General features: G+C 50.8%; 52 protein-coding genes, 2 tRNA genes, 1 other RNA gene and 1 pseudogene (1 of these 56 cut by a window edge). 25 read left to right on the forward strand and 31 right to left on the reverse strand.

Annotation, left to right across the window (positions count from 1 at the left end):
• Positions 1-181, reverse strand: partial view of an outer membrane protein OmpW gene (ompW, locus tag OGX86_RS08630; RefSeq protein ID WP_003833354.1) — the beginning only. 458 nt of this gene lie to the left of the window's left edge; 181 of the gene's 639 nt are visible here — the first part of the coding sequence; the start codon lies at positions 179-181; its stop codon lies beyond the left edge, outside the window.
• Between the two features lie 292 nt (positions 182-473).
• Here ompW and OGX86_RS08635 point away from each other — a divergent pair.
• The 4 genes and pseudogenes from OGX86_RS08635 to yciA form a co-directional block, all read left to right on the forward strand.
• A pseudogene (locus tag OGX86_RS08635) lies at positions 474-551 on the forward strand (YkgJ family cysteine cluster protein); the annotation flags it as partial.
• A gap of 28 nt (positions 552-579) precedes the next feature.
• A complete protein-coding gene (locus tag OGX86_RS08640; RefSeq protein ID WP_003020663.1) occupies positions 580-1,323 on the forward strand; it encodes a YciC family protein in 744 nt (247 codons plus the stop codon).
• A gap of 54 nt (positions 1,324-1,377) precedes the next feature.
• A complete protein-coding gene (locus OGX86_RS08645) occupies positions 1,378-1,917 on the forward strand; it encodes a septation protein A (protein ID WP_286639824.1) in 540 nt (179 codons plus the stop codon).
• 165 nt (positions 1,918-2,082) lie between these two features.
• Complete coding sequence (gene yciA / locus OGX86_RS08650) at positions 2,083-2,484, forward strand: acyl-CoA thioester hydrolase YciA (RefSeq protein ID WP_008784945.1); 402 nt, start codon at positions 2,083-2,085, stop codon at positions 2,482-2,484.
• A gap of 64 nt (positions 2,485-2,548) precedes the next feature.
• Here the strand turns inward: yciA and tonB are convergent, their stop codons facing one another.
• Positions 2,549-3,277, reverse strand: coding sequence for a TonB system transport protein TonB (gene tonB / locus OGX86_RS08655; RefSeq protein ID WP_168150127.1), 729 nt, complete (start codon positions 3,275-3,277; stop codon positions 2,549-2,551).
• A 215-nt stretch (positions 3,278-3,492) separates the two neighbouring features.
• Here tonB and OGX86_RS08660 point away from each other — a divergent pair, with 215 nt between their 5' ends.
• Both OGX86_RS08660 and OGX86_RS08665 read left to right on the forward strand, forming a co-directional pair.
• Positions 3,493-3,789, forward strand: a complete 297-nt coding sequence (locus OGX86_RS08660) for a YciI family protein (protein ID WP_003020675.1) — start codon at positions 3,493-3,495, stop codon at positions 3,787-3,789.
• Between the two features lie 295 nt (positions 3,790-4,084).
• Complete coding sequence (locus tag OGX86_RS08665) at positions 4,085-6,094, forward strand: acyltransferase family protein (protein WP_286639826.1); 2,010 nt, start codon at positions 4,085-4,087, stop codon at positions 6,092-6,094.
• A 277-nt stretch (positions 6,095-6,371) separates the two neighbouring features.
• On the opposite strand, the gene OGX86_RS08670 is transcribed toward OGX86_RS08665, so the two are convergent.
• Both OGX86_RS08670 and OGX86_RS08675 read right to left on the reverse strand, forming a co-directional pair.
• Positions 6,372-6,986: a serine acetyltransferase gene (locus OGX86_RS08670; RefSeq protein ID WP_048216256.1), complete on the reverse strand. Its 615-nt coding sequence runs from the start codon at positions 6,984-6,986 to the stop codon at positions 6,372-6,374.
• A gap of 236 nt (positions 6,987-7,222) precedes the next feature.
• Complete coding sequence (locus OGX86_RS08675) at positions 7,223-7,396, reverse strand: YciY family protein (RefSeq protein ID WP_122984013.1); 174 nt, start codon at positions 7,394-7,396, stop codon at positions 7,223-7,225.
• A 142-nt stretch (positions 7,397-7,538) separates the two neighbouring features.
• Between OGX86_RS08675 and cls the strand changes: the two genes are divergently transcribed.
• Together cls and OGX86_RS08685 are read left to right on the forward strand one after the other, a co-directional pair.
• A complete protein-coding gene (cls, locus tag OGX86_RS08680; protein WP_003020687.1) occupies positions 7,539-8,999 on the forward strand; it encodes a cardiolipin synthase in 1,461 nt (486 codons plus the stop codon).
• Positions 9,000-9,033: 34 nt separating this feature from the next.
• On the forward strand, positions 9,034-9,363 hold the full coding sequence (locus OGX86_RS08685) for an HI1450 family dsDNA-mimic protein (protein WP_003020691.1): 330 nt from the start codon (positions 9,034-9,036) through the stop codon (positions 9,361-9,363).
• 37 nt (positions 9,364-9,400) lie between these two features.
• On the opposite strand, the gene OGX86_RS08690 is transcribed toward OGX86_RS08685, so the two are convergent.
• The 7 genes from OGX86_RS08690 to ychE form a co-directional block, all read right to left on the reverse strand.
• A complete protein-coding gene (locus tag OGX86_RS08690; RefSeq protein WP_048216255.1) occupies positions 9,401-10,237 on the reverse strand; it encodes an ion transporter in 837 nt (278 codons plus the stop codon).
• Between the two features lie 45 nt (positions 10,238-10,282).
• On the reverse strand, positions 10,283-11,287 hold the full coding sequence (gene oppF, locus OGX86_RS08695) for a murein tripeptide/oligopeptide ABC transporter ATP-binding protein OppF (RefSeq protein WP_008784949.1): 1,005 nt from the start codon (positions 11,285-11,287) through the stop codon (positions 10,283-10,285).
• Positions 11,284-12,297 (reverse strand): murein tripeptide/oligopeptide ABC transporter ATP-binding protein OppD, encoded by a 1,014-nt coding sequence (oppD, locus tag OGX86_RS08700; protein ID WP_003833364.1) that lies wholly within the window; start codon positions 12,295-12,297, stop codon positions 11,284-11,286. The genes oppF and oppD overlap by 4 nt, the downstream gene beginning before the upstream one ends.
• An 11-nt stretch (positions 12,298-12,308) precedes the next feature.
• Positions 12,309-13,217, reverse strand: coding sequence for an oligopeptide ABC transporter permease OppC (gene oppC, locus OGX86_RS08705; RefSeq protein WP_003020701.1), 909 nt, complete (start codon positions 13,215-13,217; stop codon positions 12,309-12,311).
• 14 nt (positions 13,218-13,231) lie between these two features.
• On the reverse strand, positions 13,232-14,152 hold the full coding sequence (gene oppB, locus OGX86_RS08710; RefSeq protein ID WP_003020708.1) for an oligopeptide ABC transporter permease OppB: 921 nt from the start codon (positions 14,150-14,152) through the stop codon (positions 13,232-13,234).
• 232 nt (positions 14,153-14,384) lie between these two features.
• Positions 14,385-16,016 (reverse strand): oligopeptide ABC transporter substrate-binding protein OppA, encoded by a 1,632-nt coding sequence (oppA, locus tag OGX86_RS08715; protein WP_286639828.1) that lies wholly within the window; start codon positions 16,014-16,016, stop codon positions 14,385-14,387.
• A gap of 771 nt (positions 16,017-16,787) precedes the next feature.
• Positions 16,788-17,435 (reverse strand): NAAT family transporter YchE, encoded by a 648-nt coding sequence (gene ychE, locus OGX86_RS08720; RefSeq protein WP_003020714.1) that lies wholly within the window; start codon positions 17,433-17,435, stop codon positions 16,788-16,790.
• Positions 17,436-17,922: 487 nt separating this feature from the next.
• Between ychE and adhE the strand changes: the two genes are divergently transcribed.
• Positions 17,923-20,601 (forward strand): bifunctional acetaldehyde-CoA/alcohol dehydrogenase, encoded by a 2,679-nt coding sequence (gene adhE, locus OGX86_RS08725; RefSeq protein WP_008784953.1) that lies wholly within the window; start codon positions 17,923-17,925, stop codon positions 20,599-20,601.
• Positions 20,602-20,838: 237 nt separating this feature from the next.
• Here adhE and tdk read toward each other — a convergent pair whose 3' ends face one another.
• Positions 20,839-21,456 carry a thymidine kinase gene (gene tdk, locus OGX86_RS08730; protein WP_008784954.1) on the reverse strand — a complete coding sequence of 206 codons (618 nt, stop codon included), beginning with the start codon at positions 21,454-21,456 and terminating at the stop codon, positions 20,839-20,841.
• Between the two features lie 610 nt (positions 21,457-22,066).
• On the opposite strand from tdk, the gene hns reads away from it, so the two are divergent.
• Entirely contained in the window at positions 22,067-22,480 is a 414-nt protein-coding gene (gene hns, locus OGX86_RS08735) for a histone-like nucleoid-structuring protein H-NS (RefSeq protein ID WP_003020723.1), read from the forward strand.
• A 136-nt stretch (positions 22,481-22,616) separates the two neighbouring features.
• Here hns and galU read toward each other — a convergent pair whose 3' ends face one another.
• The 3 genes from galU to rssA all read right to left on the reverse strand — a co-directional run bounded on the left by galU (position 22,617) and on the right by rssA (position 25,745).
• Positions 22,617-23,525: a UTP--glucose-1-phosphate uridylyltransferase GalU gene (gene galU, locus OGX86_RS08740; RefSeq protein ID WP_003020727.1), complete on the reverse strand. Its 909-nt coding sequence runs from the start codon at positions 23,523-23,525 to the stop codon at positions 22,617-22,619.
• A gap of 204 nt (positions 23,526-23,729) precedes the next feature.
• A complete protein-coding gene (gene rssB / locus OGX86_RS08745) occupies positions 23,730-24,743 on the reverse strand; it encodes a two-component system response regulator RssB (RefSeq protein WP_032943688.1) in 1,014 nt (337 codons plus the stop codon).
• A 90-nt stretch (positions 24,744-24,833) separates the two neighbouring features.
• A complete protein-coding gene (gene rssA / locus OGX86_RS08750) occupies positions 24,834-25,745 on the reverse strand; it encodes a patatin-like phospholipase RssA (RefSeq protein WP_008784956.1) in 912 nt (303 codons plus the stop codon).
• Between the two features lie 111 nt (positions 25,746-25,856).
• On the opposite strand from rssA, the gene OGX86_RS08755 reads away from it, so the two are divergent.
• From OGX86_RS08755 to OGX86_RS08775, 5 genes are all read left to right on the forward strand, one after another.
• Entirely contained in the window at positions 25,857-26,312 is a 456-nt protein-coding gene (locus OGX86_RS08755) for a YchJ family protein (RefSeq protein ID WP_008784957.1), read from the forward strand.
• 55 nt (positions 26,313-26,367) lie between these two features.
• Positions 26,368-27,210, forward strand: a complete 843-nt coding sequence (purU, locus tag OGX86_RS08760; protein WP_048224038.1) for a formyltetrahydrofolate deformylase — start codon at positions 26,368-26,370, stop codon at positions 27,208-27,210.
• 156 nt (positions 27,211-27,366) lie between these two features.
• A tRNA-Tyr gene (locus tag OGX86_RS08765) sits at positions 27,367-27,451 on the forward strand.
• Positions 27,452-27,487: 36 nt separating this feature from the next.
• Positions 27,488-27,572 (forward strand) — tRNA-Tyr (locus OGX86_RS08770).
• A 44-nt stretch (positions 27,573-27,616) separates the two neighbouring features.
• Positions 27,617-27,747: non-coding RNA, RtT sRNA (locus tag OGX86_RS08775), on the forward strand.
• A gap of 240 nt (positions 27,748-27,987) precedes the next feature.
• Here OGX86_RS08775 and narI read toward each other — a convergent pair.
• From narI to OGX86_RS08800, 5 genes are all read right to left on the reverse strand, one after another.
• Positions 27,988-28,665 carry a respiratory nitrate reductase subunit gamma gene (gene narI, locus OGX86_RS08780; protein WP_003833386.1) on the reverse strand — a complete coding sequence of 226 codons (678 nt, stop codon included), beginning with the start codon at positions 28,663-28,665 and terminating at the stop codon, positions 27,988-27,990.
• Entirely contained in the window at positions 28,665-29,375 is a 711-nt protein-coding gene (narJ, locus tag OGX86_RS08785; protein WP_048216248.1) for a nitrate reductase molybdenum cofactor assembly chaperone, read from the reverse strand. The genes narI and narJ overlap by 1 nt, the downstream gene beginning before the upstream one ends.
• Positions 29,372-30,910 carry a nitrate reductase subunit beta gene (gene narH, locus OGX86_RS08790; protein WP_286639830.1) on the reverse strand — a complete coding sequence of 513 codons (1,539 nt, stop codon included), beginning with the start codon at positions 30,908-30,910 and terminating at the stop codon, positions 29,372-29,374. Before narH ends, narJ begins: the two co-directional genes overlap by 4 nt.
• A complete protein-coding gene (locus OGX86_RS08795) occupies positions 30,907-34,650 on the reverse strand; it encodes a nitrate reductase subunit alpha (protein WP_032943696.1) in 3,744 nt (1,247 codons plus the stop codon). Before OGX86_RS08795 ends, narH begins: the two co-directional genes overlap by 4 nt.
• 395 nt (positions 34,651-35,045) lie before the next feature.
• Positions 35,046-36,437 carry a NarK family nitrate/nitrite MFS transporter gene (locus tag OGX86_RS08800; RefSeq protein WP_003833390.1) on the reverse strand — a complete coding sequence of 464 codons (1,392 nt, stop codon included), beginning with the start codon at positions 36,435-36,437 and terminating at the stop codon, positions 35,046-35,048.
• Positions 36,438-36,777: 340 nt separating this feature from the next.
• Here OGX86_RS08800 and narX point away from each other — a divergent pair, with 340 nt between their 5' ends.
• Positions 36,778-38,574, forward strand: a complete 1,797-nt coding sequence (gene narX / locus OGX86_RS08805; RefSeq protein WP_003833391.1) for a nitrate/nitrite two-component system sensor histidine kinase NarX — start codon at positions 36,778-36,780, stop codon at positions 38,572-38,574.
• Positions 38,567-39,217, forward strand: coding sequence for a two-component system response regulator NarL (gene narL, locus OGX86_RS08810; protein ID WP_003833392.1), 651 nt, complete (start codon positions 38,567-38,569; stop codon positions 39,215-39,217). Before narX ends, narL begins: the two co-directional genes overlap by 8 nt.
• A 21-nt stretch (positions 39,218-39,238) precedes the next feature.
• Here the strand turns inward: narL and OGX86_RS08815 are convergent, their stop codons facing one another.
• A complete protein-coding gene (locus OGX86_RS08815; RefSeq protein WP_081364695.1) occupies positions 39,239-40,624 on the reverse strand; it encodes a YchO/YchP family invasin in 1,386 nt (461 codons plus the stop codon).
• Between the two features lie 218 nt (positions 40,625-40,842).
• Here OGX86_RS08815 and OGX86_RS08820 point away from each other — a divergent pair, with 218 nt between their 5' ends.
• Together OGX86_RS08820 and OGX86_RS08825 are read left to right on the forward strand one after the other, a co-directional pair.
• On the forward strand, positions 40,843-41,196 hold the full coding sequence (locus OGX86_RS08820) for a DsrE/DsrF/TusD sulfur relay family protein (RefSeq protein WP_048216246.1): 354 nt from the start codon (positions 40,843-40,845) through the stop codon (positions 41,194-41,196).
• A gap of 260 nt (positions 41,197-41,456) precedes the next feature.
• On the forward strand, positions 41,457-41,702 hold the full coding sequence (locus tag OGX86_RS08825) for a DUF1883 domain-containing protein (protein ID WP_038641131.1): 246 nt from the start codon (positions 41,457-41,459) through the stop codon (positions 41,700-41,702).
• 54 nt (positions 41,703-41,756) lie between these two features.
• On the opposite strand, the gene OGX86_RS08830 is transcribed toward OGX86_RS08825, so the two are convergent.
• Positions 41,757-42,452, reverse strand: coding sequence for a gamma-glutamylcyclotransferase (locus OGX86_RS08830; protein WP_016156738.1), 696 nt, complete (start codon positions 42,450-42,452; stop codon positions 41,757-41,759).
• A gap of 196 nt (positions 42,453-42,648) precedes the next feature.
• Positions 42,649-42,879, reverse strand: a complete 231-nt coding sequence (gene chaB / locus OGX86_RS08835) for a putative cation transport regulator ChaB (RefSeq protein WP_008784971.1) — start codon at positions 42,877-42,879, stop codon at positions 42,649-42,651.
• A gap of 400 nt (positions 42,880-43,279) precedes the next feature.
• Here chaB and chaA point away from each other — a divergent pair, with 400 nt between their 5' ends.
• Positions 43,280-44,380: a sodium-potassium/proton antiporter ChaA gene (chaA, locus tag OGX86_RS08840; RefSeq protein ID WP_048216245.1), complete on the forward strand. Its 1,101-nt coding sequence runs from the start codon at positions 43,280-43,282 to the stop codon at positions 44,378-44,380.
• Positions 44,381-44,434: 54 nt separating this feature from the next.
• Here the strand turns inward: chaA and OGX86_RS08845 are convergent, their stop codons facing one another.
• Complete coding sequence (locus tag OGX86_RS08845; protein ID WP_053069273.1) at positions 44,435-46,126, reverse strand: amidohydrolase; 1,692 nt, start codon at positions 46,124-46,126, stop codon at positions 44,435-44,437.
• Between the two features lie 28 nt (positions 46,127-46,154).
• Entirely contained in the window at positions 46,155-46,745 is a 591-nt protein-coding gene (locus OGX86_RS08850) for a TetR/AcrR family transcriptional regulator (RefSeq protein WP_286639832.1), read from the reverse strand.
• A 72-nt stretch (positions 46,746-46,817) separates the two neighbouring features.
• Between OGX86_RS08850 and bdcA the strand changes: the two genes are divergently transcribed.
• Positions 46,818-47,531 carry an SDR family oxidoreductase gene (gene bdcA / locus OGX86_RS08855; protein ID WP_286639834.1) on the forward strand — a complete coding sequence of 238 codons (714 nt, stop codon included), beginning with the start codon at positions 46,818-46,820 and terminating at the stop codon, positions 47,529-47,531.
• A gap of 67 nt (positions 47,532-47,598) precedes the next feature.
• Here bdcA and kdsA read toward each other — a convergent pair whose 3' ends face one another.
• From kdsA to hemA, 6 genes are read right to left on the reverse strand one after another with little or no spacing between them, the layout of a single operon-like run.
• Positions 47,599-48,453, reverse strand: a complete 855-nt coding sequence (kdsA, locus tag OGX86_RS08860) for a 3-deoxy-8-phosphooctulonate synthase (protein WP_136391949.1) — start codon at positions 48,451-48,453, stop codon at positions 47,599-47,601.
• A gap of 35 nt (positions 48,454-48,488) precedes the next feature.
• Entirely contained in the window at positions 48,489-49,298 is an 810-nt protein-coding gene (gene sirB1, locus OGX86_RS08865; RefSeq protein ID WP_003020775.1) for an invasion regulator SirB1, read from the reverse strand.
• A gap of 2 nt (positions 49,299-49,300) precedes the next feature.
• On the reverse strand, positions 49,301-49,693 hold the full coding sequence (gene sirB2 / locus OGX86_RS08870) for an invasion regulator SirB2 (protein WP_048224049.1): 393 nt from the start codon (positions 49,691-49,693) through the stop codon (positions 49,301-49,303).
• A complete protein-coding gene (gene prmC, locus OGX86_RS08875) occupies positions 49,690-50,523 on the reverse strand; it encodes a peptide chain release factor N(5)-glutamine methyltransferase (RefSeq protein WP_048216241.1) in 834 nt (277 codons plus the stop codon). The genes sirB2 and prmC overlap by 4 nt, the downstream gene beginning before the upstream one ends.
• The gene (prfA, locus tag OGX86_RS08880; protein WP_003020786.1) at positions 50,523-51,605 is read right to left on the reverse strand and encodes a peptide chain release factor 1; all 1,083 of its coding nucleotides are present in this window, start codon (positions 51,603-51,605) and stop codon (positions 50,523-50,525) included. Before prfA ends, prmC begins: the two co-directional genes overlap by 1 nt.
• A 41-nt stretch (positions 51,606-51,646) precedes the next feature.
• A complete protein-coding gene (gene hemA, locus OGX86_RS08885) occupies positions 51,647-52,903 on the reverse strand; it encodes a glutamyl-tRNA reductase (protein WP_003833420.1) in 1,257 nt (418 codons plus the stop codon).
• A gap of 211 nt (positions 52,904-53,114) precedes the next feature.
• Between hemA and lolB the strand changes: the two genes are divergently transcribed.
• From lolB to dauA, 4 genes are all read left to right on the forward strand, one after another.
• A complete protein-coding gene (gene lolB, locus OGX86_RS08890) occupies positions 53,115-53,738 on the forward strand; it encodes a lipoprotein insertase outer membrane protein LolB (protein ID WP_003833422.1) in 624 nt (207 codons plus the stop codon).
• The gene (ispE, locus tag OGX86_RS08895) at positions 53,735-54,586 is read left to right on the forward strand and encodes a 4-(cytidine 5'-diphospho)-2-C-methyl-D-erythritol kinase (RefSeq protein WP_008784980.1); all 852 of its coding nucleotides are present in this window, start codon (positions 53,735-53,737) and stop codon (positions 54,584-54,586) included. The genes lolB and ispE overlap by 4 nt, the downstream gene beginning before the upstream one ends.
• 269 nt (positions 54,587-54,855) lie before the next feature.
• A complete protein-coding gene (prs, locus tag OGX86_RS08900) occupies positions 54,856-55,803 on the forward strand; it encodes a ribose-phosphate diphosphokinase (protein ID WP_001518537.1) in 948 nt (315 codons plus the stop codon).
• A 124-nt stretch (positions 55,804-55,927) separates the two neighbouring features.
• On the forward strand, positions 55,928-57,610 hold the full coding sequence (gene dauA, locus OGX86_RS08905) for a C4-dicarboxylic acid transporter DauA (RefSeq protein WP_071692414.1): 1,683 nt from the start codon (positions 55,928-55,930) through the stop codon (positions 57,608-57,610).
• The last annotated feature ends 61 nt before the right edge of the window (positions 57,611-57,671 follow it).

Below are 57,671 nucleotides of genomic sequence, written 5' to 3' on the forward strand. Positions count from 1 at the left end.
CTAACTGCGTGTTATTGCTGACATCAAAGCCACCTAAGCTGCCCAGCGTACCACCTGCACCTTCCGTCGGCCTGACGGTGGCTGAACCTGCACGAATAAAGAATTCTCCAGCTTCATGCGCAAATGCGTTACCAGAGAGAAGAGTTGTTAAAGCCAATGCTGCAACTGTTAATTTTTTCATGTCCGCTCCATCGTTATGGTTATAAAAGCGGAACGAATATACCCACATTGGAGTAATAAGTGATCTAACATGGATCACATTGACTTTGATAATTTAACATTTATTGATCCAGATTAAGTTAGAACTTGCATTCAAAATCCAGGTTAAATTAATTCAGATCAATTTTGATATATTTTCAATGTGCAAGTACCTCCAGCTCATTGCTGATGGGTGATGGATATCTGCGCGTGATGCGCAGATAACAAACAGCGTTCATGCACGACGCTGAAGTCGTAGCCAAAAATTACTGCAGCTTTACAAAGATATGCTTTTCCATACATCGCGCGATGCTGCCACTGTAGAGTTATCCAGGGTACAATTGCCCGCAAATGAACACCTGCAAAACTCAAGGAGAGTGCATGTCTATCACGGCGAAATCCGTTTACCGTGACACGGGAAACTTTTTCCGTAATCAATTCATTACCATCTTGCTGGTATCGTTGTTGTGCGCGTTTATCACAGTGGTGTTAGGGCATGCCTTTTCCCCCACTGACGCACAAATTGCGCAACTCAGTGAAGGCGATCAGTTAACCAGCAGCGTGGGGCTGTTCGATCTGGTGCAAAACATGACCCCGGAGCAACAGCAAATTTTGCTACGCGCTTCCGCGGCGTCGACGTTTTCCGGTCTGATTGGTAATGCCATCCTCGCCGGGGGCGTCATCCTGATGATTCAGCTGATTTCAGCAGGTCATCGCGTCAGCGCATTACGTGCTATCGGCGCCAGTGCGCCAGTGTTACCGAAGCTGTTTATTCTGATTTTTTTGACTACTCTGCTAGTGCAAATCGGTATTATGCTGGTTGTTGTTCCCGGTATTCTGCTGGCGATCCTGCTGGCACTCGCACCGGTGATGTTGGTACAGGACAAAATGGGTGTCTTTGCCGCGATGCGCAACAGTATGCGTCTGGCGTGGTCGAATATGCGACTGGTTGCGCCGGCAGTGATCGGTTGGTTGCTGGCAAAAACGCTGCTGTTGCTTTTTGCGCCAAGTTTTGCAGTACTTACGCCGAATGTAGGCGCGGTATTGGCGAATACGCTGAGCAATATGATCTCCGCCGTGTTGCTGATCTATTTGTTCCGCCTGTACATGCTGATTCGCCAATAAACCCTGAACGCATTCCGGGCTTGTACCCGGTGCTTTTGATTACGGAATCGAAGAATGAAGCAGTTTCTTGATTTTTTACCGCTGGTTGTCTTTTTTGCTTTTTATAAGCTTTACGACATCTATGCGGCGACCTCGGCGCTGATTGTCGCGACGGCTGTGGTGTTGATTTACAGCTGGGTTCGCTATCGCAAGGTCGAGAAGATGGCGTTAATCACCTTTGTCCTGGTGGCCGTATTTGGTGGTTTGACTATTTTTTTCCACAACGATGAATTCATTAAGTGGAAAGTAACGGTGATTTATGGGCTGTTTGCTGGTGCTCTGCTGGTTAGCCAGTGGGTGATGAAAAAGCCGCTGATTCAACGCATGTTAGGTAAAGAGCTGACCCTGCCGCAGCCGGTGTGGTCGAAACTTAATCTAGCCTGGGCCGTCTTTTTCATCCTGTGTGGCCTGGCGAATATCTATATTGCATTTTGGCTACCGCAGAACATTTGGGTCAACTTCAAAGTGTTCGGTCTGACCGCCCTGACTTTATTCTTTACGCTGCTGAGTGGGGTCTATATTTACCGTCATCTGCCGCATGAAGATAAATCGTAATACATGCTCGCCAGATCTGCGGATCTGGCGAATTTTTATCCCTTCGCGTTCCATAGAGCTGACAACCTGACTTACATCTGCTCTGCACGCCGCATCACCTCTGTTCTCAACGCACAAATTCTAGTAGCATCGCGCCTGTAATCTTTCTCTATAGTCGGTTCTACAATGACAACAACGAATAACACTCCCCAGGGTGAACTGGTTTTACGCACTCTGGCCATGCCTGCCGATACCAACGCGAACGGTGATATTTTTGGCGGCTGGCTGATGTCACAAATGGATATAGGTGGCGCGATTCAGGCCAAAGAGATCGCACATGGTCGTGTGGTAACGGTGCGAGTGGAAGGGATGAGCTTTTTGCGCCCGGTCGCCGTAGGTGATGTGGTGTGTTGCTATGCGCGCTGTGTGAAACGCGGGACAACCTCGATCAGCATCAATATTGAAGTTTGGGTGAAGAAGGTCGCTTCTGAACCTATTGGGCAGCGCTATAAGGCCACCGAAGCTCTGTTTATCTACGTTGCCGTTGATAAAGACGGGAAACCGCGTCCAATTCCCACGTTGGTCTGATAGCACACGTCAGTACTGCTATCCGGCAATCATCACTCTTGATCATTGCCGGACGGCCTGATGCTTACTCGATCTGCGTTGTGCCGTTTAATTTGAAAACAATATTCACCACAAGTCCGGAACCGGGTTTACCAGCTTCATAACGCCATCTACGCATCGCGTTTTTCACTTCACGTTCAAACATATTGGCAGGCTGTGCAGACAGGATTTCCACATTTTCAACCCGGCCATCCGGCGTTACGTTAAATTTGACCTTTACCCGGCCTTCAATGCGCAACGCCTGAGCTCGCGCCGGATACTGAGGCTGATTACGGCTTAAAGCACGTGGACCCGATGGCGCACTGACCACCGGTTTGCTGGTAGTTGCCGGCGCGGTATTGGTCATTGTGCGCGTAGGTGCCGTATTTTCCAGTGGGGAGGCCGGGCGCGGTTCTGCTGGTTTAACATCGCGTTTCGGTTGCTCTTCCACCTTTTTCACCGGTTTTGGCTTCGGTTTAGGCTTGGGCTTCGGTTTTTCAATCACCACCGGCGCCTCTTTTGGTGGCTCTGGAATCGGTTCAGGTTCCGGTTCAGGCTCGACAACGGGTTCCGGCGGCGGCTGAACGGCCTGAGGCGGTTCGAGATCGGCAGGCGCGACCATCGTGACAGAGATCGGCTGCGCTGGCGCAGGTAGTTCAATAACCTGATGTACCGAGGTATACAGCAAACCAGCCACTACGGCACCATGAATGCCGACAGACAGTAACGTTGGCCAGGGAAAGCGACGAGGTAAATCAAGGGTCATTGAAGTCATAATCGTTTCAGTAAAAAAACCAGGCCCTGATTTTAAATGCAAATAGCAATCATATTCAATAAGCCCGTGGTGCTAACTGACATTTAAAACGCGATTTTATGATAAAAAACCACTTTCAGAGTATGGCCTTAACATATCAGTTATCTTTCCGTTGCAGTTGTTAGGCCTTTCCAATAACGTTATTAACGACTTTTACCGTTCAAGGAGCTCTACCCGTGCTGTATGTTATTTACGCTCAAGATATCGCAGACTCTCTCGAAAAACGTCTTTCCGTGCGCCCTGCTCATCTGGCTCGCCTGCAACTCCTTCATGACGAAGGTCGTTTGCTCACGGCGGGCCCTATGCCAGCGGTCGACAGTAACGATCCTGGTGCGGCGGGTTTTACCGGCTCGACGGTGATTGCCGAATTTGAATCTTTGGAGGCGGCACAGGCTTGGGCAGAAGCCGATCCGTATGTTGCGGCGGGCGTATATGCGCAGGTTTCAGTAAAACCTTACAAGAAAGTATTTTGACAAAACAAAAGGCCATTTTCATTTATAAAAATACTGAACTGTAAGCAAAATACATAGCCATTGAGGGCGCATTTAGGTGCACATTAGTCTAAACGCCCTCACTTCTCGTCTCTATGCATTAATTCAGCATATCAAAGCAATGATAAGTACCCTTATAAAAGGTAGCAACGACCGTTTATTAGCGTGTCATTGATTGTTTCTTACTCAACCTCAGTGTATTTTATTATCTGTCGAGATTAATTTGTCACAATGCAGACAGGCTGCGTTGTTACGCTATACGGGATTTTAGTCAATTATGGCTTTTGATTCGTTCCGTCCCGCCTCTCCCTCTCCTAAAGCATTCCGCCATGATATCAATGGCCTGCGAGCATGGGCTGTATTAGCGGTCGTATTTTATCACTTTGGCGTACCCGGATTTAGCGGTGGCTTTATCGGCGTTGATGTTTTTTTTGTTATATCAGGTTTCCTGATGACCGCCATCATCGTGAACGGCCTTGAACGTGGCAATTTTTCATTATGGAGTTTCTATCTGGCACGTGCCAGACGAATTATTCCTGCCTTAATTGTATTATGTAGCACATTACTTTTCTTGGGTTGGTTTTGGTTGCCCACCGCTGATTATCATGTGCTGGCACTCAATGCGATCACAGCGCTTACTTTTGTTTCCAATCTCAAGTTTTGGCGTGAAGCGGGTTATTTCGATATCACTTCCAGAGAAAACTGGTTGCTGCACACATGGTCTCTTTCGGTGGAGTGGCAATTTTACATTTTGTTGCCTGTTGGCTGCATTTTACTCTGGCGCTGGTTTGGCCTGCAGGGTGTTAAGTTTGCACTTATCGCCGCAGGCGTACTGTCATTAGCTCTATCAATTTACGTGAGCCCTCGACTCCCAGGTAGTGCGTTTTACCTACTCCCCACCCGCATTTGGGAATTATTAGCTGGAGGAGCTGTATGGTTGCTAACTCGTCGGCATTCTATGTCGCAACGCCCAGCCCGGACACTAGAGTTGGTGGGTTTTATTTTAATTGCCCTGTCAGTCACACTCCTGGATGCGACACGACCATGGCCGGGAAGTTATGCCGTGGTTCCTGTGTTGGGGACCGTGCTGGTTCTTGCGGCTAATCGCCAGCGATCATTTTTTACTTCTACGGCAATTTTTCGCCAGATAGGTGCCAGTTCTTATTCAATTTATCTGTGGCACTGGCCGCTGGCGGTGCTGCTCAGTTATGCCGACAAACAGCACAATCCCTGGTGGATTGCTACTGGCATCGTAATGAGTTTGCTATTGGGAAAGACCTCTTTATTGCTCGTAGAGATTCCGACACGCAAACAGCTTGCGCTAACCCCTGCACGCAAACAGAGCTGGGTACTATTACTGTTAATTTTGAGCACTGGTGGATTGGCCGCAGGGGCTCGTTATCAGCAAGTCGACGGCAGAATTAACCCGGCAATTGAATTAGCGATGATCCCGAAACTTGATTACGCAGTCCGATTTGAAAAATGTCTGCTCGCGCCGGGTAAAGGAAGCGAGTCTCCTATGTGCAGATATGGCAAAGGAGAGTTAACGGCCATTGTCCTTGGAGACAGTCATGCAAGCATGCTGGTTTCAGCTGTCGCAGAGGCTGCACCCGGTGCGGTTGTTGAGATGACCTATGCGAGCTGTCCGACAGTGTTAGGCATGAAACGAAGAGAGGATATTAATGATGACTGTAAACTATTTAATGATCGAGCTATTAATTTACTAAATAATGAATATAAAAATAAACTCGTCTTTATCGCCAACAGAAGCAGCCTCGCTATCCTGGGACAAAATGAAAAGGACGATTTTTTTAATATTCCTATGGGATTTTTTGATACGCCGAATGAACACCCCAATCAGAATTTAACACAGCAGTTTAGCCAGCAACTCGTAAAAACTCTGTGTTCCATAGAGAATAGTCAGAGGGTATTTCTGGTCCGCCCTATTCCTGAAATGGCAGTCGATGTGCCTAATACAATGGCCAGGGCACTGATGTTTGGTAAGTCAGACAGTACAGTATCTATTTCTCTCGATAAATATTACCAGCGACAAACAGCCATTTGGGCAGCACAAGATGAGGCGGCCCTGCGCTGCGGCGTCAATATTCTCAATCCGTTACCCTATCTTTGCAAGGATGGGCGGTGTTGGGGAGATGCTGGTGGACGTCCACTTTACTCAGACAGTAACCACCTAAGTGCATTTGGCAGTAGGCTTTTACTCCCCATGTTTCAACGCGCATTTAAACAAGCAGAACATACCGAGGCAACTAACGCCCTGCAACTTTGACGCTTGACCAGAACTATGGGAATCATATCCATTCGGATACTAATATTCACTCAAGTAAAAAAGCCGCAGATAGCGGCTTTGGTTGTTACTTTTTCTCGTCAGTGTAGCGACGAGCGTTGTCAAAAAGATTTGTACACATAATGACTTCCCTCAAAAGACAATAAACTAACAGAATCGGATAACGGGTAATACCTGACCACACTATTATGAACCACTAGCCCCAGAATGTAGAATCATCGTATTGATAATAAAAATAAAAGTATAATCAGCGAGAAATTTACGCTGCCGTTTTTTCAACAGTTCTTTCTTGAAACAACGGTGCTTTATTCATTACGTCTGGGATGCACCCGGTTTTAACAATCACGCCAGGATTACCAACAACGACAGAAAAAGGCGGGATACTTTCGGTCACAAACGCCCCGGCAGCAATTTTACTCCCCTGCCCAATGATGACCCCGCCGACGATGACAGCATTTGGACCAATCCAAACTTCATCCTCAATAATGGGGTAACCCGTGATGCGGGTTCCTGCTCCCCGAATAGTATCTCGCTGACCGATGGTTACACCATGAAATAAGGTAACGTTCTTTCCAATTCTTGCACTCGGCGATATCACTATCCCCCAGCCATGAGTGATAGCCAACCCGGCACCAACCTGCGTGCTCGATGGAAAATCCATCGAGCCCATGTGAGCAGCACACCGATGCAAGATCTTAAATGGATAGAGCATGATACGCAGCGGTGTGCGCGAAACCGCACAGTATTGGCATAAACGCATCATCACAATGATACGGAATGTTCTGCTAATTACTGTACCAATTATTAGTTTACTCCATGAGAAATAACCAAATTCACGGTGGGTATCGGCTTTAATTTTGTCGAATGCCATCATACTGTCTCGTTGTTTAATCGTTAAAATGTATCAGTTCTCACTGAAATAAAAACATATTTTCTTGTCACCAGCATTCTTTTTTTCGAGTAGATACGGCACCTGAAAGATGACAATAATATAAATAATGAAATGGCTATCTCTTACCTGGACCAAAACAATAATGGCAGCCAGGAAAGTATTTAAGAATCAATACGGGAAAACAGACATTGGGCACCGCCAGCGGTGCCCTTTTGGGATCAGATGCTGTGGATCGCAAACAACAACGAGTTACGCTGGTGGTTGAGAACGCACTTCCTGATGGTATGGATACGCATATTACGACGCGATTGTCCTTCAAGCCAACGTGCTTTACGGCGGCTAGCCTGACGCAGCATCCGCCAGCGTCCCACTTCCGTTCTACTACGCTTCATGTTAACTACTCTTCCAGTCACTGAGCGGCCATTATAACGCCAGACCGAATGCAGACCAGTGGTTTTCCCGTGTTTTTATTTGCCAGATTAATCCTGATGCGTAAACTCTTAACAATACGCTTTCAAAAGGATTTTTAAATTTATGACAACCTTCTACACCGTGGTGAGTTGGCTGGTCATTCTGGGTTACTGGGTACTCATTGCTGGCGTAACGTTACGCATTCTGATGAAGCGACGCGCAGTGCCCTCCGCAATGGCCTGGCTGTTGATCATCTACATTCTGCCATTGGTAGGAATTATTGCTTATCTGTCTTTTGGTGAACTTCACCTGGGTAAGCGACGTGCCGAACGCGCCCGGGCGATGTGGCCTTCAACAGCCAAATGGCTGAACGACCTCAAGGCCTGCAAGCATATTTTTGCCCAGGAAAACAGCAGCGTCGCCTCTTCGTTGTTTAAACTGTGCGAGCGTCGTCAGGGAATAGCCGGCGTAAAGGGAAACCAGCTGCAGTTGCTCACCAGTTCAGATGACGTGATGCAGGCGCTGATCCGTGATATTCAACTGGCGCGCCACAACATCGAAATGGTGTTCTACATATGGCAGCCAGGCGGTATGGCCGATCAGGTAGCCGAGTCGTTAATGGCTGCCGCGAGGCGTGGCATTCACTGTCGCCTGATGTTGGACTCCGCCGGCAGCGTGGCGTTCTTCCGCAGCCCTTGGGCGGCGATGATGCGTAACGCAGGTATTGAGGTTGTAGAAGCGCTGAAGGTGAACCTGATGCGTGTATTTTTACGCCGTATGGACCTGCGTCAGCACCGCAAAATGATCATGATCGATAACTACATTGCTTATACCGGCAGCATGAACATGGTCGACCCGCGTTTCTTCAAACAAGATGCGGGCGTCGGGCAATGGGTTGATTTAATGGCGAGAATGGAAGGTCCTGTCGCCACTGCTATGGGCATTGTCTATTCCTGCGACTGGGAAATTGAGACCGGAAAGCGCATTTTGCCTCCGCCACCGGACGTCAATATCATGCCGTTTGAGCAGGCCAGCGGCCACACCATTCACACTATCGCCTCGGGTCCTGGTTTCCCTGAAGATTTGATTCATCAGGCGCTGCTAACCGCTGCTTATTCAGCGCGTGAATATTTAATTATGACCACCCCCTACTTCGTCCCCAGCGACGACCTGTTGCACGCGATTTGCACGGCGGCGCAGCGTGGGGTTGACGTCAGTATCATTCTTCCACGTAAAAATGACTCCCTGCTGGTTGGCTGGGCAAGCCGGGCCTTTTTCACCGAGCTGCTGGCGGCTGGCGTTAAAATTTATCAGTTCGAAGGTGGCTTGCTGCACACCAAGAGCGTACTGGTCGATGGCGAGCTGAGCCTGGTCGGTACGGTTAACCTGGATATGCGCAGTCTGTGGCTCAATTTTGAAATCACGCTGGTCATTGATGATGCCGGATTCGGTGGCGATCTCGCGGCAGTGCAGGATGATTATATTTCGCGTTCCCGCCTGCTTGATGCCCGTTTGTGGGTAAAACGACCACTCTGGCAGCGGATAGCAGAGCGACTGTTTTACTTCTTTAGTCCGTTGCTGTAAAACGTGCCCATCAGACAGTAAACAGGTAGTCATTATGGATATGGATTTGAACAATCGCCTGACCGAAGACGAAACGCTTGAGCAGGCTTACGACATTTTTCTCGAACTGGCTGCGGACAATCTGGATCCAGCCGACATCATTCTGTTCAATTTGCAGTTTGAAGAGCGTGGCGGTGCCGAGTTGTTCGATCCGGCAGAAGACTGGCAGGAGCATGTTGATTTTGACCTGAACCCTGACTTCTTTGCCGAGGTCGTGATTGGTCTGGCAGATACAGAAGACGGCGAGATTAACGATATTTTCGCGCGCGTTTTATTATGTCGCGAAAAAGATCATAAGCTCTGCCATATTCTCTGGCGCGAATAATCAAACAAAAAAGCTGCTCTCGCAGCTTTTTTCATTTTTAACCCGGCAGTTTACTTCCACAGCGGTTACAAAATTGCGCACTATGTTCGTGCTGCGTCTGCTGGCACTGCGGACATTTTCGTTGGTGCCCGCGCTGCTGGAACGCACTGCTCATGTGCGTGGTAATCAATCCCGTCGGTATCGCAATCACCGAGTAACCAATCAGGATAAGCACGGACGCCACCATGCGCCCCAACGGGGTGTGCGGCGTGATATCGCCATAGCCGACGGTGGTTACAGTAACAATCGCCCAATACACCGACGCATTCAGCGTAGTAAACCCATATTTTGGCCCTTCAATCAGATACATCATCGCGCCAAAAACCACCATCAGGATGGCAATAAAGGAATAGAACAGCATCAGCTGATGTCGGGCGCTTTTTAACGCATTCCAGAACACCCGCAGAGAAGGCATAAAGCGCAGCAGCTTGAGAATACGCAGGACGCGCAGGACACGCATCGCTCGCCAGGCGAAAACATAGCTCAGACTGATTTCCGGCCATAGCCACATCACATACAGCGGCAGAATGGTGGCAAGGTCAATTATCCCCCAGAAGCTGAACACATATTTAGCGGGGTTAGCCCAGCAACATAAGCGCAGAAGATATTCGAGGGTGAAGACCAGAGTAATGAAGATCTCCAGCCAGACAAAAACGCGCCATTCCTCAAAGGTTAAATGGTATTGCGTCCCTACTCCGGACTCAATGAAGATAACGATAACGCTGAGCAAGGCAAATAGCGCGCACATACCTTCAAAGCGACGCCCTGAACGGGTATTTAAATCAAATAATTTGCGATAGAGCGCACGGCGGACAGAAGAGACTAAACCTGGCACAGATACCTCACCAAAAAAAGGGCTGACCTTTGTCAGCCCTCAGGATTATAGCGGGTCTACTTTCAGGCAGGAAACTGCATGTCGGAAACTTCCTTCCAGAACCGGGCGCGTTTTTGCGCATTCCGGTCCAGCAATCGGACAGCGCGTACGGAACACGCAACCGGAAGGAGGATTAATCGGGGACGGTAACTCGCCTTCCAGCAACTGAATAACCTTATTCCTTTCCTGATCCGGATCGGGGATTGGCACCGCAGACATCAGCGCTTTGGTATAAGGATGCAGCGGGTTATGGTACACCTCGTCATAAGTCCCTAATTCCACCGCATGTCCGAGATACATAACCAGCACACGGTCGGAGATGTGTTTAACCACCGCGAGGTCGTGGGCAATGAAGATTAACGATAATCCCATTTCGCGCTGAAGCTGTTGCAGCAGGTTAACCACCTGGGCCTGGATTGATACATCCAGCGCTGAAACCGGTTCATCGCAGATAATCAACTTCGGTTCGAGGATCAGCGCGCGGGCAATACCAATACGCTGACACTGGCCACCGGAAAACTCATGTGGGTAGCGGTTAATCAGGTTAGGTAGTAGTCCAACCTTCATCATCATCGCCTTCACACGGTCGCGGACTTCCTGACCCGGAAGATTCGGATGATAAGTTCGCAGCGGTTCGGCAATGATTTCACCAATGGTCATGCGCGGGTTTAACGATGCCAGCGGATCCTGGAAAATCATCTGGATATCGCTGCGCACTTCCCGCCACTCATCGGGTTTCATACCCAGTAAATCTTTACCCAGCCAGGCAACCTTTCCATCGGTGGCCTTCACCAGGCCGATAATCGCACGGGCAAAGGTCGATTTCCCGCAGCCTGATTCACCGACCACGCCCAGGGTTTCGCCCTCATACAGTCGCAGGGTTACGCCATCAACCGCCTTCAGGGTTTTAGACGGTTGCCAGAACCACTGTTTGCCATCTTTAATATCGAAATGGACTTTAAGGTCGGCAATCTCAAGGAGCACTTTACGTTGTTCGGTCACCGTATTCATACCAGTTCCTCCACCGGCTTAAAGCAGGCACGCAGACGGCCTGGGCTAAATTCCTCCAGTGGCGGAGCACTGCTACAGATTTCCATCGCATGAGGGCAACGCGGCTGGAATGGACAACCTTTTGGTAGACGCAGTAAGTTCGGTGGGTTGCCAGGGATAGTGAGCATCTCTTCCCCTTCGGCATCCAGACGAGGTACGGCATTTAGCAAACCAATCGAATACGGATGAACGGGTTTATAAAAGACATCCCGCGCACTGCCGTATTCCATAGTACGTCCGGCGTACATCACCAGGACTTTATCGCAAATACCGGCAACAACCCCCAGATCGTGGGTGATCATGATAATCGCGGTGTTGAATTCACTTTTCAGTTCATTCAGCAGCGTCATAATTTGCGCCTGTACCGTCACATCGAGCGCAGTGGTTGGTTCATCGGCAATCAGTAATTTGGGCCTGCACAGCAGCGCCATGGCGATCATTACGCGCTGACGCATACCACCGGAGAATTCATGCGGATACATTTTCATACGCTTACGCGCTTCCGGCATCTTCACCGCATCCAGCATTCTGACCGACTCTTCAAAAGCTTCCGCTTTGCTCATGCCTTTATGCAGCATCAGAACTTCCATCAACTGCTCCCCGACCCGCATGTATGGATTGAGGGACGTCATCGGGTCCTGGAAAATCATCGAGATTTGCTCGGCGCGCAGTTTGTTCAGCTCACGTTCCGGTAAATTCAGAATTTCACGCCCGTTGAACGTTGCGGAGCCCCCGATACGACCATTCGCCGCCAGCAGCCCCATCAGGGCAAAGGCCGTTTGCGATTTACCCGAACCGGATTCACCGACAATACCCAACGTTTCTCCGGCCCGCAGAGAAAAGTTTAAATCGTTGACCGCAGTTACATCGCCGTCGGGGGTAGCAAACGTCACGCGCAGATCTTTTACGTTCAGCAGTGCGTTAGCCTGTTGTTGCGCGAGCGGCGCGGTTGAGGTTTCAATTACGCTCATGGCTGCACTCCTTAACGGTCTTTCGGGTCGAGGGCATCACGCAGGCCATCGCCAATAAAGTTAAAACAGAACAAAGTGACCACCAGGAAACCTGCCGGGAACAGCAGCAGCCATGGTGAGACTTCCATAGAGTTGGCACCATCACTGAGCAGCGCGCCCCAGCTACTTAACGGTTCCTGCGTACCTAGTCCCAAAAAGCTCAGGAAGGATTCAAACAGGATCATGCTAGGCACCAGCAATGAAGCGTAAACCACCACCACACCCAACACGTTCGGCACAATATGGCGGATAACGATACGCACGGTAGACACCCCACCGACTTGCGCCGCTTCAATAAACTCTTTGCGCTTCAGGCTCAGCGTTTGTCCACGCACGATACGCGCCATATCCAGCCAGGAGACCATTCCGATAGCGACAAAAATCAGCAGGATATTTTGTCCAAAGAAGGTCACTAGCAGAATCACGAAGAACATGAACGGGAAGGAGTTGAGGATTTCCAGCAGACGCATCATCACCGAGTCGATTTTACCGCCGAGATAGCCCGACAGAGAGCCGTACAGCGTACCGACTACTACCGCGACCAGCGCCGCGGCAATGCCGACCATCAGCGAGATACGCCCGCCAATCGCCACGCGCACCAACAGGTCGCGTCCCGACGAGTCAGTACCGAAATAGTGGCCTGATTCTGTATCCGGCGCGCTGGACATCATGCCCCAGTCGGTATCAAAGTAGGTAAACTGCGACAGCATTGGCGCCAGCGTCACGAACAGCGCAATAATTACCAGCACCACCAGGCTTGCTACCGCCGCGCGGTTATGCATAAAGCGTCGACGCGCGTCCTGCCACAGGCTGCGGCCTTCGACCTCCAGCTTTTCACTGAAATTCTCCAGCGCCTCGCTGTTTTTCTTACTTAACATCATAGCGAGCTCCAGTATCAGTAACGAATTTTCGGGTCGATAACGGCATACAGCACATCGACAATCGCGTTAAACACGATGGTCAGCGTACCCACCAGTATGGTCAGGCTAAGAACCAGCGAATAGTCGCGGTTTAACGCCCCATTGACGAACAACTGGCCAATACCCGGCAAACCATAAATGGTTTCAATAACCATCGAACCGGTGATAATGCCGACAAATGCCGGTCCCATATAGGACAACACTGGCAACAGCGCAGGTTTCAACGCATGGCGGAAAATAATCCGCCGCATCGGCAGCCCTTTAGCGCGTGCGGTACGAATAAAGTTAGAGTGCAGTACTTCAATCATCGAACCGCGAGTAATACGGGCAATACTGGCGATGTAGGCCAGTGACAAGGCCACCATCGGCAGGATCATAAATTTCAGCGCCCCGCCGTTCCAGCCCCCGCCGGGTAGCCATTTCAAGGTTATGGCAAATATCATGACCAATAAGGGAGCGACCACGAAACTGGGGATAACCACCCCGGTCATTGCCACCCCCATCACCGTATAGTCCCAACGTGTATTTTGCTTCAGCGCGGCTATCACTCCGGCGCTAACACCGACGAGTACCGCCAGAATAAAGGCTGCCGCACCCAGCTTCGCAGAAACCGGGAAGCTCGAGGCAACGAGGTCGTTAACCGTGTAGTCTTTATATTTAAAGGATGGTCCAAAATCGCCGTGCGCCAGCTGTTTCAGATAGCTGAAGTACTGCGTCGAGATGGGATCGTTAAGATGATATTTCGCTTCAATATTCGCCAGCACCTCTGGCGGTAACGCGCGTTCCCCGGTGAATGGGCTTCCGGGCGCAAGGCGCATCATAAAGAATGAAATCGTAATAAGAATAAACAGCGTCGGAATCGCTTCCAGACAGCGACGTAATATAAATTTTAACATTGCCCGTACCTTCTGGCGTGTGCCTTTATACCCGTCATACTTCAAGCTGCAAGTGCGTTGGCTTTACTCGCTCACGCCAGTCACTTACTTAAGTAAGTGACTGGCGATTCGCTGCGTTGCCGCCTTCCTGCAACGTGAATTATTTAGGGTATACCTCTCTTTGTCTAAAGAGGTATATATAGTTCGAAGAAAAAGACACTGTGGGGCAACATGATTGCCCCACGTCTTGCCATTAATGCTTGATAATATACAAGTCTTTAATGTGGATATTATCCATCGGGTCTTTACCGGAGTATCCGCCAACCCATGGTTTCACCAGGCGGGCGTTAACATAGTAATAAACCGGTACAATCGCAGAATCTTTATCCAGCTGCTGTTCCGCTTTCGAATACAGTTCGCTGCGCTGCGCTTCATCCGTCACTTTCAGCGTATCCGCAATCAGCTTATCAAATGCCGGGCTCTTATAGTGGACGGTATTATTGGAGCTGTCGGACAGCACCATATTCAGGAAGGACGTCGGTTCGTTATAGTCCGCACACCAGCCCGCACGTGAAACATCATAGTTGCCCTGATGGCGCGTATCGAGGAACGTTTTCCATTCCTGGTTTTCCAGCTTCACATTAGCACCCAGATTTTTCTTCCAGATAGATGCCGCGGCAATAGCCAGCTTCTTATGCAGGTCTGAGGTGTTATACAGCAGATCAAAGGTCAGCGGTTTCTCAGCGGTATATCCGGCCTCAGCCAGCAGTTTCTTCGCTTCTTCATTACGTTTTTCCTGAGACCACTTGAACCACTCTGGCTCAACCAGTTTCGCACCATCGGTGTATGGAGGAGTAAAGCTATATGCTGGCAGGTCACCCTGGTTTTTCACTTTATTGACGATAATGTCACGATCCAACGCCAGCTTCAGGGCGGTACGAACACGAACATCGTTGAACGGTGCTTTCTGGTTGTTGATTTCGTAATAATAGGTGCACAGATACGGGTCAACGTGGACTTCGTTCGGGATCTCTTTTTTCAGTTTCTGGAATAACTCAATCGGCATGTTGTTATAGGTCATGTCGATTTCACCGCTGCGATAGCGGTTAACGTCAGTCACTTCAGAAGAAATAGGCAGGTAGGTTACCTGGTTAATAACCGTTTTGGCGTTGTCCCAATAGTTGGTATTACGCTCAAGCACAATGCGCTCGTTCACAACCCAGTCTTTCAGTTTATACGCACCGTTAGTAACGATGTTAGCGGGCTGGGTCCACTTCTCGCCGAATTTTTCAACAGCAGCTCTGGGAACCGGTGAAACGGAAGAGTGCACTAGCAGTTTGTAGAAATAAGGAACTGGTTCGCTGAGGGTAACTTCAAAAGTATGATCGTCGAGAGCTTTTACGCCCAGATCGGTGACCGGCTTTTTACCGGCGATAATATCATCAATGTTGACAATATGACCGTACTGCAAATAACTGGCATACGGTGATGCAGTATTTGGATTAGCCAAACGTTGCCAGCTATACACGAAATCTTGCGCGGTAACAGGCGTGCCGTCAGACCACTTAGCATCTTTACGCAGATGGAATGTCCAGACTTTAAAATCTTTATTTTCCCATTTTTCAGCCACGCCAGGCGATGGTTTGCCATCGACATCACTGATTAATAAACCTTCAAACAGGTCACGGTTAATGTTGGATTCAGGTACACCTTCGATTTTGTGGGGATCGAGTGATTGCACTTCCGAACCGTTATTACGCACCAGAGTCTGCTTTTCAGCAAGCTGCACACCCGCTGGCACTACTGCCGCCGTGGCAACATTTCCAGCGACTAGCGCAGTTAAGATCCCCGCAGCTACTAAACTTTTTTTAGTGATGTTAGTCATTGTGTTGTACTCCCTCATTATTATGGCTGGTTTTTTAACCAGACTGTTAATCCTGTCAGGATCCCTGTACGGCACCGGAGATTTTCTGCCGTCAGGTGGTTTATTGTTTTACTGCTTGCTATCACCGACTTTATTTATTCTGGCGATTCGTATGACCGCCTTGCGTCGATTCTCTACGTGCCTCCCCTGCCGGAAACACGCTATTACCCTGTTGAGAGAAACTAACTGCAAATGATTCTCATCAACGTGAATTCTTCTGCATAATACTTGGCCGGAAAGTATCAAATGCGTTTCTTAACCGCCAATACATTTTACAAATTTGTTAACCAATTCTCTTTTATTGGAAATAAATCTCACTTAAAAAGTCTTACGAATGAAGAATTATTATGAAAAGTTCACAAAAATCAATGCATTATGTCGACTATGGTGTTAACCATCTTGTCCGAAGTCAACGCCATGTCAAAATGCACATAAATTTAACAATTGGTTATTAATTAGCACATTCATCTGAAATAAAGGCTGAAATAACTAATAACATTTCGATAATCCTTCAGCAAGCCCCAGAGTATGATGTTAATAAAATAACAGCAGTATCGGTCTTCGCCGGCCGTACTGGGACGTGTTATATCTTTAGAATCAATGGCTAACAGGAGAGTTAATCATCAGCATTTTTTATTATTGCTCTGCTGATTTTCAACTTTAGTGAGAAGTTTTACTGATAATGAAAGGAAAGGGAGCCGGACACGACTCCGTTTGCACAGAAGAGAGGTTTCAGGCCAGCAAACCAGGGAAAATGGATTTGATGCCTGTAACGATAAATTCGATACCCAAAGCCATTAACAGCAGTCCCATAATACGCGTAATGACGTTGATACCGGTTTGGCCCAACAGACGCACTAACCATGGTGCCATGCGGAACAGCCCCCAGCAGCACAGGGCAAACAACGCAATCGCTACAAAAAAGCCAAACAGGTTAATCGCGCTATGATATCGCGTACCCCAAACAATAGTTGAGCTTATCGCCCCCGGCCCCGCCATCAACGGCAATGCCAACGGCACAACGCCGATACTTTCACGGATTGCGGTTTCTGATTTTTCCTGTTTGTTTTGTTTATCTTCCCCTAGTTTTCCGCTAATCATTGACATCGCGATAGTCACAACCAGAATGCCGCCAGCGATCCTGAACGAGTCAATTGAGATGCCGAAGAGTTGCAGAATACCATCACCAAGAAACAGCGAAGTCCACAGGATGATTGCGACCGATAGGTTTGCCGTGAGGTTGGTTTTGTTTCGTGCTGCGGCAGTTTGATAGCTGGTCATACTGATAAAGACGGGGATGATCCCTACCGGGTTGACCAACGCAAATAACCCAATGAAAAATTTAAAATAGACAGGAAAATCAAATAGCGTTTGGATCACGGTTAGCTCCGAAGCGTTAGCCGGATAAAATGAGTCATAAAAATTGATAAAATCCGCGCTGAAGATACGCCTTTTGTCAGCATACTTCACCTTCTATCTGCGTATATCAATGTAAATACGCTACCAACACTCAGCGTTATTAATATGTATTAAATATGCTAATGTTATTAGCATTCATTACGTCAATTTATTAACACTTAACGAGAAACGCTAAAAGGGTCTGCTGAAAGGTGTCAGCTTTGCGAATTTTTGATCCAGATCACGCAATTACTACTCAGAAGTGAGTAATCTTGCTTACGCCACCTGGAGGTAACGCGTTAGAGTTAACAGGCGCTAGCGTATAAGCTCTTTTAGTAAATCAAAGTAAAGTGGACGTTAATTAACCGTTTGATTTTCAAACCATTACACAAATTTTCGTCGGTCTGTCTATACTCTCGTATCGAGCAGATGATTTACTAAAAAAGTTTAACATTATCAGGAGAGCATCATGGCTGTTACTAATGTCGCTGAACTTAACGCACTTGTAGAGCGCGTAAAAAAAGCCCAGCGTGAATATGCCAGTTTCACTCAAGAACAGGTTGACAAAATCTTCCGTGCCGCCGCTCTGGCTGCCGCAGACGCTCGAATTCCTCTCGCGAAAATGGCCGTTGCCGAATCCGGCATGGGTATTGTCGAAGATAAAGTGATTAAAAACCACTTCGCTTCTGAATACATTTACAACGCTTACAAAGATGAAAAAACCTGTGGTGTGCTGTCTGAAGACGACACTTTTGGTACCATTACCATTGCTGAACCGATTGGTATCATCTGCGGTATCGTTCCAACCACTAACCCGACTTCTACTGCAATCTTCAAATCACTGATCAGCCTGAAGACCCGTAACGCCATCATCTTCTCTCCGCATCCGCGCGCAAAAGATGCAACTAACAAAGCAGCTGACATCGTTCTGCAAGCAGCAATCGCTGCTGGCGCACCGAAAGATCTGATCGGCTGGATCGATCAACCTTCCGTTGAACTGTCTAACGCGCTGATGCACCACCCGGACATCAACCTGATCCTTGCGACCGGTGGTCCAGGCATGGTTAAAGCGGCATACAGCTCCGGTAAACCAGCTATCGGCGTAGGCGCAGGTAACACCCCTGTGGTTATCGACGAAACCGCTGATATCAAACGTGCTGTTGCATCTGTTCTGATGTCTAAAACCTTCGATAACGGCGTAATCTGTGCTTCTGAGCAGTCTGTCGTCGTGGTTGACTCCGTATATGATGCAGTACGTGAGCGTTTTGCGACTCACGGCGGCTACATGCTGCAGGGCAAAGAGTTGAAAGCAGTTCAGGACGTTATCCTGAAAAATGGCGCGCTGAACGCAGCTATCGTTGGTCAGCCGGCATACAAGATTGCTGAACTGGCAGGCTTCTCCGTACCAGAAACCACCAAGATCCTGATCGGTGAAGTGAAGGTTGTTGACGAAAGCGAACCGTTTGCTCACGAGAAACTGTCTCCAACGCTGGCAATGTACCGTGCGAAGGACTTCGAAGACGCAGTTATCAAAGCTGAAAAACTGGTTGCGATGGGCGGTATCGGTCATACCTCTTGCCTGTACACTGACCAGGACAACCAGCCAGAGCGTGTTGCTTACTTCGGTCAGATGATGAAAACCGCACGAATCCTGATCAACACCCCTGCTTCTCAGGGTGGTATCGGTGACCTGTACAACTTCAAACTCGCACCTTCCCTGACACTGGGTTGTGGTTCCTGGGGTGGTAACTCCATCTCTGAAAACGTTGGTCCTAAGCACCTGATCAACAAGAAAACCGTTGCTAAGCGAGCTGAAAACATGTTGTGGCACAAACTTCCGAAATCTATCTACTTCCGTCGTGGCTCTCTGCCAATCGCACTGGATGAAGTGATTACCGATGGTCACAAACGTGCGCTGATCGTGACCGACCGCTTCCTGTTCAACAACGGTTATGCAGACCAGATCACCTCCGTTCTGAAAGCTGCTGGCGTTGAAACCGAAGTGTTCTTTGAAGTTGAAGCTGACCCGACTCTGACCGTTGTTCGCAAAGGTGCTGAGCTGGCTAACTCCTTCAAACCAGACGTAATCATCGCACTGGGTGGTGGTTCCCCGATGGACGCCGCGAAAATCATGTGGGTTATGTACGAGCACCCGGAAACTCACTTCGAAGAACTGGCACTGCGCTTTATGGACATCCGTAAACGTATCTACAAGTTCCCGAAAATGGGCGTAAAAGCGAAGATGGTTGCAGTTACCACCACTTCCGGTACCGGTTCTGAAGTGACTCCGTTTGCGGTCGTTACCGACGATGCAACTGGGCAGAAATACCCGCTGGCAGACTATGCGCTGACTCCGGATATGGCGATTGTTGACGCCAACCTGGTTATGGATATGCCGAAGTCACTGTGTGCGTTCGGTGGTCTGGATGCGGTCACTCACGCTCTGGAAGCTTACGTTTCAGTACTGGCGTCTGAGTTCTCTGACGGTCAGGCTCTGCAAGCGTTGAAATTGCTGAAAGAAAACCTGCCAGCGTCTTACCATGAAGGTTCTAAGAACCCGGTAGCGCGTGAGCGTGTACACAGTGCAGCAACTATCGCCGGTATCGCGTTTGCTAACGCCTTCCTGGGTGTATGTCACTCAATGGCGCACAAACTGGGTTCTCAGTTCCACATTCCTCACGGTCTGGCGAACGCCCTGCTGATCAGCAACGTTATTCGTTATAACGCGAACGACAACCCGACTAAACAGACTGCATTCAGCCAGTACGACCGTCCGCAGGCACGCCGTCGCTACGCTGAAATCGCAGACCATCTGGGTCTGAGCGCACCGGGTGACCGTACTGCCGCGAAAATCCAGAAACTGCTGGGCTGGCTGGAAGAAATCAAAGCTGAACTGGGTATTCCTAAGTCTATCCGTGAAGCTGGTGTTCAGGAAGCTGACTTCCTGGCACACGTGGACAAACTGTCTGAAGATGCGTTTGACGACCAGTGTACTGGTGCTAACCCACGTTACCCGCTGATTTCTGAACTGAAACAGATCCTGCTGGATACCTACTACGGTCGTGAGTATAGCGAAGGTCAGACCGCCGCTAAGACTGAAGCAGTAGCTGCACCGAAAGCAGAAAAGAAAGCGAAGAAATCCGCTTAATTTGCTCAGATAAGTTTTAGTTTCATCATAAACGGTCCCAATTGGGGCCGTTTTTTTTCGTCTTGTGTTATGAAAATCGGGGAATACACAATTTAACCATGTGAATAGAATGGCAGTGTAAGAGATGTAATCAGGAAGATGTGAGACTAGCCGTTAGAAGAGAGTCTGACAGGGTAGAGAACATTGACGAAGGTTCCGGCCTACCCTTTGTTTAAAAGCGCTCAGAAGCGTACAGGGTTAATCGTGGCTGTGTCGTTCTTGTATCGCCGTCAGAGAGCCCTCAGACTGCGCTTGTTTGTAGTGTTTACGACATACCGACACATAGCGTTCATTCCCGCCGATAACCACCTGCTCGCCCTCGTTATAAGGTCTTCCAGCCTGATCAAGGCGTAATACCATGCTGGCCTTACGGCCACAGAAACAAATGGTCTTTAATTCAACCAGTTTATCTGACCACGCAAGCAGGTATTCGCTGCCACCAAATAACTCACCACGAAAATCAGTGCGTAAGCCGTAACACAAAACAGGAATATCCAGTTGATCGACAACTTCAGATAATTCATAAACCTGTTGTCGGGTCAGAAACTGAGACTCATCGACCAGTACACAGTGAATTCTTTGCTGCGCATTCTCGGCGCGAATCTCTTCGAACAATGATGAATTTTGGTTAAACAATTTTGCAGGTGACGACAGACCTATACGCGAACTTACTTTTCCAGCACCAAAACGGTCATCAATTTCCGCTGTATATACAACGGCACGCATCCCACGTTCCTGATAATTGTACGAAGATTGCAACAATGCAGTCGACTTACCTGCGTTCATTGCAGAATAGTAAAAATATAGTTGTGCCATTGACCGAAGGCCCTCACCCGGGGAAATAAATATGGGCTGGATTGTATCATATTTCACGAACATGTCGGTGTAGCGTTGGTCGCAAAGGCGTATAAATGAGCGGGCAAGCTCGCACAGTGCCGCCTGAATTTAAGTAACGGATAGTGAGAGAGCATACAACCATCGACCAAACAGCCTGTGCTCGGACGCGTATATACACACTCTTTCACAAATAGTGCTCATGAAATTTATCAATGTCACTTATCATCATACGGCAATAAAGAAACCCTTCCCATATTGTTATTGAATCTACCCACTGTCGCCATGTATTAGCGAATTCACGTAAGCAAAACTAATACAAAAGGTTGAAATCACTGCAAAGAGATACTATTTGTACACCATAAAATGTGACCTGAATCTTGAATTTTTACTCTCAGCCGCTGAGAAGCCCCCTCGCCAATAAGCCTTTTTTATGCCCAACATCATGGGGAATTTAAGACAGGAGAATTAATTCTGATAGTAAATAAAGCGCAATTTTGAATTCCTTACATTCCTGGCTATTGCACAACTGAATTTATCGCTCTATTATTAGCTCAACAAACCACCCCAATATAAGTTTGAGATTACTACAATGAGCGAAGCACTTAAAATTCTGAACAACATCCGTACTCTTCGTGCGCAGGCAAGAGAATGCACTCTGGAAACGCTTGAAGAAATGCTGGAAAAATTAGAAGTTGTAGTTAGCGAGCGTCGCGAAGAAGAAAGCGCTGCTGCTGCTGAAGTTGAAGAACGTACTCGTAAACTGCAACAATATCGTGAAATGCTGATCGCTGACGGCATTGATCCGAACGAATTGCTGAATAGCATGGCTGCTGTTAAATCTGGCACCAAAGCTAAGCGCGCTGCCCGTCCGGCTAAATATAGCTATGTTGACGAAAACGGTGAAACTAAAACCTGGACTGGCCAGGGTCGTACACCGGCAGTGATCAAAAAAGCGATGGAAGAACAAGGTAAACAACTGGACGATTTCCTGATCAAGGAATAATTCAGAAATAGTTTGCTTAAAATCCCGCCAGTGGCGGGATTTTTTTTACCGGTACTTCGCTCAACCCTACCCGGATTAGGTATAAAAAAACGGCGCTGTTAATACAGCGCCGTTCTGACCAGATAATACCAGAAGGTTACTTCTTAATACCCATCTCGTCTTCCAGCCAGGCTTTAAATTCGGCGCCGAGAGTATTATGGCGAATACCATATTCAACGAACGCCTGCATATAGCCCAGTTTATTACCACAGTCATGGCTTTTGCCCTTCATGTGATAAGCTTCAACCGTCTCTTTTTCAATCAGCATATCGATAGCATCTGTCAGCTGAATTTCATCACCCGCTCCCGGAGGGGTTTTAGCCAGCAGAGGCCAGATATCGGCACTAAGAACGTAACGACCCACAACGGCCAGATTAGAAGGCGCAACATCAGCTTTTGGTTTTTCAACCACGCCAACCATCGGGACGCTTTCGCCCGGTGATAATTCAACGCCTTTACAATCAACAACGCCATAAGCCGTAACATCTTCTACCGGTTCAACCATAATCTGGCTGCTACCTGTTTCATCAAAACGATGAATCATTTCGGCAAGGTTGTCGCGGGATAAATCAGATTCGTATTCGTCAAGAATTACGTCCGGCAGGATTACAGCTACCGGTTCATCGCCAACCACAGGGTGCGCGCACAATACCGCGTGGCCCAGACCTTTAGCCAGCCCCTGACGCACCTGCATAATAGTCACATGTGGCGGGCAAATAGATTGCACTTCTTCCAGAAGCTGGCGTTTTACACGTTTTTCCAGCATCGCTTCAAGTTCAAAGCTGGTATCAAAGTGGTTTTCAATAGAATTTTTAGACGAGTGAGTTACAAGTACAATTTCAGTGATGCCCGCAGCAATACATTCGTTTACGACGTACTGAATTAATGGCTTATCAACCAACGGTAGCATCTCTTTCGGGATTGCTTTCGTAGCCGGTAACATCCTGGTTCCTAATCCCGCAACCGGGATAACGGCTTTTTTGACTTTTGAATTAAGGGCAGCCATTTAAAACTCTCCTGGACTGTTCATGTATTGAACGTGTTCATCATTCTGTATCGCATCCGAGTATATCAGTACAGCGACAAGCTTCTGGTCTGAAAAGGACGCGCGTCGGTATAATTAAGATAAATACGAATAAAACTGGCGCTGATAGTAGCACTCACAGCATGGGGAGGGTGAACCAATTTCATTTACACGCCTCTCAATTGTTCATTCTGCAGACAACATCAAGCGCAGGCGACCTCCCGCCCCCCAAATTTGGCATTGCCATGACTCACAATGTTGGCTCAGCTGATTAAGATACGTATTACCTAAGGTACCCAGCGGAACGCCATTGCTAATTTGCACTTGGTGGGAACCTGTATTTAATGTCGCATTCAGCCCTGCCGATACCAGAATCAGATTTTTTAATCCGCTGTGGTAATACCCCACCAGCAAGGGAAACTGCCCTGGTAAATTGGCTTGCCGCAACAGATGATTTACCTGTTTCAATAACGTACCTAGCTCTGGCAGTCGCTGATTTTGTTGTGTCAGTTGCTCCTGCAGTAAACCATTAAATAGCGCCCTCAGTAATAATGCAGCCAGGACGCCATTATCCCCTGCCCGCGTCACATCAAGGCAATAGAATGCAAGGTCATGATCAGACAGCGGAGCAATATCCAACACCAGCCCCGGTTGGTCGGCTGCCACCAATTGTCGATAGTTAATGCGACAGTGCGAGATCACTTGCGACACTGGAGGCTGTAATTCTTTTAGCAACTTCGCAGCTGCAGCAGGATCGTCCACCATCGCATCCCAGTCGCGAAACAGCCGTTCTTCTTCTTCCACGCGTGAATTAAACATGTTGGGATAAAGACATGCAAAGACGGTTTCTCGCAAGCGATTAAGATCTTTCACCGGCTTCAACAGGACGTCATCCACACCGAGTCGTAGCGCTTTGGCTATGTCGGACATGTTTTCCGTCGCAGAAATCACCAGTATTGGGGTCTGATCGCCACGATTGCGTAAATACTCAACCAGTTTGAGACCGTTCATTCTTGGCATAGCCAGGTCGCAGATCATCAGGTCGGGTTTAAAATGCCCAAGCAAGTCCAGTGCTTCAAGTCCGTCACCAGCTACCGCCGTTGTCGCTCCCAAAGAGGAAAACCATGAGTCCATGAGTGAGCGAAATACCGGCTCATCCTCAACGATAAGAATCTGTTTTCCGACCAATGGCTGCGTCATATTCTCCCCCCTGACTGGCTTTAATAAATAGTGGCATGCTATTGCCACTCACGCCTGTCAGAATTAGCTTAAGTGTTGATAAAAAATGCGTTAGACGTTGGTTTTCACCAGGGGTAGAAGCTCATCCATTTTCTTCTCGACCGCTAACTGTCCGGCAGCAATTGCCGCACTGGCGCGGTGAAAATCCAGCGTGGATATTTGTGGACAAAACGGCTGAATCAGAATGTCTGGAGGGTCACCGGCCATGCGGTTACGTTTCAGTCGGTTTTCCAGAACCTGAATAGACGTCGTCATAATCTCCATCGCCGTGGGCGCAGTTACTGCACGCCTGGCAGTAATGTTGCTCAAGCGTTCTTTCAGACGGGCATGCCATGAGAGTTCGTCAGCATCATCACCCGATTCGGCATCGCTATTGACGTTGAAGGAGAGTAAATCTTGTTGCATGAGATGCGCATCGTGTTGCAGGTCGACCGCAATAACAATATCGGCCCCCAACGCGCGAGTCAGGGAGACAGGGACAGGATTCACCACCGCACCATCGACCAGCCAGTAACCATTGTGCGCCACAGGTGACATCAGGCCAGGAATACTGCAGGAGGCCCGGACAGCCAGATGTAAATCACCTTCGGTGAACCAAAGTTCCCGACCCGTACTCAGATTGGTGGCCACTGTTGCGAAACGGCGAGTACATTGCTCAATTGCTTCTACCGGCATCACATTACGGTACTGATTGAATACCCGTTCACCGCGCAGTAAACCTCCCCTGCGCCACGAGAGATCCATCAGCCGTAAAACATCCCAATAGCTGAAAGAACAGACCCACTTTTCGAGAGCAGGCAGCTTATTGCAGGCGTAGGCAGCGCCAACCAACGAACCGATGGAGCACCCTGCCACGATATCAACATCAATGCCCATATGCTTAAGGGCTTTAATAACGCCAATATGCGACCAACCTCGCGCTGCGCCGGAACCTAGCGCCAGCCCAATTTTTATTTTTCTCATTATACGTACAAACTTCCCCTGGCTTGCAGACGTAGCAACATCGCTACCGCTCAGTTAACATAGTGCCACTCTGGCGTTTTTACGCCGTTTTTATATTCCAGGGAGTACTTTGTGTCTCAGCTTTGTCCCTGTGGTAGCGCAGTCGAGTATAGCCTATGTTGCTACCGTTATGTGTCCGGCGCGCAAGTAGCACCTACGCCGTCACACCTCATGCGTTCTCGTTACTGTGCTTTTGTGATGAAAGACGCAGATTACCTTATCAGGACCTGGCATCCGGATTGTCATGCGGCCGAGTTTCGCGACGACATTATCGCAGGATTTACTCATACCGAATGGCTTGGACTGACCGTTTTTGAACAAGAGACGGCAGACACAGAAAATATCGGCTATGTCAGTTTTGTCGCACGGTTTTCTGAACAAGGTAAAACAGGTGCAATTATCGAGCGCTCTCGTTTTTTAAAAGAAAACGGTCAGTGGTACTATATAGATGGTACACGCCCTCAAATTGGACGAAACGATACCTGCCCTTGTGGCTCCGGTAAAAAATTTAAAAAGTGCTGCGGCTAATCAACGCCCGACAGTATCAATTTTGCAAACATTCTCAACAGGATCACCGCTGCAAATGCATTCATTACAACGAAAAGTGCTGCGTACTATTTGCCCGGACCAAAAAGGTCTGATCGCGCGCATTACAAATATCTGTTACAAGCATGAACTGAACATCGTGCAGAACAATGAGTTTGTGGACCACCGTACCGGACGCTTTTTTATGCGCACCGAACTGGAGGGCATTTTTAACGACGTCACGCTGCTTGCCGATCTGGACAGCGCCTTACCTGAAGGCTCGATTCGTGAATTAACCCCAGCAGGCCGCCGCCGCATCGTCATTTTGGTCACCAAGGAAGCGCATTGCCTGGGCGATTTATTAATGAAGGCCAACTATGGCGGGCTGGATGTTGAAATCGCAGCGGTGATCGGCAATCACGAGACCTTGCGTCCTCTGGTTGAACGGTTTGATATTCCGTTTGAGCTGGTGAGCCATGAAGGTTTAACACGTGACGAACATGATGAGAAAATGGCTGATGCTATCGACGCCCACCAGCCGGATTATGTCGTGCTGGCTAAATACATGCGCGTTCTGACCCCGACATTTGTTTCACGCTTTCCGAATAAAATTATCAATATTCACCATTCATTCCTGCCAGCATTCATTGGTGCTCGTCCGTACCATCAGGCTTATGAGCGTGGTGTGAAGATCATCGGCGCGACGGCCCACTACGTGAATGATAACCTCGATGAAGGCCCAATCATTATGCAGGACGTGATCCATGTAGATCACACCTACACTGCCGAAGATATGATGCGCGCGGGTCGCGACGTTGAAAAAAATGTATTAAGCCGTGCGCTATATCAGGTTCTGGCTCAACGCGTCTTTGTTTACGGTAACCGAACGATTATTCTGTAATCGATTGATAAGTTAATTGGTTACCTTTACATCTTTACGTGTAAAAATCAGGCAACCAGTTCTTTTTTATCAACGGAATGCTTTACAGGGGCGCATCATTTGATATGATGCGCCCCGCTTCCAACGGAAGCAGGCCAGTAATTAGCATTACCCCGTGGTGGGGTTCCCGAGCGGCCAAAGGGAGCAGACTGTAAATCTGCCGTCATCGACTTCGAAGGTTCGAATCCTTCCCCCACCACCATTCATTCCTGTAGATTCATAAAATTAGTATACCCCTGGTGGGGTTCCCGAGCGGCCAAAGGGAGCAGACTGTAAATCTGCCGTCATCGACTTCGAAGGTTCGAATCCTTCCCCCACCACCATCACTTCATAAAGCACCAACAGCAAATCAATCTCTAATGCCCCATATTCTGCCCATGTGGGAAGGATGAGAAGCTTCGACTAAGGTTCGATTCGAGCGTAGCGAGAAAGCGTTGCCGCAGGCAACGACCCGAAGGGCGAAGCGCGTAGCGCTGAGTAATCCTTCCCCCACCACCATCACTTCATAAAGCAACACACTCAATTCCTCAGCAATGCCTTTTATTTGCCTGATGCGCTATGCTTATCAGGCCTACTAACTCGACACGTGCCCGTAATTTGTCTGCTGCGCTGCGCTTATCAGGCCTACAGCGCTCGCTGATACCTTCGTAGGCCGGATAAGGCGCTTGCGCCGCCATCCGGCAAACAGGCATAAAAAAACCCCGCCGAAGCAGGGTTTTGTCATTCTCAAATATACGATTAGTGACGCGCGCGAACAATCTGGTATTTGCGTGTCAGATATTCGACCGGGACGCTCCAGATGTGTACCAGACGAGAGAATGGGAACAACAGGAACAGCGTCATACCCAGCACCAGGTGCATACGGAAAATGAACGCAACACCATCGAGATACTGAGACGCTCCGCCCTGGAAGGTCACCACTGTCTGCGCCCAGTTCACCAGCTTCATCATCTCGCTACCGTCCATATGCTGGGCGGAAAACGGAATGGTCAGCAGGCCCAGCGCACACTGGATCACCAGCAGTGAGAGGATCAGAATATCCGCTCCGGTGGTGGTGGCCCGCACGCGTGGGCTGAACAGACGACGTTTCAGCAGCAGTACGCCACCAATCAGACACATCAGGCCACTGGCACCGCCCGCAAACATTGCCATCTTTTGTTTCACTTCAAGCGGTAGCCAGGCTTCATACATCCAGTGCGGCGTCAACATGCCAAGGAAGTGCCCAGCAAAGATACCCAGGATCCCGATGTGAAACAGGTTTGACGCCAGGTTCATCCCTTTGCGATCCAGCATCTGACTGGAAGCCGCACGCCATGTATATTGCCCATAGTCATAACGCAGCCAACTGCCGATCAGAAAGACAGAACCCGCGATGTACGGATAGATGTCAAAGAAGAACGTATTCAGGAAGTGCATTAGTGCTGTCCTCCGGTGGTGATATTCAGATACTGCGGCGCAACGGCCCCGGCAAAACGACGCTGGTGAGCGGAGATTTCCGACTCGCCACACCCCTGATCGGCGAAGAATTTCACCTGCTCTTCTTCCCAGACCGCATCAAGCGCTTGTGGAGTATCGTCACGGGCTTCATCCGCAATTTTTTCAGCCACTTTATCGCTGTCGATAACGGTATTCGCCAGTTTTAACAGCAGATCGAACAGCACCGCATAACGGCTTTCACGTTGTTGCAAACGAGCGCTGAGCAGCGCCAGAATCGGCGCAATATCCTGTAAGCCACCTAGCGCTTCGCTTTTCGGCAATTGCGCAAGGTATTCCAGATACAGCGGCAGATGATCGGGAAGTTCGCGGCTGTCGAGCTGCAAACCGTGCTGCTCATACTGTGCCATCAGGTCAACCATAGCCTGACCGCGATCGCGGGATTCACCGTGAACATGTTCAAACAGCAGCAGCGATGTCGCGCGGCCACGGTCAAACAGTTCGCTGTAGGCGGCCTGCACATCCAGCATGTCCTGCGCGGTTAGATCGCGCAGGAAAACGCCCAGAGTCTGGGCATCCTCTTTATCCAGGTTCTCAGATGACGCGAGTGCATCGAAAAGTTCCTGCTGATGCTGCCACAAGGCAGCATCCGGGTACTCGAGCAGACGCGAAACAATGACGAGTTCAATCATTGGTGCGGCTCCGTTTTGCTGGTCACATCGACAGCGTCGATGCGGCGGCTGTTGAACAGATTGAATTTAGTATCAGAACCGTGGCAACCGTCGCCGAAGGTAAAGCCACAACCGCTTTTCTCCGGGAACGCGTCACGCGCCAGTTCACGATGGCTGCTCGGTACCACGAAACGATCTTCGTAGTTCGCGATTGCCAGGTAACGATACATTTCCTGTGCCTGTGCTTCGCTTAAGCCCACCTCTTCCAGCGCACGGGTATCAACTTTACCGTCAACTGTTTCCGCACGTTTGTAGTGACGCATCGCCAGCATACGTTTCAGGGCCAACAGTACCGGCTGGGTGTCGCCAGCGGTCAGCAGGTTCGCCAGGTACTGAACCGGAATACGCAGGCTGTCAACATCCGGCAGAATACCGTTGCTGCCCAGCTCGCCCGCGTCGGCGGCAGACTGAATCGGTGACAATGGCGGCACGTACCAGACCATCGGCAGTGTGCGGTATTCCGGATGCAGCGGCAGCGCCAGCTTCCAGTCCATCGCCATTTTGTAAACCGGAGACTGCTGTGCGGCATCAATGACGCTCAGCGGAATACCATCTTTCAGCGCCTGTTCAATAACCGCCGGATCGTTCGGATCGAGGAACACGTCCAGCTGACGCTGGTACAGATCTTTCTCGTGCTCGGTGCTGGCCGCGCTTTCGATCACATCTGCGTCATACAGCAGTACGCCGAGGTAACGGATACGACCTACACAGGTTTCGGAGCAAACGGTCGGCTGACCAGCTTCGATACGCGGGTAGCAGAAAATGCACTTCTCAGATTTCCCGCTCTTCCAGTTGAAGTAGATCTTCTTGTACGGGCAGCCGGTGATACACATACGCCAGCCGCGGCACTTGTCCTGGTCGATCAGCACGATGCCATCTTCTTCACGCTTGTAGATAGCTCCGCTCGGACAGGTCGCCACACACGCCGGATTAAGGCAGTGCTCACACAGACGCGGCAGGTACATCATGAAGGTGTTTTCGAACTGACCGTACATCGCCTTCTGCATGTTTTCGAAGTTCTGGTCTTTGGCGCGTTTTTCAAACTCGCCGCCGAGAATTTCTTCCCAGTTCGGACCGCTGGTGATTTTGTCCATTCGCTGACCGGTGATCAGCGAGCGTGGACGAGCAATCGGCTGCGCTTTGCTGTCTGCCGGGGCGTTATGCAACGTCTGGTAGTCAAAATCAAACGGCTCGTAGTAATCATCCATGCCCGGCAGATGCGGGTTAGCAAAGATTTTACCCAACAGCAGCGCTTTGTTACCCATGCGCGGCTGCAGTTTGCCGTTGATTTTACGGATCCAACCGCCCTTCCATTTTTCCTGGTTTTCCCAGTCGTTCGGGAAGCCAACGCCAGGCTTACTTTCGACGTTGTTGAACCAGGCGTACTCCATACCTTCACGGCTGGTCCAGACGTTTTTACAGGTCACTGAACAGGTGTGGCAGCCGATGCACTTATCGAGATTCAGCACCATGCCGACTTGTGAACGAATTTTCATTTTACGCTCTCCTGTACCTGGTCATTGCCTTCGCCATCCAACCAGTTAATGTTCTTCATCTTACGTACAACTACGAACTCATCACGGTTTGAACCGACGGTGCCGTAGTAGTTAAAGCCGTAGGCCAGCTGCGCATAGCCGCCGATCATATGGGTCGGTTTCGGCGTAATACGGGTCACCGAGTTGTGGATCCCACCGCGCTGCTGGGTGATTTCTGAACCCGGCAGGTTTACGATACGTTCCTGCGCGTGGTACATCATGGTCATCCCGGCCGGTACACGCTGGCTGACAACTGCACGTGCCGTCAGCGCACCGTTGCTGTTGAAGACTTCGATCCAGTCGTTATCTTCGATTCCCAGATCCTTCGCATCGACTTCGCTCATCCACACAATCGGGCCACCGCGTGACAGCGTCAGCATCAGCAAGTTGTCGCTGTAAGTGGAGTGGATACCCCATTTCTGGTGCGGCGTCAGGAAGTTGAGCGCTTTTTCCGGGTTACCGTTAGATTTCTCGCCGATCACCGCTTTCACCGAACGGGTGTCGATTGGCGGACGGTAAACCAGCAGGCTTTCACCAAAGTCACGCATCCACTGATGATCCTGATACAACTGCTGGCGACCAGACAGTGTACGCCATGGGATCAGCTCGTGAACGTTGGTATAGCCGGCGTTATAAGACACGTGTTCATCTTCCAGTCCTGACCAGGTCGGGCTGGAGATAATTTTGCGCGGCTGCGCCTGAATATCGCGGAAGCGAATTTTTTCGTCTTCTTTATTCAGCGCCAGATGCGTATGGTCACGACCGGTAAATTCACTCAGCGCAGCCCAGGCTTTAACGGCTACCTGACCGTTAGTTTCCGGCGCCAGCGTCAGGATCATCTCGGCTGCATCAATTGCGGTATTAAGCCAAGGCTGGCCTTTTGCCGGACCTTCAGCCTTGGTGTAATTGAGCTTACGCAGCAGATCCATTTCGCTCTGGGTATTCCAGGCAATCCCTTTACCGCCGTTACCGATTTTTTCCATCAGCGGGCCGATGGAGGTGAAACGCTCGTAGGTTGCCGGATAATCACGCTCAACGGTCATGATGTGCGGTGCGGTAACACCAGGAATCAGGTCACATTCACCTTTTTTCCAGTCCTTCACGTCCAGCGGTTGTGCCAGTTCTGCGGCAGAGTCGTGCTGAATTGGCAGCGTAACGACGTCGGTTTCTTTACCGAGATGACCCACGCAAACTTCAGAGAATTTCTTGGCGATGGCTTTGTAGATTTCCCAGTCGCTCTTCGATTCCCAGGCCGGGTCAACCGCCGCAGACAGAGGATGAATAAACGGATGCATGTCCGAGGTATTCATATCGTCTTTTTCATACCATGTTGCGGTCGGCAGCACGATGTCGGAATACAGACAGGTGCTCGACAGACGGAAGTCCAGCGTGACAACCAGATCCAGTTTGCCGTCCAGGCCGTTATCCTGCCATTCCACTTCTTCAGGCTTCACGCCGCTCTGCTGGCCGAGATCTTTGCCCTGAATACCATGTTCAGTACCCAGCAGATACTTCAGCATGTACTCGTGGCCTTTACCGGAAGAACCGAGCAGGTTAGAACGCCAGATAAACAGGTTGCGCGGATGGTTTTTACCGTTTTCCGGCTGCTCTGCCGCAAAACGAATAGAACCTTCTTTCAGGGATTTAACGGTGTAATCCACCGGCGTCATACCTGCTTTCTGCGCTTCTTCGGCGATACGCAGTGGGTTAGTCCCTAACTGCGGCGCAGATGGCAACCAGCCCATACGTTCAGCGCGAACGTTAAAATCAATCAAATGACCGCTGTAGCGGGATTTGTCTGCCATCGGGGAAAGCAGTTCCTGCGCAGTAACCGTCTCATAGCGCCATTGGCTGGAGTGGTTATAGAAGTAGGAAGTGCTGTTCATATGACGAGGCGGACGCTGCCAGTCAAGAGCAAACGCCAGCGGCTGCCAGCCGGTTTGCGGACGCAGTTTTTCCTGGCCGACGTAGTGGGCCCAACCGCCGCCGCTCTGACCGATACAACCGCAGAACACCAGCATATTGATCAGGCCACGATAGTTCATATCGAGGTGGTACCAGTGGTTCAGGCCCGCACCGACGATGATCATCGAACGACCGTGTGTTTTATCGGCGTTATCCGCAAATTCACGGGCAATGCGCACGATCTGAGAACGTGATACGCCAGTGATTTTTTCTGCCCATGCCGGCGTGTACGCTTTCACGTCATCGTAGCTGGTCGCGCAGTTTTCGTCGTTCAGACCACGTTCCAGGCCATAGTTAGCCATGGTCAGGTCGTAAACGGTGGTCACCAGCGCGGTAGAGCCATCGGCCAACTGCAGGCGTTTAACCGGCAGTTTGTGCAGCAGAATATTTTCCAGCTCTACTTTACTGAAGTGCTCGGTACCTTCGCCGCCAAAGTACGGGAAGCCCACTTCAGCGATATCGTCCTGGCTACCCAGCAGGCTGAGTTGCAGTTCGGTTTCATCACCGGACGTACCGTCGCGTTGCTCAAGGTTCCATTTGCCCTTTTCGCCCCAACGGAAACCAATTGAACCGTTTGGCGCAACCATTTCGCCGTTGTTGTTGATAGCGACGGTTTTCCATTCCGGATTATTTTCCTGGCCCAGAGAGTCGACCAGATCCGCCGCACGCAGCATACGACCAGCAGCATAGTAGCCGTCACGCTCTTCGAGCATCACCAGCATTGGCATGTCGGTATAACGACGAACGTAGTCGGTGAAGTACTGGCTCGGGTTATCGAGGTGGAACTCGCGCAACATGACATGGCCCATCGCCATTGCCATCGCCGCATCGGTTCCCTGCTTCGGTGCCAGCCACAGGTCGCAAAGTTTGGCAATTTCTGCGTAGTCCGGAGTAATCGCTACCGTTTTGGTGCCTTTATAGCGAACTTCAGTAAAGAAGTGCGCATCCGGAGTACGGGTCTGCGGTACGTTAGAGCCCCATGCAAGAATGTAGCTGGAGTTATACCAGTCGGCAGATTCCGGTACGTCGGTTTGCTCGCCCCAGGTTTGCGGGGAAGCCGGCGGCAGGTCACAGTACCAGTCGTAGAAGCTCAGGCAGGTACCGCCAATCAGCGACATATAGCGTGCGCCGGAAGCATAAGAAACCATCGACATCGCCGGAATCGGAGAGAAGCCTGCAACGCGGTCAGGGCCATAGGTTTTGATGGTGTAAACGTTAGATGCAGCAATCAGTTCATTCACTTCCTGCCAGGAAGAACGAACAAACCCACCACGACCACGCGCTTGTTTGAAGCTTTTTGCTTTGTCGGCGTCTTCGATGATGGATGCCCATGCGTCTACCGGATCGCTGTGCAGTCTTTTTGCTTCACGCCACATCTTCATCAGACGTTTGCGCATCAGCGGGTATTTCAGACGGTTAGCGCTGTAGAGATACCAGGAATAGCTTGCACCACGTGGGCAGCCGCGAGGCTCGTGGTTAGGCATATCTGGACGCGTGCGTGGGTAGTCAGTTTGCTGGGTCTCCCAGGTCACCAGACCATTTTTCACATAGATTTTCCAGCTGCATGAGCCGGTGCAGTTTACCCCGTGGGTTGAACGCACGATTTTGTCATGCTGCCAACGCTGGCGGTATCCGTCCTCCCAGTCCCTGTTGGTATTGAGAAGCTGGCCATGCCCATCGGCAAAGGTTTCGCCCTTCTGCTTGAAGTAGCGAAACCGGTCCAGGAATTTACTCATCGGTTTTCTCCTGTAGGAGCCTGACGGCTCTCTGATAAATCGACATTGCTTGATTGAGAGCGAAGGTAACGCTCTGAAAGGGCGTGAGAATTGATAACGATCAAGGCATGCAGGGATGAAAACAGAGGGTCGATTTTCACATACCCCCTTAGTGGGATATCAATAAAACACTCAACATATTGAATTTAAATGATTTTATTAAAATCACTTATCATACAAATGTTAAATTCTTTATAAGTGGGTATTAAGGGGTATCCCCCCTGCCAGGCATATTACCAGCACCGTTTTCGCAGACTTTCGTCATGAGCTCACATATAAGTATGTTGTAACTAATTTAGAGCAAAAAAAAGCGCGGTCTAACACCGCGCAATGGATAATCAACTGCTACTACTTTTTTACTTTTTAGAATGACGTCCGTATACCGCCCAGGTGATAACCACACAAGCGACATAGAAGATCAGAAATACTTTCATCGCATCGACCGGCGAACCAGTTAACGCCAGAGACGTACCAAATGCTTTCGGGATAAAGAAGCCGCCAATCGCACCAATGGCTGAGATAAAGCCCAACGCTGCCGCAGTGTCGGTTGCTGCTTCGCGCATTGCTTTCTCTTCTGATCCGCCTTCAGCTTTCACTCTGTCCATCGTCAGCTTGCGGAAGATAACGGAGATCATCTGGAAGGTTGAACCACTCCCCAGACCAGCCGTCAGGAATAATGCCAGGAACACCGCGAAGAAGGCGATAAAGTTGCCGCCAACGCCGTTTGATGGCAGCGTCAGGAACAGTAAGGCACTGAAAATTGCCATCAGCACGAAGTTCACCAGCGTTACACGGGTTCCGCCCAGACGGTCAGAGATTGCGCCGCCCGCTGAACGAGCCAGCGCGCCAATCAACGGTCCAAAGAAGGCATAATGCAGGATCTGTACCTCAGGAAACTGCGTTTTTGACAACATGGCAAAACCGGCAGAGAAACCGATGAATGAACCGAAGGTTGCCAGATACAGCAGGCTCATAATCCACAGATGCCCACGTTTCAGCACCGGCAATTGCTCTTTCAGCGACGCTTTTGAGGTTGCCAGTTCATTCATACCAAACCATGCAGCCAGCGTTAACACCGCCAGAAACGGTACCCAAATCCATGCGGCGTTTGCCAGATACAGCTGCGTACCATCCGGTTGTTCAACCCCGTGGCTACCAAATGCGGCAAAGATTGACAGTGAAACCACCAGCGGCGCAACCAACTGCATCACGCTGACGCCCATGTTGCCCAGGCCACCGTTCAGACCCAGCGCACCACCCTGTTTCTGTTTTGGAAAGAAGAAACTGATGTTTGCCATGCTGGACGCAAAGTTCGCACCGGCGAAACCGCACAACAGAGAGATAATAATAAAGGTACTAAACGGCGTGGAGGTATCCTGCACCGCAAAACCTAACCATACGCAAGGAATGATCAGGATACCGGTGCTAAACGCTGTCCAGCGACGTCCACCAAACAGGGGAACCATAAAGGAGTACGGAACACGCAGCAGTGCGCCGGACACCGAAGGTAATGCCGTCAGCATGAACAGCTGTTCAGTGGTGAAATCAAAACCGACTTTCGGTAAGTTCACCGCCACGGCGCTAAATAACATCCACACGCAAAACGCCAGCAGCAAGCAAGGGACTGAAATCCACAGGTTACGGCTGGCGATTCGTTGACCACGCTGCTGCCAGAAGGCGGGATCTTCCGGCCGCCATTCGGTAATTACAGCTCCAGATGCCCTTTCCGGGGCAGATGAGTGACTCATAGACACCTCTGATACTTGTTTCGATGCCTGCAACATTAGGGTTTACAGCTGGAGGTAAGTTGATATAAATCAAAGGAAAAGGTGTCATTATTCATGCCTAAAATTTATCATTACCCTAAATGAGTACATAACTTCGGTAAAAAAGATGTGGTTTTTCACGCTTCTGTCGCCCCCTACTCCCCCTCGCCCAGGATCTCTCCCTCCGCTGGCAATTAAGAGGTAGCCCGTTTGAGGTATGGGTATACTCCAGTGTATCGCCGAGAATAACGCCACTGCCTGCAGCAGAATCGTCATTCAATAAGGTTTTCTGTTCGACGAAAACCCGAAGGAACAAGTCACCATGTTTAAACGTTGTCTCTCCCCGCTTACGCTGGTCAACCAGGTGGCGCTGATTGTTTTATTGTCCACAGCCATCGGCGTGGCGGGTATGGCTGTCTCCGGCTGGCTGGTTCAGGGCGTTCAGGGTAGCGCCCATGCAATCAACAAAGCGGGATCGCTGCGCATGCAGAGTTATCGCCTGCTGGCAGCCGTACCGCTGGACGCTAGCGATCAACCGCTTCTGGATGAAATGGAGAAAACGGCGTTTAGCCCGGAGTTGACGCGTGCCGCAAAGCGAGACGGACAACAGGCGCAGTTAAAAGCACTACAGGATTACTGGCACACTGAACTGGCGCCGGGGCTTGCGCATGCGCAAACGCCTGATGCGGTAGCGCAGGATGTGACGCGCTTTGTAGGCGGTCTGGATAAGCTGGTTACCGCCTTTGACCATACCACCGAATTACGCATTGAACGCGTCGTCCTGCTGCATCGCCTGATGGCCATATTTATGGCATTGCTGCTGGTTTTCACCATTATCTGGCTGCGCGTGCGCCTGTTAGAGCCGTGGAAACAGCTGCTGGCGATGGCGCGAGCCGTCAGCCAACGTGATTTTACCCAACGCGCGCGTATCAGCGGGCGTAATGAGATGGCCGCTCTGGGTTCGGCACTGAATAATATGTCCGAAGAGCTGGCTGAGAGTTATGCCGTGCTGGAACAGCGGGTGCAGGAAAAAACGGCGGGACTGGAGCACAAAAATCAGATCCTTTCTTTTCTGTGGCAAGCCAACCGCCGCCTGCACTCTCAGGTGCCGTTGTGCGAACGCCTCTCTCCGGTGCTGAACGGTCTGCAAAATTTGACCTTGCTACATGATATTGAACTCCGGGTTTACGACCTGGAAGATGAAGACAATCATCAGGAATTTACCTGTCAGTCCAATGCCAGCTGTGATGAAAAAGGTTGCCATCTGTGTCCTCGCGGCACGCTGCCCGCGATTGACGGCGGGATCACATTGAAATGGCGGCTGACCGATGCGCATACCCAATATGGTATTCTGCTCGCCACCTTGCCGAACGGACGCCATCTCAGCCACGATCAGCAACAGCTGGTTGATACCCTGGTTGAGCAACTGACCGCAACGCTCGCGCTCGACAGACATCAGGAGCGTCAACAGCAGTTGATCGTGATGGAAGAGCGTGCCACCATTGCACGCGAACTTCATGATTCTATTGCACAATCGCTCTCTTGTATGAAGATGCAGGTTAGCTGTTTGCAGATGCAGGGCGATGCGCTTTCAGATAACTGTCGCGAGTTGCTCAGCCAGATACGTAACGAGCTGAATGCTTCATGGGCACAACTGCGTGAGCTGTTAACCACCTTCCGTTTACAGCTCACGGAACCTGGATTACGACCGGCGCTTGAAGCCAGCTGTCAGGAGTACAGCGCCCGTTTTGGATTTACGGTTAAGCTGGATTATCAGCTACCGCCACGCCTGGTCCCTTCGCATCAGGCGATTCACCTGCTACAAATTGCGCGCGAAGCCCTGAGTAATGCACTTAAACACTCTCAGGCCAATGAAGTGGTCGTGACGGTGGTGCAAAATGGCAAGCAGGTCAAACTAACAGTGCAAGATAACGGCTGCGGCGTACCGGAAAACGCCGAACGCAGTAACCACTACGGCATGATTATAATGCGCGACCGTGCGCAGAGCTTGCGCGGCGATTGCCGCGTACGCCGTCGCGAGACGGGCGGTACTGAAGTTGCTGTCACTTTTATTCCCGAAACAAACTTCACAGAAGTCCAAGGAGATACCCATGAGTAATCTGGAACCGGCAACCATCCTGTTGATCGACGATCATCCGATGCTGCGAACCGGTGTAAAACAGCTTGTCAGCATGGCGCCCGATATTACCGTTGTCGGCGAAGCCAGCAATGGTGAGCAGGGTATCGAGCTGGCTGAATCCCTTGATCCCGATCTGATCCTGCTTGATCTCAACATGCCCGGCATGAACGGCCTGGAAACTCTCGATAAGCTGCGTGAAAAGTCACTGTCGGGCCGTATCGTTGTGTTTAGCGTATCCAATCATGAAGAAGACGTAGTTACCGCACTGAAACGCGGCGCTGACGGTTATCTGCTGAAAGATATGGAGCCTGAAGATTTACTCAAAGCCTTACAGCAGTCAGCGGCCGGTGAAATGGTGCTGAGTGAGGCCTTAACGCCGGTTCTGGCCGCCAGCCTGCGTGCTAATCGTGCAACGTCGGACCGTGATGTTACCCAACTGACACCGCGTGAGCGCGACATTCTCAAGCTCATTGCCCAGGGGCTGCCGAACAAGATGATCGCCCGTCGTCTGGACATCACTGAAAGTACGGTAAAAGTCCATGTGAAGCATATGTTGAAGAAAATGAAGCTCAAATCACGCGTCGAAGCCGCGGTATGGGTACATCAGGAACGCATTTTCTGATAACGCGTTGATGCTTCATTGCTAACGAGGATCATTTTCCGAAACGGTAATAAACGGTTCGGTCAGTGATAGCGTGATCTCATTGGAAGAGACACGCTGACCCTGCTCATCTTCTACCACCACAGACAACCGCCAGCGGTTTGTCGCGCCTTCGCTGCTGTCCCACTTAGGCATAATAATCGTCCAGCCTTGCGCGCTTCGGTTATCGCTACCCGCCGTTAAACTCAACGCCTGGGTATCACCCTGCCAGGTCAAATGGCGGATCCCATGCAAACTACGCACCTGCAGCTTCAGCGCCACCGTCTCACCAGACTTGAGATCCCAGGGCGGCGTGGCCAAAAATACCGACAATGTTTTACGCTGGCGATATTCCAGCGTCGGCAGATTGTTACGCTGCGGATCGTCATAACGACTGCCGCGCAGCGATCGGCTGTTTGCCACCTCGCTGACCATCAGCTGTTTTTTTAGCGGCACGCCAAAGCGGTAATTCAGCGTTAAGCCGAGGTTATTCTGGCTGACTCCGCTTTCGCCCTGCTTATGTTGTGCCGTCACGGTAATCAACGGCACCGGCGTATAGCTCAATCCCAGATTCACCGCCACAGGATTGTGGTACCCGGTTCCGGAATGAAACAGATCCACCCGGTCGCCAAAATACTGTTCCACGCTGACGCTGGTATTGAGGTGTTGATAGAACGGCATGCGCATTTGCGCAGTCAGGTCGTAGCCGCGGGCCATCCGTTGTTCCTGGGTTGCGGAACGCTCCTGCCAGGAGGACAGCGGTTGGTAATAGTTAGCGGATAAGCGCAAGTATTCACCCCACGCCTCGGCGCCAAGGCCTCCCCGGGGCAGATTTTCATCCAACAGGTTGTCATAAAAGGTGTTGTAACCCAGAAACCAGCCGTCGCGTACCCAGCGCTGCCCAATCCCCGCATTGCTGACTAAACCTTCGTCCTGTTGCGTCAGCCCCAACTGGCTCCAGGTTAAATATCGTTGATTGTCCTGCCATGGGATAAACCAGCTTCCCCGACTTCCGGTAAAGCTGCCTTCGTTATCCATCTGCAATCCAACGCTGGCGTTTCCCCAGGGAGAGAGCCAGGATTCCAGTTGCTGATTAACCTGTTCGCTGACCGTGTCACGCACCTGACCAAATGCGAACTGCTTCGCCTGTTCACCCGTATCAAGCCCGTTATCGGTCATGCTGGCTTCACCAAACGCTTTGACCATTTCAGCAAAGTGCTTTTCGCCTGCCCGCGACTCCGGCGCCATACCGAGATCGGGTAAGCCATCACTATTGTTATCGAAAGGGTTTTCAGCCTGGTGAATAAAAGATGTCCGTGCGTTGGCAATACCGCCTGCCAATGGCAAGAGTGAGAATACAGCGAGAGAAAAATAAATATTACGGCTCAAATCGTCAGTTGTCTCTTACATCAATTAATTAGACACACTTAACCTAAACCATAACGTCTTCGGCTGTTAATTGCAGCCTTTATCCCCGTTTTCGGGATTTTCTGACATGGATAATTAGAGGTACCCACTCCTGCAACCATGCTTTCTTTCCCACATCAGGAACAGGGAGTAACATACACGCCAGGAATTATCCCTTCCATCTGACAACAGGAGTAATAATGCAAAAGATAGTGATCGTCGCGAACGGTGCAGCCTATGGAAGCGAATCGTTATTTAATAGCCTGCGTCTGGCCATCGCCCTGCGCGAACAGGAAGCGGATCTCGACCTGCGTCTGTTTTTAATGTCGGACGCGGTAACGGCGGGGCTTAGCGGTCAAAAACCTGCGGAAGGATACAATATTCAGCAAATGCTGGAGATCCTGACGGCGCAAAATGTGCCGGTCAAACTGTGCAAAACCTGCACCGATGGCCGTGGGATCACGACGCTGCCGTTAATTGACGGAGTAGCCGTCGGCACGCTGGTTGAACTGGCTCAATGGACGCTGGCTGCAGATAAAGTGCTGACCTTCTGACAGCGCTTGCAGGCACGCGCACTGAAAGTGCCGGAAATTTCCGGATTTAATCTTAGATGGGCGCGGTTTCGTTGAACGTTAGCACGCCTTTTCAACCCTTTTGAGGAATTTTGTCACTTTTGTTTAATCGTTATGCCATTTTTTGATCAAAATCAGCATCCTGTTGCCCCCCCTTTGGTGTTATGCAATGAGTGAAATGTGAACAACATCACGCAGCACTTTCGACAGAAAGTACGTTGTTTTCAAGAACGGGGTGAAAAATGGCATTAGTGAAGGCGAGTTTAAAGTTATTTGGTGGTGATACGGTAGTCGTGCGCTGTTCTGAGCGTTGCCACATCCACCTGATGAGCGAGAAAAATCACGTCAAAGACACGCAGTCCGACATCTTAAGCGTGCAGGATCGTGATAACGCATGGTTAACCGTACCGTATACCGGCGTCTGGAATGTGCTGATCGACAGCCATAGCCAGTCGCTTGAGCATTCGATAAGTTTTATTGCAGCCTAAGCGTTAAACGCCCGATAAGCACCTGGCTTATCGGGCATACAACATCGGGCGATATTAGGCAAATCCTGGACGCATAACACCTTCCGGCAGATTCTCTCCCAACAATCGTTTGACCGTGATCACCAGATCGTTAAGACAATCATCCTGCATCCCCAACTTGACCAGCTCCTGTTCCAGTGAGAACAGATACTGGGCGTTGGTGCCTAAAGGTCCGCTCGCCGCGGCGATAAGCGGCGCAATAACCTGCGCGCGCGTGTCTGACTCAAACAGCGGATGACGCGGATCCATAATAAAGACCAGTGCGTTCACCGTCCTGCCGTCATCAAGCGCCAACTGACACCAGGTCGGCAGATAACAGCCGGTGATCATTTCTCGCTTCCACAGCAGTGAAAGCTCTTGTTCCAGGGACGCGTCCGGCAAACGGTAGGCCACTCCGGTGGTGCGTCCGCCCTCTTTCAGGGCCAGCATACGTCCTGGCTGACACGCCGTTCCTCGCCCCGCCGTCAGACGCAGGCAAAAGGCACGGTGCCAGCCGACTAACGTCCCGGTACAGGACTCTTCAAATTCTAAGGCCGGGTTCCACATCAATGATCCATAACCGAAGATCCACACCGGTCCATCATCTGGTCGGCATGCAAGCGTGGCAGCAAGTGAGGCTGCACGTTGTTCCGCTGACCAGAGTAGTGATTCTTCAATAGCACCAAATGCCGTCTTGCAGTCGGCATTCAATAAAAAATCACGCGTTAACACCTTACACCTCCGCCACTGCTGCTTCCCTGCGACAACTTTTTTGACGCCTTCCGGGCTTTTTAACTGCTCATTTTGAAACCAATAGCTGGACAATAGGCAATTCACCGCTCGCTTGCAAGCCAGCAACGGCGCGGCGTAGCACGATTCGCTAACGCCTGATGCAAGCTAGTTCATAAAGGCATTATAATTGATACTGTTACGCCTTTTTATGCCATTTATCATCATCACCTTTTTGATAATCATTTTTGACCGCGGCCCACGCCACCTTGTGTGCTGTCTCTTCACGGGTAGCATCATCACGACGGTCAGATTTATCTTTATATTGTTCCCAGGCGCTGTTGAAAGCTTCTTTGTAGATGTCCTGAGCATGGGCTGGCAGAACATGCTGCACGCTTTCAGGCAGATCGCTTTTGGATTTATATGGCATTGTGAACTCCTCTTTTTAGGCTAAACCTTAAGTGTGGTTAACAATGCGGTGATGCGCCAATAATGGGCATTTATAGAAAATTTCTTCATCTAACCTTCTGTTAATTAAACAGTCTATAAACTAGAACTTTGTTTTTGACCGCTTTGAGAGGAAAAATAAGCGATGTAGTAAAATTTCGTAAAATGTCACCTACAAAACCAAGTTTTCTGTTATTTTTTACATTCTTTAATACTTTTTATAATTATATACCCTAAATAATTCGAGTTGCTTAAAGGCGGCAAGGGAGTGAATCCCCAGGAGCATAGATAACTATGTGACTGGGGTGAGCGAGCGTAGCCAACACATAAGCAACTTGAAGTATGACGGGTATAAATACCTGCAGAGACGGAGAATTAATTCAATGACACACGTACATGAGGCGGTAAAAACCCGCCACAAGGAGACCTCTCTCGTCTTCCCGATTTTGGCACTGGTAGTACTGTTCTTATGGGGGAGCAGTCAGTCACTACCAGTGGTCATCGGCATTAATGCGCTGGCCCTTATTGGTATATTAAGCAGTGCATTCAGTGTTGTCCGTCATGCGGATGTATTAGCACATCGACTTGGCGAACCCTACGGGTCGCTGATCCTCAGCCTGTCCGTTGTTATTCTTGAAGTCAGCTTAATCTCCGCATTAATGGCGACCGGCGATGCAGCGCCTACGCTCATGCGCGATACGCTATATTCAATCATTATGATCGTAACCGGCGGTCTGGTCGGTTTTTCATTACTGTTAGGTGGCCGTAAATTTGCCACTCAGTATATGAATCTGTTTGGTATTAAGCAGTATTTAATTGCTCTGTTCCCACTGGCCATTATTGTACTGGTGTTCCCGATGGCTTTACCGGGTGCGAATTTCACTACCGCACAAGCGCTGTTGGTGGCGTTAATTTCTGCGGCAATGTACGGTGTATTTTTGCTGATCCAAACTAAAACGCACCAGAGTCTGTTCATTTACGAGCATGAAGACGAGGGTGACGACGACGACCCGCATCACGGTAAACCGTCAGCACATAGCAATTTATGGCACGCTGCCTGGCTTATCATTCATCTGATCGCCGTTATTGCTGTGACCAAGATGAACGCCAGCCCGCTGGAGACATTGCTGACTGAACTGAATGCGCCGGTCGCCTTTACCGGTTTCCTGGTAGCGTTACTGATCCTCTCTCCTGAAGGGCTGGGTGCGCTGAAAGCGGTTCTGAGCAACCAGGTACAGCGGGCGATGAATTTGTTTTTCGGTTCAGTATTAGCCACCATTTCACTGACCGTTCCGGTAGTGACCCTGATCGCATGGGCAACCGGGAATGATTTGGTCTTTGCGCTGGGCGCGCCAGAGATGATTGTGATGGTTTCATCACTGGTACTGTGCCACATCTCTTTCTCCACCGGACGCACCAACGTGCTTAACGGTGCGGCGCATCTGGCGCTGTTTATCGCCTATCTGATGACGATATTTGCCTGATGAGTTTTTCTGGTAGAACCCACGGCCCTTCTCAGGGCCGTTTTCTTTTACCGCTCACAGCTCCGGATAAACCTGTTGACCATCGACAAACGTTAATAACGACTCCGTTTGGTGCAATTTGTCTGCCGGAATAGCCATAATATCCTGATTAAGCACCGCAAAATCGGCGAACTTACCTTCCCGCAAACTACCCCTCTGCTGTTCTGCAAAAGCCAGCCAGGCGGCATTTCGGGTATACATTTTTAACGCATCTTCCCGACTTAACTGGCGGGTGTCATGGCGTACTGAGCCGTCGAGTGCTTTACCTGTGACATGATACTCAATGGCATGCCACACTCCCGCAACGCCAATCCGCGTCGCATCTGTACCGCCGGCAACGATTACCCCCTGCTCTAACGCGGGTTGAACTGGTGATGAGAGTGCCGCCACCGTTTTACCATTTGCGCGTCCAATGGCGGGAGATTCAAAATATGGCCCCATCTGGACAGAATAGGCCAAGCCGAGTTTCTTCATGCGGGTAATTGTTTCTGGCGTACCGGTATTGAGATGCGCAATAGACCAGCGTAACGGAGCAATGTCATACGATTTAGCCACCTCGCTAATGAGATCTAAAATCGCATCCGCACTGTCATCGGTATAGGCATGTATTTCTACGGCGACCCCTTCCTGGGCGGCAAGCTGGAGCACCTTAAATTGTTCTTGTTGGGATTGTGCAGAAGACTTAAATCCAGATGACATCCGTACGCCGTCATTCATTGCCATCACCAGGCTTTCACCGAAGCCCAGAAAGGCTATTCTGCCGTCATCGTGTATTGCCGGGCGAAATGCCAGACGTTGTTTAAACCATTCCGTTTCATTACCAGGCGGTGCGGATAAACGATATCCAACACGTATCCTGAGAGGTTGCTGCTGCTGAAGTTTAAAGAAATCACGATAAGCTTGCTCATGCCCGGCAGAAGGATCGATAAACCCGACCACGCCGCGTTTATTTAAATAACGAACAAAGGCGTTAAGGTTCTTTTCAACATCGGAAGTCTGGCTAATCTGGGCGAAAAGCTGGTTAAAACTGCCAATGGTCCCGCGCAATTTCCCCGTTGCCAGCCCTTTGTCATCGCGTTCTATCACGATCCCTGCCGGAACATCCGGCTGTGGACTATTAAGTTTTAGGGTCTCGATAGCCTTTTGATTTAACAGGGCATAGTCATAAAGGCTTTGTATATACGCAGGATGCTGAGGCACCGCCTGATTCAGTTCCTGAACCGTCGGATCCCGTTTTTCAGCAAATTGTTCAGGTATCCATGAGCCAGCCACCGCCACCCATTGCGCAGTATTTTTCTGTGCCGCAGATTGCGACAATTTATTTAACGCATCGGGTAAATTTTTAGTATCAAACCAGTAGGTTTCAAATAAAAACGTCCTCCCACCCCGAATGCCATGCAGATGCGCATCAATTAATCCCGGAATAACGGTTTGCCCCGTAAGATTGATTTCCTTCGTGTTCGGTCCGGACCATTTTTTCACCGTTTCATTATTACCCACCGCAATAATATGCCGCCCTTTTACCGCCAGCGCCTGCGCGTTGGGTTGTTGTTCATCCATGGTAATCAGCTTGCCGTTATACAAAATAACATCGGCCTTGTCCTGAGAATGCGCCAGAAATGAAGTTCCGATCAGAATTGCGGCCAACGTTGCTTTGCGAATAGCCGGAGGGGGAGTATTAAAGCGAAGTCCCAGTTTACCCATCATATTTATCTACCTTTTCACGTGATGAAAATCAGGAAAGCTGATGCCGCACCGCTACGCTAGCGATTCGCGCGCTGGCTAGCAGACGTTCGAACGAATGCCCGCAACGCGCTTTTCCCGACAGGCCAAGCATTGTGGTACTGATGTAATCAGTCAGGCTGTCAGCCTCTTTAGGATGCCGCTGTGCGATAAAGTCGTGAATTTTATGTTCGGCAGCCGAGTAGAAATTCCGCGCGACCTTCCGCGCTTGCGGATCGTTACTGTGCGTGCCCTCCAGGACCAAACATCCCGGCGTATGCGGATCTGCGGCATAACGTCGCGCCGCCTCTTCAAGCAGATCGGTAAGACATTCAGAAACGGGTTTGTCGGGGCGCAAAATATCATCAAACGGAATCGCCTCAGTTTGTACGTAGCGGTCAAGAACACGTTCATAAAGACCGATTTTGTTCCCAAAAGCAGCATAGAAACTGGGGGGCTTGATCGACAACGCCGCGGTGACATCCGCCACGCTAACGGCGTCATAGCCATGTGCGTGAAACAAGGGTTGTACTTTGGCAACGGCCATTTCTGGATCAAAATTACGTGGGCGTCCAGGTGCTCGAGTGCATTTTGTAGTGTTCATTACAAATCCATTGACAGAAAACTGTGCACCTATTATATATCGATCACTACATAATTGTTCAAGGAGTACCTCATGTCTTCTTTTAATGGCAAGTCAGTTCTGGTTCTTGGCGGCAGTCGTGGGATTGGCGCGGCTATCGTGCGCCGTTTTGCCGCGGATGGCGCATCGGTTACCTTTACCTATTCAGGCTCCCCTGACGCTGCCAAAGCGCTTGCTGATGAGACGGGTACCCAGACAGCGCAAACCGATAGCGCCGATCGTAACGCCGTCATCAACCGGGTACGCGAAAGCGGCCCGCTGGACGTGCTGGTAGTTAATGCAGGCATTATTCTGTTTGGTGATGCGCTGGAGCAGGATCCGGATGACGTGGAGCGCCTGTTCCGGATTAACATTCACTCCCCATACTATGCGGCCGTGGAAGCGGCACGACAGATGCCTGACGGCGGACGCATTATCATTATTGGTTCTGTGAATGGCGACCGTATTCCTCTTGCTGGCCTGGCCTCTTATGCGGCGAGTAAATCAGCGCTGCAAGGGCTGGCCCGGGGGCTGGCACGTGATTTTGGACCGCGGGGCATTACGGTAAACGTGGTTCAACCGGGTCCTATTGATACCGATGCCAACCCGGAAGATGGCCCACTGAAAGAGGTGATGCACAGTTTTATGGCGCTAAAACGACATGGCCGTCCAGAGGAAGTTGCGGGAATGGTTGCCTGGCTTGCAGGCCCTGAGGCTGGATTTGTGACGGGGGCAATGCATACAATTGACGGTGCGTTTGGCGCCTGACGGCCACCCTTAACACTTTTCTCAAACAGCAGTCCGAAGAGATATCTCTCCGGACTGCATTACTTTCTTAGTTCTCAGTATCCAGCTCGTCGAAGCTTTTAACCAGGTCATCAATCGCTTTAATCTGAGTCAGGAACTGTTCCAGTTTCGCCAGCGGCAGCGCGGATGGACCGTCGCATTTCGCATTGACTGGATCAGGATGCGCTTCAATAAACAGACCGGCCAGACCTACCGCCATACCTGCGCGCGCCAGTTCAGTAACCTGCGCACGACGACCGCCGCTTGCTGCGCCAAACGGGTCACGGCATTGCAGCGCATGGGTAACGTCAAAAATCACCGGCGAGTTGCCAGAAACTTTCTTCATCACGCTGAAGCCCAGCATATCCACAACCAGGTTGTCATAACCAAAGTTCGCGCCACGGTCGCACAGAATTACTTTGTCGTTGCCGCCTTCATGGAATTTATCCACGATATTGCCCATCTGGCCCGGGCTTACGAACTGCGGTTTTTTCACGTTGATAACAGCACCGGTTTTCGCCATCGCTTCCACCAGATCGGTCTGACGAGCGAGGAAGGCCGGCAGCTGAATCACATCCACCACGTCAGCAACAGGCTGAGCCTGGCTGGCTTCGTGAACGTCGGTGATCACTTTTACGCCAAAAGTCTGCTTCAGTTCCTGGAAGATTTTCATCCCTTCTTCAAGGCCCGGCCCACGGTAAGAGTGGATGGAAGAACGGTTGGCTTTATCAAAGGAGGCTTTGAACACGTAAGGGATACCCAGCTTTTGAGTAACGGTTACGTAGTGCTCACAAATGCGCATCGCCAGATCGCGGGATTCCAGCACGTTCATTCCGCCAAACAGCACGAACGGCAGGTCATTTGCCACGTTGATGTCGCCAATGCTAACCACTTTTTGTTTCATAGGATCGCCTTAAACGGTAGGTAAAGTGTCATTAATCAATGCAATACAATTTGCTTGTGCGAAATAGTATTAATCTGCGCACGAATCATTTCGCTGATCGGGTCTTCCGGACACTGTTCAACGAAATAACTTAAATCGGTCAGCGCAACATGTTCACACTCCAGCTGCGCGTAAATTAATCCACGATCGCGTATTTCATACGGATCTTCAGGATTAAACTGTAATAGTGCTTCGCTGGCACGCAGCGCCAGCTCCATTTGCCGCTCTTCCATCAGCGATGATTTCAGCGTGTCGAGCAGCTTACGAATTACTTCTGCATTATCCGCCTCATCCAGGTCTTCGTTAAACAGCTCCGCGACCGGGCTGATATTCCCCTTCAGCCACACTTCCAGCGTGTGCTCATTTAACGTTTCGCCATTGAACGGATTGATTAGCCACATTTCGCCATCGAGCGATTCAATACGCAGGATGAGTTGTGTCGGGAAAATCACCGGCACCAGTGGCAGCTCCAGTCGGTTGGCAATCCACAATAAGATCGCACCCAGGGATACGGCACTGCCCTGACGATTTTTCAGTACCTGATCAAGCCATAGTGCATCAGAAAGGCGATAGACGCCGTGGGTATCCGTAAAACCCCATTCGCCGTAAAAAAGTGCCAGCAGTTTTTCCAGTTGCTCATCCTGAGACAGGAGCTGGCTAATTTCTTCTTGCGCCAGACTGACCAGACGTTCCAGTTCGTCATAGACAGTTTGTGTTGGAAAATCCAGACGGATAGACTCCGACGCCAGGATCATCCCATCACACAATGGCGCTTTATTAAATTCGAAATCAGCTAACGACCTCATGCTTACCCCAGTAACGGTATTTTTGTGGTGGCGAGTTTAATGATGATGTACAGCACCACCAGCGCCAGCGGAAAAGCGATTAATCGCGCCTGCTGACTGCGCGCCCGACGATAATCGAGCGCAATAAAACCCAAAACGATGTAAATGATAACCCCAAACAGCTTTTCAGTCAGCCATGTCCCGTGCTCAGTGAATGGCAGGATGTGCGCTTTAACCATTAACGCTACGCCGCTGAGTAATAAAACGGTATCGACAACCGGCGGCACGATGCGCGTCCAGCGCGCGCAGGCAAGGCACGAGTCGGTGTAACGCCACCAAAATCGCAGCGTCAGCAAACCAACCGAAAGCGCAATGCTGATGAGATGGACGTTGAGTAACACACCGAAGGTACTCATGATGGGATGCGTCCAAGCGTAATTCGCTCGTTGCCGCCATAGTCACGACAGGTTTCAACCGCCAGGTAACCCGCACGAGTAAAGGCATCACGGACGGCCTCGCCCTGCTGCCAACCATGTTCCAGCAACAGATAGCCGCCGGGGGTTAACATGCGCTGAGACTGGTCGATGATATGCACGATATCCGCCAGCCCCTGATCGCCCGCCACCAGCGCCGACAGCGGTTCAAAGCGAACGTCGCCTTGCGCCAGGTGCGGATCCTGTTCGTCGATATACGGCGGATTGCTGACAATCATGTCAAACTGCTGTCCCTGCAATGCGCTGAACCAGTTACTTTGCAGCACGCAAACATTGTCGATGCCCAGTTGCTGCTTGTTGCGAATGGCCAGTGCCACGGCATCAGGCATGCGGTCTACAGCTGTCACTGCACAATCCGGACGCTCGGTTGCCAGCGCCAGCGCAATGGCACCCGTGCCGGTTCCCAAATCGAGAATACGACACGCTGAGGCCGGCAGGCGAGCCAGCGCCTGCTCCACCAGACACTCGGTATCCGGACGCGGAATAAGCGTGGCTGGAGACACAAACAGCGGCAACGACCAGAACTCACGCACGCCGGTTAAGTGCGCCACCGGCTCTCCCCGCTGACGCCGCTCCAGTAGCGTATCAAGCTGTTGACGCTGCGCCTCGGTTAACTCCGTTTCGCCGAAAGCCAGAATAAAGGTGCGCCCTTTGCCAGTAACGAACTCGAGTAAAATCTCGGCGTCACGGCGCGGGCTTTCGCTTGCCTGTAATTGGCTTATCGCTTCACGCAGCCAGTGCTGATAATCCATTAATCCTGCTCGGACAATGCCGCCAGTTGATCGGCCTGGTATTCCTGGACAATCGGCTCAATGAGCATATCCAGTTTGCCTTCCATCGCTTCATCCAGACGGTAGAGCGTCAGGTTAATGCGGTGATCGGTCACACGACCCTGCGGGAAGTTATAGGTACGGTTACGATCGCTGCGATCGCCACTGCCCAACAGGTTGCGGCGTTCAGAGGCTTCCGCCTGTTGACGTCTTGCCACTTCTGCGGCACGAATTCGCGCCCCCAGCACCGACATCGCTTTAGCTTTGTTTTTATGCTGTGAACGTTCGTCCTGGCATTCCACTACGATACCGGTCGGTAAGTGGGTAATACGGATTGCGGAGTCGGTGGTGTTAACGTGCTGACCGCCCGCACCTGATGAACGGAAGGTGTCAATACGCAGATCGGCCGGGTTGATGTCCGGCAGTTCGGCATCCGGCAGTTCCGGCATAACCGCGACCGTACAGGCAGAGGTATGAATACGCCCCTGTGATTCAGTCGCAGGTACGCGCTGCACGCGATGGCCGCCAGACTCAAACTTCAGTCGCCCGTAAACGCCTTCGCCGCTAATCTTGGCAATGACTTCTTTAAACCCGCCATGCTCGCCTTCGCTGGCGCTCATGATCTCAACCCGCCAGCGACGCGATTCTGCGTAACGGCTGTACATGCGGAACAGATCGCCGGCAAACAGCGCCGCTTCATCACCACCGGTTCCCGCGCGCACTTCGAGGAAGGCGTTACGTTCGTCATCGGGATCTTTAGGTAATAGCAGGACCTGCAGATGCTGTTCCAGCTGCTCACATTTCTCTTTTGCTTCGCGCAGTTCATCCTGCGCCATTTCACGCATTTCAGGATCGTCGAGCATCATCTGAGCCGTCTCGATATCTTCCTGAACCTGTTGCCAGTCCGTAAAACAGCGAGATACATCGCTTAATTGCGCATATTCGCGCGACAGCGCACGAAAGCGATCCTGGTCTGCGATAGTACCCGCATCACCGAGCAGCGCCTGAACTTCTTCATGGCGTTCATGCAGGGCTTCCAGTTTGGCAACGATAGAAGGCTTCATAGGCGTAAATGCACCCTGTAAAAAATAAGATTGGTGTGCTGCTACTCCAGCCCGAGGCTGTCGCGCAGAATATTCAGGCGTTCACTATCCCCGTCACGGGCGGCCTGTTGAAGTGATTTGGTTGGTGCATGAATCAGGCGATTGGTCAGTTTCCAGGCCAGATCCTGCATAATGGCTTGCGCATCACCGCCCTGTTGAAGAGCGGCCAACGCTTTGGCGGTCAGTTCATCACGGATCTGTTCTGACTGACTGCGATACTCGCGGATAGTGTCGCTTGCGCCCTGGGCGCGTAGCCAGGCCATAAACTCGCTGGCTTCCTGCTCCACTATCGTTTCGGCTTCCACCGCCGCCGCTTTGCGCTGGGCCAGGTTATGCGAAATGATGCTTTGCAGGTCATCAACGCTGTACAGATAGGCGTTAGACAATTTACCCACTTCCGGCTCGACATCGCGCGGTACGGCGATATCCACCAGCAACATAGGCTGATTACGGCGGTTTTTAAGCGCACGTTCCACCATTCCTTTGCCGATAATCGGCAGCGGACTGGCGGTAGAACTGATAATGATATCGGCATCCTGTAAACGCGCGTCTATATCACTCAGTGAAATCACCTCGGCGCCGACTTCATCCGCCAGCACCTGCGCACGCTCGCGAGTGCGGTTGGCGATGATCATCTTCTTCACTTTGTGTTCGCGCAAATGACGCGCCACCAGCTCGATGGTCTCGCCTGCACCGACTAACAGCACGGTTACCGTGGAGAGCGATTCAAATATCTGCCGCGCCAGCGTACAGGCGGCAAAAGCCACGGAAACAGCGCTGGCGCCGATGTCAGTTTCTGTACGTACACGTTTTGCGACAGAGAATGATTTCTGGAACATGCGTTCCAGCGCACTGGCGTTCAGGTGACCTTTTTGCGAATCCGCAAACGCTTTTTTCACCTGCCCCAGAATTTGCGGTTCACCGAGCACCAGTGAATCCAGACCGCTGGCAACACGCATCAAATGACTGACCGCGTCGTTGTCCTGGTGCCAGTACAAGCTGTTGCGCAGATCTTCTTCATTGAGGTTATGGTATTCACACAGCCAGCGAACCAGCGCTTCTTGCAGGTTATCCTGCTCTTCAACGCTGAGATACAGCTCCGTGCGGTTACACGTCGACAGCACTACCCCGCCCTGCACCATTGGCTGCGCGAGCAGGCTGTCCAGCGCCTGATCGAGCGTATCCGGCGAAAACGTTACGCGTTCTCGCAGCGATACAGGTGCCGTTTTATGGTTAATACCAAGCGCTAAAAGGGTCATGTGTGCGGGAATAGTACCAGCGTTGATAAGGTTAGACTGGGTGCATCATACAGGATGCGTGCGGTCAATAAAAGAGACTGACCCCTTTTGGAGTAATAGCTTAGTGCACAAATTTAAGCGATTTAAGATAACTTGAACGTAGACGATGTCTGATGGCGGCGCTAGCATTAAGAGTTATAACTGCAACGTATCTCAAGGATTTGTCATCATTATGACCCTGCCTGATTTTCGCCTGATTCGCCTGCTGCCGCTGGCGGCCCTGGTTCTTACTGCCTGTACGCTCAACGCGCCTAAAGGTCCCGGTAAAAGCCCCGATTCTCCGCAGTGGCGCCAGCACCAACAGGAAGTTCGCGCCCTGAACCAGTATCAGACGCGTGGTGCGTTTGCCTATATTTCCGATCAACAGAAAGTGTATGCCCGCTTTTTCTGGCAGCAAACCGGTCAGGATCGCTATCGTCTCCTGCTGACCAACCCTCTGGGCAGCACTGAACTGGAACTTAATGCGCAGCCGGGCAACGTCGAACTGGTCGATAACAAAGGCAAGCATTACACCGCCGACGACGCTGAAGAGATGATCGGCAAACTGACCGGCATGCCTATCCCATTAAACAGCCTGCGCCAGTGGATCCTTGGACTGCCAGGTGACGCCACCGATTATAAGCTCGACGACCAATATCGTCTGAGTGAAGTGAACTACAGCAAAGACGGTAAAAACTGGAAAGTGGTCTATAGCGCCTACGACAGCAAAACCCAGCCAGCGATGCCAGCAAACATGGAGCTGTCCGACGGCTCCCAGCGTATTAAGCTGAAAATGGATAACTGGATTGTGAAATGATGACCCATTGGCCCTCTCCGGCAAAACTGAATTTGTTTTTATACATCACCGGACAGCGTGCGGACGGTTACCACACGCTGCAGACCTTATTTCAGTTTCTTGATTATGGCGACACGATAGATATTACGCCGCGTAGCGACGGCGAAATTCACCTGTTAACCCCAGTGGAAGGCGTTGCGCATGAAGACAATCTGATCGTCCGTGCGGCACGTTCGCTGATGAAAGCGGCATCTGAAAGCAATTGCCTTCCCAAAGGGAGCGGTGCGGACATCAGTATCGACAAACGCCTGCCGATGGGCGGCGGTCTTGGCGGAGGTTCGTCTAATGCGGCAACCGTTCTGGTGGCGTTGAACCATCTCTGGCAGTGCGGACTTTCGGTTGATGAACTGGCGGCACTCGGCTTAACGCTGGGGGCGGATGTTCCCGTATTCGTGCGCGGCCATGCGGCCTTTGCCGAAGGCGTTGGCGAAATTCTGACGCCGGTCGAGCCTGAGGAAAAGTGGTATCTGGTTGCTCATCCGGGAGTCAGTATTCCGACACCGGTGATTTTTAACGATCCCGACCTCCCGCGCAACACGCCAAAAAGGTCAATAAAAACGTTACTAAAATGTGAATTCGGCAATGATTGCGAGGTTATCGCAAGAAAACGTTTTCGCGAGGTTGATGCGGCGCTTTCCTGGCTGTTAGAATACGCGCCGTCGCGCCTGACTGGTACAGGGGCTTGTGTCTTTGCTGAATTTGACACTGAGTCTCGTGCTCGCCAGGTGCTTGAGCAAGCCCCGGAATGGCTCAAAGGCTTTGTGGCGAAAGGCGTCAACCTCTCCCCATTGCACAGAGCGTTACTCTAAATCCTTCGGATTTCAGGAAGATGGCGAAATGACGAATCGCCAGGTGCATACAACTTCAGTATGTAACTGGTGTGAGGAATTGATGCCAGCGCAAATGAAACGCGAAAGATAAAGAGTAAGCCGGGCAAGCTGAGTTGCGGTGACAACGTCACCCTGTTCCAGACGTTGCATCGCGCTCTTTAATACACCGCATGGAGAGGATACTGCCTGGCCCGCACAGTTTTCGGCAGATTCTTTCCACCAATGGACGCATGCCTGAGGTTCTTCTCGTGCCTGATATGAAGCTTTTTGCTGGTAACGCCACCCCGGAACTAGCACAACGTATTGCCAACCGCCTGTACACTTCACTCGGCGACGCCGCTGTAGGTCGCTTTAGCGACGGCGAAGTCAGCGTACAAATTAATGAAAATGTACGCGGTGGTGATATTTTCATCATCCAGTCCACTTGTGCCCCTACTAACGACAACCTGATGGAATTGGTCGTTATGGTTGATGCGCTGCGCCGTGCTTCCGCAGGCCGTATCACCGCCGTTATTCCTTACTTCGGCTATGCACGTCAGGATCGTCGCGTACGTTCCGCTCGTGTACCGATTACCGCTAAAGTCGTCGCTGATTTCCTGTCCAGCGTTGGCGTTGACCGCGTCCTCACCGTTGACCTGCATGCTGAACAGATCCAGGGCTTCTTTGACGTACCGGTTGATAACGTATTCGGTAGCCCGATCCTGTTAGAAGACATGCTGCAGCTGAACCTGGACAACCCGATTGTGGTTTCTCCGGATATCGGTGGCGTCGTGCGTGCCCGCGCTATCGCTAAACTGCTGAACGATACCGACATGGCTATCATCGACAAACGTCGCCCGCGTGCGAACGTTTCTCAGGTGATGCACATTATTGGTGACGTTGCAGGTCGTGACTGTGTTCTGGTTGATGACATGATCGATACCGGCGGTACGCTGTGCAAAGCAGCAGAAGCACTGAAAGAACGTGGTGCTAAACGCGTATTTGCGTACGCCACTCACCCGATCTTCTCAGGTAATGCGGCAAACAACCTGCGCAACTCAGTGATTGATGAAGTCGTTGTCTGTGACACTATTCCACTGACTGACGAAATCAAAGCGCTGCCAAACGTGCGTACATTGACCCTGTCGGGTATGCTGGCCGAAGCGATTCGTCGTATCAGCAACGAAGAATCCATCTCTGCTATGTTCGAGCATTAATCGAGCCCGGCTCAAAAACCCGCTGCGGCGGGTTTTTTTATCTGCAATACTTATTTGTATGACTTATGCCTCCTTCACCTGCCATTTAGTTGACAGATGATGCGCTCATGGATGAAACATTATTGTGAACAGATTATTTTCCTCACATGTGATGCCTTTCCGCGCCCTCATCGACGCTTGTTGGAAAGAAAAATATACTGCCTCTCGCTTTACCCGTGACCTGATCGCCGGGATAACCGTTGGGATCATCGCCATTCCGCTGGCAATGGCCCTGGCAATAGGCAGTGGCGTTGCGCCGCAGTACGGCCTGTATACCTCAGCCGTCGCTGGGATTGTTATCGCCCTTACCGGGGGATCGCGCTTTAGCGTATCTGGCCCAACCGCCGCCTTCGTGGTGATTCTGTATCCGGTGTCGCAACAGTTTGGGCTGGCAGGCCTGCTGGTTGCCACGCTCATGTCCGGGATATTCCTGATCCTTTTCGGCCTCGCTCGTTTTGGCCGCCTGATCGAATATATCCCCGTGTCGGTAACGTTAGGTTTTACATCGGGTATTGGTATCACCATCGGTACCATGCAGATTAAAGATTTTCTTGGCCTGCAGATGGCCCATGTCCCGGAGCACTATCTGCAGAAGGTTGGTGCGCTGTTTATGGCCTTGCCGACCATCAATTTCGGCGATGCCGCCATTGGCGTAGTGACGCTGGGGATCCTGATTTTCTGGCCGCGCCTGGGGATCCGACTGCCGGGTCACCTTCCCGCACTGCTGGCAGGCTGTGCGGTAATGGGTATCGTGAACCTGACCGGCGGCCATGTCGCCACCATTGGTTCTCAGTTCCACTACATTCTGGCTGACGGCTCACAGGGTAATGGTATCCCGCAGTTGCTGCCGCAGCTGGTCCTGCCGTGGAATATGCCGGAATCAAACTTTACCCTGAGCTGGAGCTCGTTACAGGCGCTGTTACCGGCAGCCTTCTCGATGGCGATGCTGGGGGCAATTGAATCTCTGCTGTGCGCCGTCGTACTCGATGGGATGACCGGCACCAAGCATAAAGCTAACAGCGAGTTGATTGGCCAGGGGCTGGGTAACATCGTGGCACCGTTCTTTGGCGGTATCACCGCCACAGCGGCAATTGCCCGCTCTGCGGCAAACGTCCGCGCCGGGGCGACCTCGCCAATCTCTGCGGTTATCCACGCGATTCTGGTGATCCTTGCCCTGCTGGTACTTGCACCGCTGCTTTCCTGGTTACCGCTTTCCGCCATGGCCGCCCTGCTGCTGATGGTGGCATGGAACATGAGTGAAGCGCATAAAGTGGTGGATTTGCTGCGCCATGCACCGAAAGACGACATCATTGTCATGCTGATGTGTATGTCGCTGACGGTACTGTTCGACATGGTTATTGCCATCAGCGTCGGTATCGTTCTCGCCTCTCTGCTGTTTATGCGTCGTATTGCGCGCATGACTCGCCTGGCGCCGGTCAACGTAGACGTACCGGACGATGTGCTGGTGCTGCGCGTTATTGGTCCGCTGTTCTTTGCCGCGGCGGAAGGATTATTTACCGATCTTGAGTCGCGTATTGAAGGTAAACGCATCGTAGTCTTGAAGTGGGACGCGGTCCCGGTACTGGATGCCGGTGGTCTGGACGCTTTCCAGCGCTTTGTAAAACGTCTGCCGGAAGGTTGTGAATTACGCATCAGTAATCTGGAATTCCAGCCGCTACGAACCATGGCGCGCGCGGGTATTCAGCCGATTGCCGGGCGCCTGACGTTCTTCCCGAATAAAGATGCTGCGCTAGCAGATATCCGCTAACGTGTAGCCCGGCCAGGCGAAACGCCGCCGGATTGCAAATGACAGACAAAAAAATGGCTCC

This window comes from Citrobacter sp. Cpo040 (assembly GCF_030332915.1).
GTDB classification, from domain to species: domain Bacteria; phylum Pseudomonadota; class Gammaproteobacteria; order Enterobacterales; family Enterobacteriaceae; genus Citrobacter; species Citrobacter portucalensis.

Coding starts and splice junctions, on each gene's coding strand:
- OGX86_RS08640 (WP_003020663.1), top strand. CDS start 580: ATGTCTATCACGGCGAAATCCGTTTACCGTGACACGGGAAACTTTTTC.
- OGX86_RS08645 (WP_286639824.1), top strand. CDS start 1,378: ATGAAGCAGTTTCTTGATTTTTTACCGCTGGTTGTCTTTTTTGCTTTT.
- yciA (WP_008784945.1), top strand. CDS start 2,083: ATGACAACAACGAATAACACTCCCCAGGGTGAACTGGTTTTACGCACT.
- tonB (WP_168150127.1), bottom strand. CDS start 3,277: ATGACTTCAATGACCCTTGATTTACCTCGTCGCTTTCCCTGGCCAACG.
- OGX86_RS08665 (WP_286639826.1), top strand. CDS start 4,085: ATGGCTTTTGATTCGTTCCGTCCCGCCTCTCCCTCTCCTAAAGCATTC.
- OGX86_RS08670 (WP_048216256.1), bottom strand. CDS start 6,986: ATGATGGCATTCGACAAAATTAAAGCCGATACCCACCGTGAATTTGGT.
- OGX86_RS08675 (WP_122984013.1), bottom strand. CDS start 7,396: ATGAAGCGTAGTAGAACGGAAGTGGGACGCTGGCGGATGCTGCGTCAG.
- cls (WP_003020687.1), top strand. CDS start 7,539: ATGACAACCTTCTACACCGTGGTGAGTTGGCTGGTCATTCTGGGTTAC.
- OGX86_RS08685 (WP_003020691.1), top strand. CDS start 9,034: ATGGATATGGATTTGAACAATCGCCTGACCGAAGACGAAACGCTTGAG.
- oppF (WP_008784949.1), bottom strand. CDS start 11,287: ATGAATACGGTGACCGAACAACGTAAAGTGCTCCTTGAGATTGCCGAC.
- oppD (WP_003833364.1), bottom strand. CDS start 12,297: ATGAGCGTAATTGAAACCTCAACCGCGCCGCTCGCGCAACAACAGGCT.
- oppC (WP_003020701.1), bottom strand. CDS start 13,217: ATGATGTTAAGTAAGAAAAACAGCGAGGCGCTGGAGAATTTCAGTGAA.
- oppB (WP_003020708.1), bottom strand. CDS start 14,152: ATGTTAAAATTTATATTACGTCGCTGTCTGGAAGCGATTCCGACGCTG.
- oppA (WP_286639828.1), bottom strand. CDS start 16,016: ATGACTAACATCACTAAAAAAAGTTTAGTAGCTGCGGGGATCTTAACT.
- adhE (WP_008784953.1), top strand. CDS start 17,923: ATGGCTGTTACTAATGTCGCTGAACTTAACGCACTTGTAGAGCGCGTA.
- tdk (WP_008784954.1), bottom strand. CDS start 21,456: ATGGCACAACTATATTTTTACTATTCTGCAATGAACGCAGGTAAGTCG.
- hns (WP_003020723.1), top strand. CDS start 22,067: ATGAGCGAAGCACTTAAAATTCTGAACAACATCCGTACTCTTCGTGCG.
- galU (WP_003020727.1), bottom strand. CDS start 23,525: ATGGCTGCCCTTAATTCAAAAGTCAAAAAAGCCGTTATCCCGGTTGCG.
- rssB (WP_032943688.1), bottom strand. CDS start 24,743: ATGACGCAGCCATTGGTCGGAAAACAGATTCTTATCGTTGAGGATGAG.
- rssA (WP_008784956.1), bottom strand. CDS start 25,745: ATGAGAAAAATAAAAATTGGGCTGGCGCTAGGTTCCGGCGCAGCGCGA.
- purU (WP_048224038.1), top strand. CDS start 26,368: ATGCATTCATTACAACGAAAAGTGCTGCGTACTATTTGCCCGGACCAA.
- narI (WP_003833386.1), bottom strand. CDS start 28,665: ATGCACTTCCTGAATACGTTCTTCTTTGACATCTATCCGTACATCGCG.
- narJ (WP_048216248.1), bottom strand. CDS start 29,375: ATGATTGAACTCGTCATTGTTTCGCGTCTGCTCGAGTACCCGGATGCT.
- narH (WP_286639830.1), bottom strand. CDS start 30,910: ATGAAAATTCGTTCACAAGTCGGCATGGTGCTGAATCTCGATAAGTGC.
- OGX86_RS08795 (WP_032943696.1), bottom strand. CDS start 34,650: ATGAGTAAATTCCTGGACCGGTTTCGCTACTTCAAGCAGAAGGGCGAA.
- OGX86_RS08800 (WP_003833390.1), bottom strand. CDS start 36,437: ATGAGTCACTCATCTGCCCCGGAAAGGGCATCTGGAGCTGTAATTACC.
- narX (WP_003833391.1), top strand. CDS start 36,778: ATGTTTAAACGTTGTCTCTCCCCGCTTACGCTGGTCAACCAGGTGGCG.
- narL (WP_003833392.1), top strand. CDS start 38,567: ATGAGTAATCTGGAACCGGCAACCATCCTGTTGATCGACGATCATCCG.
- OGX86_RS08820 (WP_048216246.1), top strand. CDS start 40,843: ATGCAAAAGATAGTGATCGTCGCGAACGGTGCAGCCTATGGAAGCGAA.
- OGX86_RS08825 (WP_038641131.1), top strand. CDS start 41,457: ATGGCATTAGTGAAGGCGAGTTTAAAGTTATTTGGTGGTGATACGGTA.
- chaB (WP_008784971.1), bottom strand. CDS start 42,879: ATGCCATATAAATCCAAAAGCGATCTGCCTGAAAGCGTGCAGCATGTT.
- chaA (WP_048216245.1), top strand. CDS start 43,280: ATGACACACGTACATGAGGCGGTAAAAACCCGCCACAAGGAGACCTCT.
- OGX86_RS08845 (WP_053069273.1), bottom strand. CDS start 46,126: ATGATGGGTAAACTGGGACTTCGCTTTAATACTCCCCCTCCGGCTATT.
- OGX86_RS08850 (WP_286639832.1), bottom strand. CDS start 46,745: ATGAACACTACAAAATGCACTCGAGCACCTGGACGCCCACGTAATTTT.
- bdcA (WP_286639834.1), top strand. CDS start 46,818: ATGTCTTCTTTTAATGGCAAGTCAGTTCTGGTTCTTGGCGGCAGTCGT.
- kdsA (WP_136391949.1), bottom strand. CDS start 48,453: ATGAAACAAAAAGTGGTTAGCATTGGCGACATCAACGTGGCAAATGAC.
- sirB1 (WP_003020775.1), bottom strand. CDS start 49,298: ATGAGGTCGTTAGCTGATTTCGAATTTAATAAAGCGCCATTGTGTGAT.
- sirB2 (WP_048224049.1), bottom strand. CDS start 49,693: ATGAGTACCTTCGGTGTGTTACTCAACGTCCATCTCATCAGCATTGCG.
- prmC (WP_048216241.1), bottom strand. CDS start 50,523: ATGGATTATCAGCACTGGCTGCGTGAAGCGATAAGCCAATTACAGGCA.
- prfA (WP_003020786.1), bottom strand. CDS start 51,605: ATGAAGCCTTCTATCGTTGCCAAACTGGAAGCCCTGCATGAACGCCAT.
- hemA (WP_003833420.1), bottom strand. CDS start 52,903: ATGACCCTTTTAGCGCTTGGTATTAACCATAAAACGGCACCTGTATCG.
- lolB (WP_003833422.1), top strand. CDS start 53,115: ATGACCCTGCCTGATTTTCGCCTGATTCGCCTGCTGCCGCTGGCGGCC.
- ispE (WP_008784980.1), top strand. CDS start 53,735: ATGATGACCCATTGGCCCTCTCCGGCAAAACTGAATTTGTTTTTATAC.